The sequence below is a fragment of the Planctomycetaceae bacterium genome, from assembly GCA_039680605.1.
In the GTDB taxonomy this organism is placed as follows: domain Bacteria; phylum Planctomycetota; class Phycisphaerae; order SM23-33; family SM23-33; genus JAJFUU01.
The window spans coordinates 1-57,671 of sequence record JBDKTA010000033.1; the positions used below are offsets into that span (position 1 = coordinate 1).

At 64.2% G+C, this 57,671-nt stretch carries 45 protein-coding genes and 1 other RNA gene (1 of these 46 running past the window's edge); 22 read left to right on the forward strand and 24 right to left on the reverse strand.

The genetic code is table 11. From position 1 onward, the window contains the following. Window positions 1-142 precede the first annotated feature (142 nt). From ABFD92_09335 to ABFD92_09345, 3 genes are all read right to left on the reverse strand, one after another. The gene (locus ABFD92_09335) at window positions 143-2,155 is read right to left on the reverse strand and encodes a hypothetical protein (GenBank protein ID MEN6504729.1); all 2,013 of its coding nucleotides are present in this window, start codon (window positions 2,153-2,155) and stop codon (window positions 143-145) included. A gap of 66 nt (window positions 2,156-2,221) precedes the next feature. Continuing rightward, on the reverse strand, window positions 2,222-3,442 hold the full coding sequence (locus tag ABFD92_09340) for a hypothetical protein (protein MEN6504730.1): 1,221 nt from the start codon (window positions 3,440-3,442) through the stop codon (window positions 2,222-2,224). Window positions 3,443-3,712: 270 nt separating this feature from the next. Then, on the reverse strand, window positions 3,713-4,813 hold the full coding sequence (locus tag ABFD92_09345; GenBank protein ID MEN6504731.1) for a 3-isopropylmalate dehydrogenase: 1,101 nt from the start codon (window positions 4,811-4,813) through the stop codon (window positions 3,713-3,715). A gap of 233 nt (window positions 4,814-5,046) precedes the next feature. Here ABFD92_09345 and ABFD92_09350 point away from each other — a divergent pair, with 233 nt between their 5' ends. Both ABFD92_09350 and ABFD92_09355 read left to right on the forward strand, forming a co-directional pair. Beyond that, window positions 5,047-5,694, forward strand: a complete 648-nt coding sequence (locus ABFD92_09350) for a DUF4416 family protein (protein MEN6504732.1) — start codon at window positions 5,047-5,049, stop codon at window positions 5,692-5,694. After that, a complete protein-coding gene (locus ABFD92_09355; protein ID MEN6504733.1) occupies window positions 5,691-6,782 on the forward strand; it encodes an MraY family glycosyltransferase in 1,092 nt (363 codons plus the stop codon). Before ABFD92_09350 ends, ABFD92_09355 begins: the two co-directional genes overlap by 4 nt. Window positions 6,783-7,224: 442 nt before the next feature. Here the strand turns inward: ABFD92_09355 and ABFD92_09360 are convergent, their stop codons facing one another. From ABFD92_09360 to nusA, 8 genes are all read right to left on the reverse strand, one after another. Beyond that, complete coding sequence (locus ABFD92_09360) at window positions 7,225-7,974, reverse strand: YebC/PmpR family DNA-binding transcriptional regulator (GenBank protein MEN6504734.1); 750 nt, start codon at window positions 7,972-7,974, stop codon at window positions 7,225-7,227. A gap of 173 nt (window positions 7,975-8,147) precedes the next feature. Beyond that, complete coding sequence (locus ABFD92_09365) at window positions 8,148-12,050, reverse strand: tetratricopeptide repeat protein (protein ID MEN6504735.1); 3,903 nt, start codon at window positions 12,048-12,050, stop codon at window positions 8,148-8,150. Further along, a complete protein-coding gene (gene hisG / locus ABFD92_09370; GenBank protein ID MEN6504736.1) occupies window positions 12,050-12,937 on the reverse strand; it encodes an ATP phosphoribosyltransferase in 888 nt (295 codons plus the stop codon). Before hisG ends, ABFD92_09365 begins: the two co-directional genes overlap by 1 nt. Before the next feature lie 10 nt (window positions 12,938-12,947). Then, complete coding sequence (locus tag ABFD92_09375) at window positions 12,948-13,820, reverse strand: hypothetical protein (protein MEN6504737.1); 873 nt, start codon at window positions 13,818-13,820, stop codon at window positions 12,948-12,950. Further along, window positions 13,817-14,257, reverse strand: coding sequence for a 30S ribosome-binding factor RbfA (gene rbfA, locus ABFD92_09380; protein MEN6504738.1), 441 nt, complete (start codon window positions 14,255-14,257; stop codon window positions 13,817-13,819). Before rbfA ends, ABFD92_09375 begins: the two co-directional genes overlap by 4 nt. Window position 14,258: 1 nt before the next feature. Continuing rightward, window positions 14,259-14,546 (reverse strand): DUF503 domain-containing protein, encoded by a 288-nt coding sequence (locus ABFD92_09385; GenBank protein ID MEN6504739.1) that lies wholly within the window; start codon window positions 14,544-14,546, stop codon window positions 14,259-14,261. Between the two features lie 65 nt (window positions 14,547-14,611). Beyond that, window positions 14,612-17,302, reverse strand: a complete 2,691-nt coding sequence (infB, locus tag ABFD92_09390; GenBank protein ID MEN6504740.1) for a translation initiation factor IF-2 — start codon at window positions 17,300-17,302, stop codon at window positions 14,612-14,614. 67 nt (window positions 17,303-17,369) lie between these two features. Next, complete coding sequence (nusA, locus tag ABFD92_09395; protein ID MEN6504741.1) at window positions 17,370-18,680, reverse strand: transcription termination factor NusA; 1,311 nt, start codon at window positions 18,678-18,680, stop codon at window positions 17,370-17,372. A 543-nt stretch (window positions 18,681-19,223) separates the two neighbouring features. Here nusA and ABFD92_09400 point away from each other — a divergent pair. The 8 genes from ABFD92_09400 to ABFD92_09435 all read left to right on the forward strand — a co-directional run bounded on the left by ABFD92_09400 (window position 19,224) and on the right by ABFD92_09435 (window position 27,580). After that, a complete protein-coding gene (locus ABFD92_09400; GenBank protein ID MEN6504742.1) occupies window positions 19,224-19,982 on the forward strand; it encodes a hypothetical protein in 759 nt (252 codons plus the stop codon). Between the two features lie 108 nt (window positions 19,983-20,090). Continuing rightward, window positions 20,091-21,374 carry a serine--tRNA ligase gene (gene serS / locus ABFD92_09405; GenBank protein ID MEN6504743.1) on the forward strand — a complete coding sequence of 428 codons (1,284 nt, stop codon included), beginning with the start codon at window positions 20,091-20,093 and terminating at the stop codon, window positions 21,372-21,374. Between the two features lie 104 nt (window positions 21,375-21,478). After that, entirely contained in the window at window positions 21,479-21,874 is a 396-nt protein-coding gene (locus tag ABFD92_09410; GenBank protein MEN6504744.1) for a DUF4870 domain-containing protein, read from the forward strand. Window positions 21,875-21,937: 63 nt separating this feature from the next. Beyond that, complete coding sequence (gene aroF, locus ABFD92_09415) at window positions 21,938-22,957, forward strand: 3-deoxy-7-phosphoheptulonate synthase (protein MEN6504745.1); 1,020 nt, start codon at window positions 21,938-21,940, stop codon at window positions 22,955-22,957. A 138-nt stretch (window positions 22,958-23,095) separates the two neighbouring features. Continuing rightward, a complete protein-coding gene (locus ABFD92_09420; GenBank protein ID MEN6504746.1) occupies window positions 23,096-25,615 on the forward strand; it encodes a ComEC/Rec2 family competence protein in 2,520 nt (839 codons plus the stop codon). 50 nt (window positions 25,616-25,665) lie between these two features. Further along, window positions 25,666-26,145: a DUF2752 domain-containing protein gene (locus ABFD92_09425; GenBank protein ID MEN6504747.1), complete on the forward strand. Its 480-nt coding sequence runs from the start codon at window positions 25,666-25,668 to the stop codon at window positions 26,143-26,145. 146 nt (window positions 26,146-26,291) lie between these two features. Continuing rightward, entirely contained in the window at window positions 26,292-26,942 is a 651-nt protein-coding gene (locus ABFD92_09430; GenBank protein MEN6504748.1) for a hypothetical protein, read from the forward strand. Next, window positions 26,939-27,580 carry a hypothetical protein gene (locus ABFD92_09435; protein MEN6504749.1) on the forward strand — a complete coding sequence of 214 codons (642 nt, stop codon included), beginning with the start codon at window positions 26,939-26,941 and terminating at the stop codon, window positions 27,578-27,580. Before ABFD92_09430 ends, ABFD92_09435 begins: the two co-directional genes overlap by 4 nt. Window positions 27,581-27,653: 73 nt before the next feature. On the opposite strand, the gene ABFD92_09440 is transcribed toward ABFD92_09435, so the two are convergent. Together ABFD92_09440 and ABFD92_09445 are read right to left on the reverse strand one after the other, a co-directional pair. Further along, window positions 27,654-28,385 carry a superoxide dismutase gene (locus ABFD92_09440; GenBank protein ID MEN6504750.1) on the reverse strand — a complete coding sequence of 244 codons (732 nt, stop codon included), beginning with the start codon at window positions 28,383-28,385 and terminating at the stop codon, window positions 27,654-27,656. A 119-nt stretch (window positions 28,386-28,504) separates the two neighbouring features. Beyond that, window positions 28,505-28,990, reverse strand: a complete 486-nt coding sequence (locus tag ABFD92_09445) for a hypothetical protein (protein MEN6504751.1) — start codon at window positions 28,988-28,990, stop codon at window positions 28,505-28,507. 247 nt (window positions 28,991-29,237) lie between these two features. Here ABFD92_09445 and ABFD92_09450 point away from each other — a divergent pair, with 247 nt between their 5' ends. The 4 genes from ABFD92_09450 to ABFD92_09465 all read left to right on the forward strand — a co-directional run bounded on the left by ABFD92_09450 (window position 29,238) and on the right by ABFD92_09465 (window position 32,925). After that, the gene (locus tag ABFD92_09450; GenBank protein MEN6504752.1) at window positions 29,238-29,465 is read left to right on the forward strand and encodes a NifU family protein; all 228 of its coding nucleotides are present in this window, start codon (window positions 29,238-29,240) and stop codon (window positions 29,463-29,465) included. 505 nt (window positions 29,466-29,970) lie between these two features. Continuing rightward, window positions 29,971-30,546, forward strand: a complete 576-nt coding sequence (locus ABFD92_09455; protein MEN6504753.1) for an aminodeoxychorismate/anthranilate synthase component II — start codon at window positions 29,971-29,973, stop codon at window positions 30,544-30,546. Window positions 30,547-32,179: 1,633 nt separating this feature from the next. After that, window positions 32,180-32,797 (forward strand): DUF3800 domain-containing protein, encoded by a 618-nt coding sequence (locus tag ABFD92_09460; protein MEN6504754.1) that lies wholly within the window; start codon window positions 32,180-32,182, stop codon window positions 32,795-32,797. Beyond that, on the forward strand, window positions 32,719-32,925 hold the full coding sequence (locus ABFD92_09465; protein ID MEN6504755.1) for a DUF3800 domain-containing protein: 207 nt from the start codon (window positions 32,719-32,721) through the stop codon (window positions 32,923-32,925). The genes ABFD92_09460 and ABFD92_09465 overlap by 79 nt, the downstream gene beginning before the upstream one ends. A 244-nt stretch (window positions 32,926-33,169) precedes the next feature. Here ABFD92_09465 and ABFD92_09470 read toward each other — a convergent pair whose 3' ends face one another. The 5 genes from ABFD92_09470 to ABFD92_09490 all read right to left on the reverse strand — a co-directional run bounded on the left by ABFD92_09470 (window position 33,170) and on the right by ABFD92_09490 (window position 39,350). Then, window positions 33,170-33,763 (reverse strand): Fic family protein, encoded by a 594-nt coding sequence (locus ABFD92_09470; protein MEN6504756.1) that lies wholly within the window; start codon window positions 33,761-33,763, stop codon window positions 33,170-33,172. Between the two features lie 18 nt (window positions 33,764-33,781). Beyond that, window positions 33,782-34,192, reverse strand: coding sequence for a helix-turn-helix transcriptional regulator (locus tag ABFD92_09475; GenBank protein MEN6504757.1), 411 nt, complete (start codon window positions 34,190-34,192; stop codon window positions 33,782-33,784). A gap of 218 nt (window positions 34,193-34,410) precedes the next feature. Continuing rightward, a complete protein-coding gene (locus tag ABFD92_09480; GenBank protein ID MEN6504758.1) occupies window positions 34,411-35,397 on the reverse strand; it encodes a hypothetical protein in 987 nt (328 codons plus the stop codon). 497 nt (window positions 35,398-35,894) lie between these two features. Next, complete coding sequence (locus ABFD92_09485) at window positions 35,895-36,881, reverse strand: magnesium transporter (protein ID MEN6504759.1); 987 nt, start codon at window positions 36,879-36,881, stop codon at window positions 35,895-35,897. Window positions 36,882-36,917: 36 nt separating this feature from the next. Continuing rightward, complete coding sequence (locus ABFD92_09490) at window positions 36,918-39,350, reverse strand: GNAT family N-acetyltransferase (GenBank protein ID MEN6504760.1); 2,433 nt, start codon at window positions 39,348-39,350, stop codon at window positions 36,918-36,920. A 471-nt stretch (window positions 39,351-39,821) separates the two neighbouring features. On the opposite strand from ABFD92_09490, the gene ABFD92_09495 reads away from it, so the two are divergent. After that, window positions 39,822-41,288, forward strand: a complete 1,467-nt coding sequence (locus ABFD92_09495) for a sulfatase (GenBank protein MEN6504761.1) — start codon at window positions 39,822-39,824, stop codon at window positions 41,286-41,288. 391 nt (window positions 41,289-41,679) lie between these two features. On the opposite strand, the gene ABFD92_09500 is transcribed toward ABFD92_09495, so the two are convergent. Together ABFD92_09500 and ABFD92_09505 are read right to left on the reverse strand one after the other, a co-directional pair. Continuing rightward, complete coding sequence (locus ABFD92_09500; GenBank protein MEN6504762.1) at window positions 41,680-43,059, reverse strand: radical SAM/SPASM domain-containing protein; 1,380 nt, start codon at window positions 43,057-43,059, stop codon at window positions 41,680-41,682. A 47-nt stretch (window positions 43,060-43,106) separates the two neighbouring features. Then, window positions 43,107-44,570, reverse strand: a complete 1,464-nt coding sequence (locus tag ABFD92_09505; protein MEN6504763.1) for a radical SAM protein — start codon at window positions 44,568-44,570, stop codon at window positions 43,107-43,109. A 157-nt stretch (window positions 44,571-44,727) separates the two neighbouring features. Between ABFD92_09505 and ABFD92_09510 the strand changes: the two genes are divergently transcribed. Further along, window positions 44,728-45,624, forward strand: a complete 897-nt coding sequence (locus tag ABFD92_09510) for an alpha-L-fucosidase (GenBank protein ID MEN6504764.1) — start codon at window positions 44,728-44,730, stop codon at window positions 45,622-45,624. Between the two features lie 22 nt (window positions 45,625-45,646). On the opposite strand, the gene ABFD92_09515 is transcribed toward ABFD92_09510, so the two are convergent. The 3 genes from ABFD92_09515 to ABFD92_09525 form a co-directional block, all read right to left on the reverse strand. Beyond that, window positions 45,647-46,996, reverse strand: coding sequence for a hypothetical protein (locus tag ABFD92_09515; GenBank protein MEN6504765.1), 1,350 nt, complete (start codon window positions 46,994-46,996; stop codon window positions 45,647-45,649). Between the two features lie 16 nt (window positions 46,997-47,012). Beyond that, window positions 47,013-47,225 carry a BrnA antitoxin family protein gene (locus ABFD92_09520; protein MEN6504766.1) on the reverse strand — a complete coding sequence of 71 codons (213 nt, stop codon included), beginning with the start codon at window positions 47,223-47,225 and terminating at the stop codon, window positions 47,013-47,015. A gap of 69 nt (window positions 47,226-47,294) precedes the next feature. Beyond that, the gene (locus ABFD92_09525) at window positions 47,295-48,155 is read right to left on the reverse strand and encodes a bifunctional methionine sulfoxide reductase B/A protein (GenBank protein MEN6504767.1); all 861 of its coding nucleotides are present in this window, start codon (window positions 48,153-48,155) and stop codon (window positions 47,295-47,297) included. A 384-nt stretch (window positions 48,156-48,539) separates the two neighbouring features. Here ABFD92_09525 and ABFD92_09530 point away from each other — a divergent pair, with 384 nt between their 5' ends. Then, entirely contained in the window at window positions 48,540-49,016 is a 477-nt protein-coding gene (locus ABFD92_09530) for a hypothetical protein (GenBank protein MEN6504768.1), read from the forward strand. Between the two features lie 137 nt (window positions 49,017-49,153). Here the strand turns inward: ABFD92_09530 and ABFD92_09535 are convergent, their stop codons facing one another. Next, window positions 49,154-50,239 carry a S24 family peptidase gene (locus tag ABFD92_09535; GenBank protein MEN6504769.1) on the reverse strand — a complete coding sequence of 362 codons (1,086 nt, stop codon included), beginning with the start codon at window positions 50,237-50,239 and terminating at the stop codon, window positions 49,154-49,156. A 612-nt stretch (window positions 50,240-50,851) separates the two neighbouring features. On the opposite strand from ABFD92_09535, the gene ABFD92_09540 reads away from it, so the two are divergent. From ABFD92_09540 to ABFD92_09560, 5 genes are all read left to right on the forward strand, one after another. Then, window positions 50,852-51,868 carry a hypothetical protein gene (locus tag ABFD92_09540; GenBank protein ID MEN6504770.1) on the forward strand — a complete coding sequence of 339 codons (1,017 nt, stop codon included), beginning with the start codon at window positions 50,852-50,854 and terminating at the stop codon, window positions 51,866-51,868. 124 nt (window positions 51,869-51,992) lie between these two features. Then, the gene (gene aspS / locus ABFD92_09545; GenBank protein MEN6504771.1) at window positions 51,993-53,801 is read left to right on the forward strand and encodes an aspartate--tRNA ligase; all 1,809 of its coding nucleotides are present in this window, start codon (window positions 51,993-51,995) and stop codon (window positions 53,799-53,801) included. Between the two features lie 145 nt (window positions 53,802-53,946). Next, on the forward strand, window positions 53,947-55,947 hold the full coding sequence (gene pheT, locus ABFD92_09550; protein ID MEN6504772.1) for a phenylalanine--tRNA ligase subunit beta: 2,001 nt from the start codon (window positions 53,947-53,949) through the stop codon (window positions 55,945-55,947). A 396-nt stretch (window positions 55,948-56,343) separates the two neighbouring features. After that, window positions 56,344-56,503: non-coding RNA, 6S RNA (gene ssrS / locus ABFD92_09555), on the forward strand. Between the two features lie 77 nt (window positions 56,504-56,580). Beyond that, window positions 56,581-57,671: the 5' portion of a vWA domain-containing protein gene (locus tag ABFD92_09560; protein ID MEN6504773.1), read on the forward strand. The gene runs 37 nt beyond the window's last position; the window shows 1,091 of its 1,128 coding nt (coding positions 1-1,091); the start codon lies at window positions 56,581-56,583; its stop codon lies off the right edge, out of view.

The window sequence follows — 57,671 nt, forward strand, 5'->3', positions numbered from 1 at the left end:
GGCTGATCGGATCCAAAACAAGTGAAAAGACCCTTTGGGGTAGCAGAATGCCGCCATTGCACCGCCATTCCTGCACAAATCGACCGAAAATAATCTGCATAAATCTATAACTGCGGAAGTTGGGCTAGCCTCTGCGGCTGGCTCAGAAGCCCATCTTCGCCAGCAGGTCCTTGGCTTCTTTGGCCTGAGCGGAATCACCGTGGTTGGCGACGATTAGTTGGAGAATCTGGGCGGCACGCTGTTTCTGATCATTGGCCAGGAGCATTTTGGCCATCTTCAGTTGTGTTTCGGCGTTATCAGAGGGCGCAGGCTTGGGAGCGGGCGTTTGTGGCGCGGCGGGCTGCGGCGGATCAGCGTTTTGCACGACGGGCGCGGCGGCCTTGGGCACAGCCGGCGGTCGCCAGGGCAAGGGCGGGTCAGCCTTGGCTTGGGCGCCGCCGGGGCCGCCCTGGGATTCCTTCATCCTCCGCAGTTCGATCAAGGCCGCCTGACGCCTCAATTCGAAGGCGCGGTACTGGGCGACGCCCCTGGCGGACTTGTCTTCGCGGAAGCGATCCACTCCGTTCTGGGCTTCGGCGTACTGGGCTTCGTAATACGCCCGCTGCTGCGAGTTGACCGGTTGGGCGCTCGTCGCGACCGGCGGGGCTTTGCTGGCGGCAGCGTCGCGCTTGTCGAAAGCGGTCCTGGCGGCTGCGGCGCCGGCGATGAACTCGCTCTTGGCCCGCACGACGGCGAAGGCCTCGGTGATCTCGGCGATCATGTCGGGGGACAGGTTTCTGTCATTGGCGCGGATCTGCCAGACCGAGAGCAGCCCGAGGTCATAGTTGATCCCGGCGTTGTCGGCGTCGCCCTTGAGGGCCCGGACCAGCAGCGCAGCGGCGTCGGCGATCTTGCCCTCGGCGCCGCTGGCGTACGCCAGCACGCCGCAGGCGAGCGGGTCACGGCTATCGAGGCGCACCAGGTCCTGCGCGGGCATGATGCCCATGCGCGGCTGGTCCAGTTGCAGCAGGCGGCGCAGGTAAGCGCGGTACAGCTTGGCGTCGCGGGCGTTGACGGTGCGGGCACGGGCGTATGCCTCGGCGGCGGCAGTGAAGGTTGGGGCCGTCTCGATCGCCTGAATCAGCGGCGCCGGGACGGGCGGGGCCTCCTCCGCGCCGGGCAGAGCGATTTCGGGCACGACCATGCCCTTGACCGCCGGCGGGCGGAAGGTCAGCAGCGGCATGGCCTTGTCGCCCTGCGCGATGGTCTTCTCGGCGCGTTCGACATCCCGTTTGCACTGAAGGATCCGGGCGTTGCGCTGGGCCAGCGCCCGCTCGATGGGCCCTCGCTCCTGCTTGGCGCGCTGCGCTTCACTGACGGCATGTCGCATGCCCGCCTCACACGCGGCGGCGTTGGCCGCCGAATTGGGGCTCTTGCTGTCGGCCAGGAATCGCGCCTTGTCGATCTGCATCTGGCGATAGGACTTGTCCGCGGCCACCGCCCGGTCGTTGAGCGTTCGCAGTTGCAGCTCGAGACCGGGGTTTGCCGCCATGGCCGCGACGAGGGCGGCCTTGAGCTGCGGCAGGCGTTGACGCTGCTCGTCGGCGGCGGCGCGACACTTGGCAAAGGCGTCTTTGCAGTAGGTCTGGCCGTCATAGAACCCTCGCTTGTTCTGAACCAGCTTCAGGACCTCCATGAACTCCTGCTGATCGGCGGCGCCAACGGGGTTGTCGACGGCGTAGATCAGCCAGATCGCCAGGATGCCCATATCGTAGGCGACCCCCTCATTTTCGGGATTCGACCGGGCCGCCTTGACCAGCGCGGGCAGGGCCTTGGGAATATTGCCTTTGGAGGCCGCAAGGTACCCGATAACGCCGTGGGCGAGAGCGTCTTTGGGATCCAGCGCGACCAGGTCGTCCGCGGCCCGGGCGGCCAGTTGCGGCTGACCCATTTCCAGCAGGCGCTGCACGTAGGCGCGGGGGATGGCGGGATTGCTTCGGTCGAGAGTGCGAGCGGCCTGGTAAGCCGTTGCCGCGGCAGCGGCATTGGGCGCCTTGGCGATGGCCGAGGCCACGCCGGTTTCCTGGTCCGGGTCTGTCGAGAGCGGTTGCGCGCCGCCGTCGCCGGGCGTCGCGGCCAATATCGCCGCCATCCACAAGAGCATTCCAGAGGCCATTGCGCTGCTCCATTAGCCGGCGTGTACATGAACAGGCTGGAAAGCCTGTTCCACCAACGACCGCATCTACAGGGTGATCGTGTCGAGCAAGGCCTGGGCCTGGCGCGAAATCTCGCTGTCGGGGTATTGCTGAATGATAGCCAGCAGTTCCTGGATCGCCTTGTCGCGTTGATTGTTGCGGATGAGCATCTGCGCCAGCTTCAGGCGGCGCTGGCCCTGCGACAGCGGCGAGGCGCCCGTCGTCGCGGTCGGACCCGAAGCGGCGGGCTCTTCCGCGACCGCGTCCGATGCATCAGCCGCAATCACGCCGCCAACCGCCGGCGGCTTCCAGGGCATTGTCGGATCGCACTTCTCGAAGGCCTGCAGGGCCTTGGTTTCTCGTTCTTTTTGCTGCTGGGCTTTGATGATCGCCCGCTCGCGCAGGACCACGACCTGCCGCAGCGCATTGCCCTGGCGCACCACGCCGGCCAGTTCGTCGCGGGCCTGGCGGTAGTCGGCCTGGGCCTCGGTGACGTAGGCCGGAAGGCGCGTGTCGCTGCTGTTGCGCGCGTCGAAGTTGTAGCGGCGAACCGTTTCGTCGGCCGCTCGCATGCGGCGCTCCAACGCATCGCTGCGCCGCTTGAGGACGTTGAATTGCTCGGCCGCTTCCCGGTTCTTGCCCTGGGCGTCTTTGATGTCGGAATCCAGCTTCGTCAGTCGCTCATGCTGGGTCTTGATGTAGTCCTGCCGGAGTTTAAAAGCTGCCAGGGCGGCCTTCCCCCCTTCGGCAAAATCTTTCTTCGACTCCCACTGCGACTTGAGGGAGGCGGCGGACGATGCAGCCTCGGAAGGAATGTCCGACTTGCGCACGGTGCTTTCCTGCCAGGCGCAGATGACGCCGGCGTTGAACATGATGCCCGCGTTGTCGTCGGCATATTTCGCGGCGTTGATCAGGGCGGGCATCGCCTCGCCGACGCGGCCGGAGCGGGCCTTGGCGTATCCGATCACTCCCCACGCCAGACCGTTCTGGGCCTCTATCGCCGTCAATTCCGCCGCCGGAACCGCCGCCAGCAGCGGCTGACCCAGTTCGAGCATGCGCTGGATATAGATCTTGTAGATCTGCGGGTCGGCCTTGTCTGCCGAGCGCGCCTCGACATAGGCCTTGCTGGCGGTAGTAGCGTCCGGGGCATCGTGAATGGCCTGGATCAGCTCGATGACGGACGGCCCGCCCGCCGGCTGGGCCGATGCCATTGCGGACGTCAGAATCCAAACCACCGCCGCGACATGTACAGATGCGTGTTTCATCATGTCTTTGCCGTCCTGAAATAAGACTGCACGGCCAGTTTACCTGCGCGTGGATCGACAGACAACACCAAGGTTAACGCACGGCCGCAAGAGAACATGCACGCAGAGTTCACGGGATCAGACGGCAGGGGGGTGGCATGGCGACACGCGTTGCTCAGCGGGCCTGCCTGCCGGCAGGCAGGTCGCCATGGGTGTGCGCTGAGCATCATGGCGACCCACGAAAAACAAAAACGTGTGTCGCCATGCCACCCGTGGGTTCAATGTTCGACTGTGTTACTTGGCCACTTCAGCGGCGACGAGGTCGCCCACTTCGCGGGTGCCAAAGCCCATCTTGCCCGCGGCCTGGCTCTTCATCTTGGCCGTGGTGGCCATGACGGCGTTCTCGACGCGGTTGCCGGCGTCAACGAGCTTGGCATCGTTCTTGTGCGTTCCGGTCTCGCGCAGGAGCATGCCGACAGCCGCGATCGCGGCGATCGGGTTGATCACATTCTTGCCGGTGTACTTGGGCGCCGAGCCGCCCATGGGCTCGAACATGCTGACGCTCTTGGGGTTGATGTTGCCGCCGGCGGCCACACCCAGACCGCCCTGGATCATCGCGGCCAGGTCGGTGATGATGTCGCCGAAGATGTTGTCGGTGACGATGACGTCGTAGAACTCGGGGTTCTTGACGAACCACATGCAGCAGGCGTCGACGTGGTTGTAGTCATGCGTGATGTCGGGATATTCCTTGCCGACTTCCTGGAAGGCGCGCCACCACGTGTCGCCGGCGAAGGTCAGCACGTTGGTCTTGTGAACCAGCGTCAGGCGCTTCTTGGGCGAATTGCGGCGGCGGCAGAACTCGAAGGCGTAGCGGATCGCCCGCTCGGCGCCGAATCGCGTCGTGCAGTTGATCTGCGTCGAGACCTCGGCCGGAGTGTCCTTGTACTGCACGCCGCCCATGCCGGTGTAGAGGCCCTCGGTGTTCTCGCGCACCACGACGAAGTCGATGTCCTTGGGGCCTTTGCCCGCCAGCGGACACTCGACGTTGGGGTACAGCCGCACCGGACGCAGGTTGATGTACTGGTCCATCGCGAAGCGAAGCTTCAGCAGCAGGCCCTTTTCCATGATGCCCGGAGCGATCTTCGGGTGTCCCACGGCGCCGAGATAGATCGCGTCGTAGGTCTTGAGCTGGGCGATTTCGTCGTCGTGGATGATCGGGATCGAAGCAGCCGCCGGGTCGCCGCCGGCATCTAGATACCGGTCGCCGCTGACGTTGAAGTCGGTCAGGCTGTACTCGAAGCCGACCTTGGCCGCCACGGCCTTGAGGACCTTCAAGCCCTCGGCCACCACTTCCGGACCCGTCCCGTCGCCGCCGATCACCGCTATTTTCGTCATGTCATGTTCCTCGTTAAAGAGTTCCGGAGTGTATCGAGACGGGCTCTACAGGACAAGCAGAATTCATGTGGAGTGCGGCAGCCTTAGCTGCCGCTTTGGCAGTTGTTCGGTGCCCAGAAACTCCAAAAGCGGCAGCTAAGGCTGCCGCACTCCATAGCTCCCCGGCGGGGACCGACAGAAACGACCTCTGTGGCCACGTTGACATGCAGACGCAGGACGCGGACAATCCTCTCATGGCCCTGCCGGCACAACCTGCGCCTGTGAAACTCATCTGCGGGATGATCTCTGCGCGAGCCGAACTGTTTGACGCGGCGACGGCTGAGATGGTGAAAGATTTCGGGCCGGTGGACTTGAGCAGCGAGGTGTTTGCGTTCGATCTGACGCATTATTACGACCAGCAGATGGGCAGCCCGCTGTATCGCAAGTTCGTGGCTTTTGAGCGGCTGGTGGACCCGGTGGTGCTGGCGGGGGCGAAGCTGCGGACCAATCAGATCGAGGCACAATTTGCCACCGGTGCCACGCACAACTCCGTTGTGCGTGTCCCTGACCCTTCAGGTTCAGGGATGCATGGGCGGGACGCCCATGCCACACCGCAAGAGCATGGGCGGGACGCCCATGCCACACAGCCGGTGCGGCCGATCAATCTGGATGTGGGATATCTGGCCTTGAGCAAGCTGGTGCTGGCGAGCATGAAGAACTTCTCGCACCGGATCTACCTGCGCGACGGCGTGTACGGCGAGATCACGCTGCTGTACCGCGGCCGGCGGTGGGAAGCTTTGGAATGGACCTTTCCCGATTTCGCCTCGGGACGGTATGATGCGTTCCTTAGTGAGGCCCGCCGCCTGTTGCTGGCCGGGCCGCGCCGGGAGTGCGAGAAATGATCGTCTGGGGCGCTGCAGGACTGGTTGTGCTGGCCTTTGTGCTTTCGTCGCTGGCGGCGCCGCTGGCGCGGCAGATCGCCCTGCGCTATCGGGTGCTGGATATCCCCAGTTCGCACAAGAGCCACGCCACCCCCACCCCCCTGCTGGGCGGCAGCGCGATCTTCTTCGCCATCGCCGTGCCGGCGGTGGGCGCTTTGGCCGTGGCGAGTTTCTGGGCGGATACCGGCGTGCCGCAGTTCATGGCGCCCTGGTCCAGGCACATCGCCGGGGCGGCCCTTCGCGCGCCGCTGGCGCTGGGGCTCCTGGCCGGAGCGGCGGCGATCCATGCCCTGGGCGTGCTGGATGACCGGCGCGGGTTGGCGGCCTGGCTCAAGCTGGCAACGCAGACCCTTGTGATCATGGTGCTCGTCAGCGCGTGCGGGCTGAACTTCCCGGCGGGGCTGCACGGCACGACGGGCTTCATCGTGACGGTCATCTGGCTGGTGGTGGTGATCAACGCCTTCAACTTCCTGGACAACATGGACGGGCTCTGTGCCGGCGTGGCGTGCATCCTGGCCGCGGCGCTGCTGGGCGTGACGGCCGGGACCGGGCAGATGTTCGTTTCCGCGTGGCTGTGCCTGCTGATCGGGGCGGTAGCCGGATTTCTGCCGGCGAACTTTCCGCCGGCCAGACAGTTCATGGGCGACGGCGGAAGTCTGCTCATCGGATACATGCTGGGCGTTCTGACGTGTCTGACCGATTTCGCCGGACCGGCGGCGATGGCCGGTCCCAACGGCATCTTCGTGCCGCTGGTATTGATGGCCGTGCCGCTGTACGACTTGTTCAGCGTGATCATCCTGCGACTGGCCGAGGGGCGCAATCCGATGATCGGCGACATGCGACACTTCTCGCACCGCCTGGTGCGCCGCGGCATGAGCGTGCGCCGCTCGGTGCTGACCAATTACCTCTGCGCCGCCGCCACGGCCACCTCCGCCACGCTGCTGACCTACACCATCGGCCCGGCCGGGGTGGTGCTGGTGCTGGTGCAACTGGCGGCGCTGCTGCTGATCATGACGATGCTGGAAGCGGGCGTGAGCAAGTCACGGTAAAGAATCAGATCGCCACAGAAATCCCGGCGCTCGCTTCACTCGGCCGCAACCAAAGGGGGCTCTTCGCCGCCGAAAGTCTCGAGCAGTTTCGCCGGCCGCCGTCGCCGTAGGACCCCAGGCCCCAAGCCGGCCCCCCGGTAGCCTCCGTTTGGGGTGAAGCAATAGTGGTACAGAGGGCACAGAGAAAGAAGGACCTCTTCTTTCCAATCTCGTGTGGGTGCCGTGGCGGGAGGGCGAAGCCCGACAGCCACGATCCCCGCACGCCAGGGACGCTCTTACTGCAAGGTTCGGGGATCGTGGCTCTCCGGGCCTTCGGCCCTGCGCGCCACGGCACCGGCCGTTATCCAGCCGCCATGTTCGCTGCAGGTCGCCGGAGACATGGCGGCTGAGAAACGGCGGCTCGACTGAGCTCGCCGAAGTCCGCAATGGCACCCATCACGGATCAGGCTTTCAGTTCAGCGGCGACTTCGGCGGGGATGTCGAAATTGGCGTAGACGTTCTCGACATCGTCATGGTCTTCGAGGATCTCCATCAGGTTCAGGGCCTTGCGGGCCTTTTCGGCGTCGATGGTGACGGTGTTCTTGGGCACCATGCCCATCTCGGCCGAGACGGTCTTGATGTCGTTCTTGGCCAGGGCCTGCTTCACCTGCTCGAAGACGGAAATCTCGCACGTGACGGTGAATTCCTCGCCGTCGGAGGCGATGTCTTCGGCGCCGGCTTCGAGGGCCACTTCCATCAAGGCCTCTTCGGTGGTCGCGTCGGCGGGAATAATGAACGTGCCCTTCTTGTCGAACATCCAACTGACACAGCCGGTGCCGCCGAGCTGGCCGCCGACTCGCTCGAAGAGCTTGCGCATCTCCGGCGCGGTGCGGTTGCGGTTGTCGGTCAGGCACAGGACCATGAACGCCACGCCGCCTGGGCCGTAGCCTTCATACACCATTTCTTCGTAATTGACGGTCTCGAGCTCGCCGGTGCCCTTCTTGATCGCCCGGGCGATGGTGTCGTTGGGCATGTTGACGGCCTTGGCGTCGTCGATGGCGTAGCGGAGCTGGAGGTTTTCTTCCGGCTTTCCGCCGCCATGCTTGGCGGCGATGATGATTCGCTTGGAGAGCTTGGACCACTGCTGGCTGCGCTTGGAGTCGCTGCTGCCCTTGGCCCGCTTGATCTTCGACCAATGAGAATGTCCTGACATAGTCGCTTACCTCAGTCTTGCTTCAATCGCATTTCACCGCGGAGATCGCAGAGACCGCAGAGAGGAAGAGAGAGGAAAAGGGAAATGGATGGAATAGCTCCATCTTCCTTTTCTTCTTCTTTTCCTCAGCGTCCTCAGCGTCCTCAGCGTCCTCCGCGATCTCTGCGGTGAACCTATTTTGTTTCCGCCACGCCTTTGCCAAGCGGCGCCGGCGTGGGTTGTTTGCCGGCCTTGATCGCTTCGATCTTGGCGAGGGTCAACTTCAGGATACCGCGCATCTCGGCTGAAGGGAACTTCTCCTTCTGCGCCAGTTCGAGGGCCTTGATCCACTGGCGGTTGGCGAGGTCCATGAGGCCCAGCCGCGCACAGGCGTCGCCGAGGTGGTCGTGGATGACGGCGTGTTCTTCGCCGTCGGCAGCCATATCCTGCAGGGCCTGATCGAGGATGCGTTTGGCCTGGTCGAACATTCCCTGTTTGTAGCGCAGCCACCCCAGCGAATCGAGGCTGGCGGCGGTGCGGCGTTCGGCGAGGGACTTGCGGATCATGCGTTCGGCCTTGGCCAGTTCGACGCCTTCGTCGGCGTATTGATAGCCAAGGTTGTTGTTGAGGGCCGGGTCGTCGGGCTCGAGGGTCAGGGCCTTTTCCAGGGCGGCGCGGGCCTCGCCCGGGCGCCCCAGTTCGGCCAGGCCCAGCGAGATCACCGAGAGCATTTCAACGTCGTTGGGGTCTTTTTCCAGAAAGGCCTTGGCCCGCTCGACGCCGCGGGCATGCTGATTCTGCATCAGGATGGTCCGCACCAGCATCTGGCGATGCCAGGCGAGGATCTTGTCGGGCGTGAAGACGACCAGCAGGCGGGTTCCGCGGTTGAGCAGCACGCCGGGGGCGGGCGCGGGGGCGGGCGGTTTGGCTTTGCCCGGTTGCGTCAGGGCCGGCTGCGTGGCGACGGTGGCTTCAAGCTGCGTCAACCAGTCATCGAGCTGCTTCTCGGCCCGCTGGAATTGGTCGGCTTTGACCAACCCGCCAATGAGCATCTGTCGCGGTTCGATCTGCCAGCGATCGCCGGCGAGCAAGGCGTTGGTGTAGGCGACGGCCTGGTCGATCTTGCCGTCTTTGCAGTACCAGTCGATCTTGATCTGCCGCAGCAGCGAGGCCACGGACGGGCTGGCCAACTGGATCCACTCGTCGATCAGCGGGTGGTCGTACACCTTGCCGCTGTTGAGGGCGCCGATAACGGTGAAGATCGCCTGGTCGCCCCCGCCGCCGCTGACCCATTTGCGCCCGAACTCGACGAGCTTGTCAAACTGCTTGTTCTGGACGAGCAATTGCAGCTTGAAGCGGCGGAAGAAGTCGGCTTCCCGCAGCGAGCCGGCGGTCAGCCACTTGTCCACCAGCTCATTGGCCTTGTCGTACTCCTTGGCATTCTGGAGGGCCTGGAGCAGACTCAAGTAGACGCGGTCGGTATCGTCGGACTGTGCGGCCCAGGTTCGGGCGAAGGTCTCGGCCTTGTCGAACTGGCGGGCCTTGCAAAACAGGGCCATCTTTTCGCCGCGCAGGCGGTTGGCCAGAGGCTCTTCGGGCGAGGAGTCGAGCCATCCGTCCAGAAGTCTCTGGGCGTCGTCAAAGCGGTCGGTCTGGTTGTAGATCTTGATCAGGACCTGGCGGAGGATGTCCTTCTCGCTGTTTCCCGAGGCGCGCTTAAGATACGCCTCGCCGCGTTCGATCGCCTCATCGAGCCTGGAGAGCTGCTGAAGCACTTCGATCTGTTTGAGCTTGGCCCAGAGCAATCCACCGCTTCGGGCGAGAATGTCGTTGAGCGTCGCGGCGGCGGCCTCGAACTGCCGCGCCGCGACCATGGCCTGGACATAATGCTGGGCGATGTCGGCGCGGTCAGGGTGCTCCCTGTGGAGCTGCTGCCAGATGGCGACGGCTTCGCTCAGGCGGCCCTGGCGGGCAAAGAGCGTTGCCATCATGCGTGCGGCCTGAAGGTGGCGCGGATGATCTCGCAAGATGGCATTGAGGACGCCGACGATGCGGTCGAACTCCTTGGCCTCGATCCGCGCGGCGCCGGGGGGAATCTGCTGCGCCAGCACGAGCAGTTGCACGTCGGGAACATGGCCTTGCTCGCGGCGCAGGGACTCCAGCAGGGCCATCGCCTCGCGGTGCTTGACCGGGTTGTGCCGCCCTGTCAGCAACGCCAGCTCCACCTGCATCAACCGCACGGCCGTGTCGTCGCCATGGCGCTCCATCAGGTGCTGCAGCACGATGCCGGCAGCGTCGTGGTCGCCCTTGTCCATCAACAGGCGGATCAGGCGCGTCGAGGCCTCGATGTTGTCCGGGGCCGCCACGACGGCAGCATTGAGCAGCGAGATCGCCTCGGCTTGTTCGCCACATCGCAGTTGGGCTTCGGCCAGGAGCATCAGCACCTGCACGTCGCGGGCGTTGAGGGCGTGGGCCTCCTTGAGAAGTTCGACGGCCGCGCCCATGTCTCCGCGGGCCAGCGCGAGGCGCCCACGCAGGAGCAAGCGAAAGAAGTTGTTCCCGCCCTGTCTTGCGATGCGTTCCACGAGGCGGTCGACTTTGTCAAATTGCCTCTGATCGAGATACAGCCCCGCCAGGGCCTCGCAGGCGGGCATGTAGTCGGCCTTGACGTCCATCGCCCGCTGAAACTGATCGGCGGCCAGGAGCTTGCGTCCGGCGGCGATGGCCAATTGCCCGGCCACGTAGTGCATCGCCGGGCGTGCGGGCGATTTATCCGCCACGGCCTGGCGTGCCAGAGTGCGATCAAGTTCGCCCACGTCGGCGGCGGTCAGGGCGGCGGCGGCTTGGGCAACCGCCTCGGCGGCGCCTGGGTCAGCCCCGAGTGCCTGCACCAGGACGTCGACGGCCGCGGGGAGGCTTCCGTCCTTAGCGGCGGCCGACGCGAGCACGACGGCGGCTGCGGGGGTTCTGGGAGCCTGCTTGAGCACGGCCCGGGCGATCTGAGAGGCCCCGGACGAATCGCCGGCGGTCTGGGCGGCGCGGGCCAAGGCCATGGCGTATGGCACGCTGAGCTTTCCGCCGGCGCTATGCTCCTGCCAGAGCCTCTGGAGAAGTTGCCCGTCGGCGGCGCCGGCGAGAACTCGCCTGGCCAGGGGCTCGATCCGCGATTGCAGCGAGGGTTCGTCGGCCATCTCGGCCAAGGCCTTGGCTGCGCGGGGATAGTCGCCCGCCTTGGCCAGCGCCTCGATCATCAGTTCGCCCCACTGGCCCTGGGAGCGGTCGCGTTCGTAGGCCTTGCGGAACTCCTCGGCGGCTGCGGGATATTTGCGGAGCTTCATCATCAGCGTGCCGCGCTGAGCCTGGAGGCGTTCCGGTCGCGTGGCCAGATATTTCAGAGCGGCCCGATCGGCGTACTGCCTGGGGTGTGCGGCGAACCAATCGCCCAGCATGTCCCAGCACTGCAGTGCGGCGGCGGAATACCCCTGCTGCTCGAGCATTGCGGCCAGGTCTCGCATCGCTTCACCGGCCAAAGGATTGTCGGGCGTGGCCTGGCTGCACTTGACGGCGGTTCGCAACCGCAGCAGCGCCTCGTCGCGATTTCCCGCCAGCAGGGCCAGACGCCCCAAGGCCAACTGGACGTCAAGATCGTCGCCGTCAGCCGCGGCGGCGGCAGTCAGCGCCTTGATGGCGCTGCCGGGATTTTTCAACTGGCGGTAGATCAGGCCGGTGACGCGCAGGACGCCAGGGTGATCGGGCGCGAAGCCCTCGGCTCGCTGGGCCTTGACCAGGGCGGCGGCGGGATCGTCCCGCTCGAGAAGTTCCTGGGCTTCCTTGAGCGCCGCGGCGGCGCGGGCGGGCAGTTCGGCGACGGCGCCTTTGGCCGGACGCTGAACGGGGGGAAGAATGTCATCGAGCCCCAGCAGCGCCCGCGGAGGCAGCGGCGCCGGCTGGGTTGCGATTCGGGAAGCGGGGGCGGTGGCGGGCTGGGAGGCCGGCGCCGTGGCCGACTGGGCGGAGGCAAAGTCTGGTTGCACCATCATCGCGCCCAAAGCCAGGGCTGCTGCCGCACAGCAGGCGATGACGCGATGGATGCACACTAATGAATGACCTTATTCAACGGATACGTAATGATACCAGTCCCGCCGGCGCGAACAAGCTGGGGAACCAGATCGCGCTCGATGCGTTCCTCGATGATGACTTCGACAGCGACCCAGTTGGCGTCGGCCAAGGCGGAGACGGTGGGCGATTTTTCAGCCGGAAGGACGCCCAGGACGGCATCGAGCGAGGCGCGGGGGACGTTCATTTTGAGCCCGACGCGCTGACGGGCGGCGATGGCGCCTTGGAGCAGCAGGGCGATGTTCTCGATCTTGGAGCGTTTCCAGGGCGTGTCCATCGCTTTGTGGTTGGCGATAAACCGCGTCGTCGACTCCAGCAGCGTGTCGAGCACGCGCAGCTTGTTGGCGCGCAGGCTCGAACCGGTCTCGGTCACGTCCACGATGCCGTCGAGCAGGCGGGCCTTGATCTCGGTGGCGCCCCAACTGAACTCGACCTTCACGTCGATGCCCTTGGCGGCGAAGTACCGGCGCGTCACGTTGACCAACTCGGTGGCGACCGTTCCCCCGGCCAGACCCTCCGGCGCGGTGACGGGGCTTTCTTCCGGAACGGCCAGCACCCAGCGCACCGGGCGCAGGTTCTGCTTGGCATAAACCAGTTCGGACACCTCGGCCACGTCGGATTCGTTTTCGAGGATCCAGTCGCGTCCGGTCAGTCCGGCGTCGATGACGCCGTCGGCGACATAGCGGCTCATTTCCTGGGCGCGGAACATGAGGATCGAGATCTGGTCGTCGTCGATGCTGGGGGTGTAGCTGCGCGACGAGACCTGGATGTTGTACCCGGCGCGCTGGAAGAGGTCCAGCGTGCTGTCCTGCAGCGAGCCTTTGGGAATACCCAGCACCAGCTTGTCTTCTGCCGAACGGTGAACCATCGAGCTTCCTTTACTTCCTGGCGGCCTTGCGGGGCGCGGGGGTGGAGGGATTTTTTCCGGCCGGGGCGGGCTTGCCGGCGGTCTTGCCAGGACCTTTGCCTTTGGCCAGGGCTTTGGCTTTGGCGCGGGCGCGGGCCTGCGTCAATTCTTCCTCGCGTGCCTTGGCTTTGGCCAAGGCGTCGGCCTCGGCTTTGACCTTGGCGGCGGCGTCGGCGACGGCCTGATTGGCCGCGTCGATCTTGGCCTGGGCCTGTTCCTGGATCTTGCGATGCTTGGCCAAAGCCTTGGCGTGCTTGGCGACGTACTGGCGCAGCGCCAGGTGCGCGGTCATCATGTCGCTGCGACCGACGAGGCGCTCGAACATCTTCTGGATTTCGGCGCGGTCGAGTCCTGGCGGCAGGTGGCCGTTGAGTTCCATGGTTTCAACGAGCGTCTGGTCGACGGGCAGGGCGCGCACGTCCAGGGCGACCATGGCGGTGTACGCGGCGGCGTAGTGGTCGAGACCCAGTTCCATGAGGTATCGCCGGACGGCCTTGGCGGGCATCTTCTCCATGTGGGCGCCGCTGACGTCGTTGGTGCGGTAGAAGATGGCGTTGAGGCTGTCCTGGAGGGTGCAGGCTTTTCGTCGCGAGAAAGGCAGCTCCCTCAGGCACTCGACGATGTCCTTGACCGGGGCGACGCGCAGTTCGTTGTAGTCGACGAACTCGTCGTTGAGCAGGGCCATCGCGACGGTGGCTTCGGCCTCGGTGGCGTCGGCCTGGAGGATTCCCTCGATCATCGTGACGACCGGGTCGGCCTGGTCGCTCTTGCGCGGGCGCTTGGCGGGGCGGTTTTCGTTGATGATTTTCTTGATCTTGGTTTCGTAGGCTTTGATGCTTTTCATTCCGAATCGTCCTGGCTGTCTTTCCCGTCGCCTTCGGCGGCGTCGGGAGATTGTCCGGCCTCAGCCGCGGCGGCTTCGTCTTTATCGCGCAGCTCCTGCGCGACCTGCTGAAGAATTTCGAGGGTCTTGATGGTTTTCTTGAACTGCACGTCGAGCACAAAGTCCAGCGCGGGGGTGTGGCGCAGGGTGATCTGGCGCATGAGCAGTTCCTGGAAGTGCCCGGCGGCGTGGCGCAGGGCCTGGAGGGTCATCCGCTGCTCCTTGTCGCTGCCCATGACGGAGATATAGACCTTGGCGGTCAGGAGGTCCTCGGGCACCTCGACGCGCACGACGGACGTGCGCGCGGGGTCCACCCGCGGATCGGATAGCTTGGTCAGGATCAACTGACCCAGCACGTCGCGTATAAGGTTGCCCACTCGTTGACTTCGGCGCGTCATCTCAGACCCAATCGATCTGGCTCTCGACCAGAATCATGTCGCGGTGGGACGCCGCGGCGGTCACGATCCGCTGCAAAGCCCCTTCCACGTACCGTTTGTCGCTGCCGACCATCGCCACCGCCAGCACGCCCCGGCGAGGGTTGTCCTGGCTGGCCACCTCGGCCACCGACACATTGTGCCCCGCTGCCAGGCGGTCGCGAAACCCCTTCAGGCTGCGACGCTTGTCCTTGAGCGACGCGGCCGCGGGCAGGTGAAACTCCAGATGAAGCAACCCAACCGTCGTGGCCATGTCGTCCTCTCAGGTGGCACAGGCTTTCCAGCCTGTGCCCCACAGCCTGGAAAGGCTGTGCCACATTACAGCGACCGAGCCACCTCGGTCTGCTGGTAGAACTCGAGGGAGTCGCCTTCCTTCACATCATCGTAGCCCAGCAGCTTGATGCCGCATTCGGTTCCGGAGCGGGCCTCGCGAACGTCGTCCTTGTGGCGTTTGAGGCTTTCCACCGTCCGCTCGTCCGAGACGACGACGTTGTTGCGGATGATGCGCACCTTGGCGTTTCGCGCGACGCGCCCTTCGCTGACGATGCACCCGGCGACCGTTCCGATCCGCGAGATCTTGAAAACCTGGCGCACCTCGGCACGGCCGAGCGTCTCCTGGCGAATCTCGGGCTTGAGCCCTTCGCTCATCAGCTTGCGGATGTCGTCGACCACCTCATAGATGATGCGGTAGAGGCGGATGCCGATTTTCTTTTCTTCCGCCAGGGCGCGGGCGGCCGAGTCGGCAACGACGTTGAAGCCGACAATGATAGCCCCGCTGGCCTGGGCCAGCGTCACGTCGCCGGTGCTGATGCCGCCGACGGCGGCATGCAGGATGTTGACCCGCACCTCGCCGGTGGAGAGCTTGCCCAGCGTTCCGGTCAGGGCCTCGATAGAGCCCTGAACGTCGGCCTTGAGGATCATCGGAACCTCGGTGACGGCGCCGTCTTCGATGCGGCTGAAGAGGTTGTCCAGCGTCAGCGGCGAGGCGTTGGTCAGGGTGCGGGAGCGTGAGGCTTCCTTGTACTCGCTGGCGACGTTGCGGGCGCTTTCGATGTTCTCGACCACGTAGAAGCGGTCGCCGGCCTGGGGGATCTCGTCCAGCCCGGCCACCTCGATCGGCATGGAAGGCCCGGCCTCGCGGAGGCTGCGCCCGTGGCTGTCGATCATCGACCGCACGCGGCCAAAGCCCCTGCCGGCTACCAGCACGTCGCCGATGCGCAGCGTTCCGTTGCGGACCAGGAGGCGCGCCACGACGCCGCGCCCGGGATCCATCTGGCTTTCGATGACGAACCCTGTCGCCGGGGCGTCTTCCTCGGCCTTGAGCTCGAGGATTTCGGCCTCGAGGCTCAGCAACTCGATCAGCTCGGGCACGCCCTTGCCGGTGACGGCGCTGGTCTGGATCATTTCGACGTCGCCGCCCCACTCGCGCACGGTCACGCCGTGTTCGGCCAACTGGCCCATCAGGCGCTGCACGTTGGCGCCGGGCAGGTCGATCTTGTTGCACGCCACCACCAGCGCCACGCCGGCGGCCTTGGCGTGACTGATCGCCTCGGCGGTCTGGGGCATGACGCCGTCGTCGGCGGCGACGACCAGCACGACCACGTCGGTCATGTTGGCGCCGCGGGCTCGCATGGCGGTAAAGGCCTCGTGCCCGGGCGTATCCAGGAAGACCACGTGCAGGTTGTCCTTGTCATAGCGGTACGCGCCGATGTGCTGGGTGATTCCGCCCGCCTCGCCGTCGGCGACGGCCGTATCGCGGATGCGGTCCAGCAGCGACGTTTTGCCGTGGTCCACGTGTCCCAGGAACGCCACGACCGGCGCCCGGTTGACCAGATCGGACTTAACGCGTGCGTCCATGGCCTGGAGCAGCTTGTCCTGCGCCGTATGGGCCATCTGCACGACCAACTCGATGCCGTACTCGGCGACTATCGTCTCGGCCAGCGATGTCTGCATCACCTGGTTGATCGTGGCCATCGTGCCCAGGCCCATCAGCTTCTTGATCAGTTCGGCCGTCTTGATGCCGGTGGCTTCGGAGAGGCCTTTAATGCTGATGGGCTCGGCGATCTCGACCTTTCCGGTCTTGACGTTGGGTCCGCCGATGGTGCTGGCGCGGGTGACATTGGCGCGGTGGCGGCGAAGGCCTCCCCCTGCCGACGCCAGTCGCAGCGAGCGCTCTTCCAGGTCGACGTTGCCCCATTCCTTGATCTTGTCGCCGCCGTCGGCGGCGCCGCGCCCGCGGCGTCGGGGGCTGCGTTTCTTTCCGGTTTTGCGGGCTTCTTCTTCCTCTTCCTGGGCAGTGAGGATCTTCTTGGGGGCCGCCCCCGGGGCCGGCGAGGCGAGGGACGCTCCGGAGACTCCGGCCGGACGCGCCATTGGCGGGCGGCGCCGGCGCGGCGACTCGACCGCCTCGGGGCGCTCGACGCGCACGACCTTGGGGCCTTTCATGACGGCCGGCCGGGGCACGACCTGAGGACCGGCGGCCATCACGACAGGTTTGACCGGTTCGGCGGCCTGGGGCGGTTCGGCGGCGGGCTCGGCGGGCGGTTCCTGCGGCGCCGGGGCCGGGGCCTCGGGGACGGCGGCCTGCACCGGTTGAGGCGCGGGCGCGGGCGCCTGCTCGACGAGAGGTTCTTCCGGCGGCGCGGGGGGTTGCTCTTCGACGGGGGGTTGTTCGGGCTGCTCGGCGGGCGCCGGCTCTTCGGCGACAGCGGCGGGTTCTGCGGCGGTCTCGGCGGCGGGCTCTTCGGCGGCGGTCTTTCCGCGACCGCGGCGGCGCCGGGCCTTGGTGGCTTCAGCGTGCTCTCGCTCCAGGTCGACCGGTTCGGTGGTTTCGACGGCGGTGATCGTCTGTCCCTGGCTGAACCATTCAGTGATGGTCTCTTCCAGACCTGCCGACACGGTGGACATGTGATTGTCCAGGTCGATGCCTTCAGCCTGGCACTTATGCAAGATGGCCTTGCTGGTGACTCCCAGGTCTCGGGCTATTTCAAAAACTCTTCGCTTTGCCAAGAATGCCTCCCGGCGTTTTTAGGTACATCATTTACCGGCGGCAGACGTGCTGCCGTCGGATCGGTTTTTACGACTGCTCTGGCTCCGTGGGCGCCTGGGGCTCAGGGGTTTGGTCCTCTGCTGGTACGCCGGCGTCTGCGGCAAGTTCATCGACGCTGGCGGCGGCAGGCGTTCCACGAACGCGGGCGGATTTTCCGGCGGCCTTGGCGGCGGCATCGGCGGCGGCCTTCTCGCTGGCGACGCGCTTGGCTTCCTGCCCGCAGCGGGCGACGATGCCCTTGGCCACTTCCGGCGAGAGCTTGATCTCGCTGACCAGCGGTCCGACGCCCACTTCGTCGACATCCAGCACGTTGACCATGCCCATGGCCACGATCTGGTCGACGACCGTGGCGTCGACGCCCTCGACCCCGCGAAGGGCCTTTTCCAGAATATCCAGCGCCCCGTTGAACTCGTTGGGCGTCAGGATGTCGATGTCCCAGTTCGTCAACCTCGCCGCCAGGCGCACGTTCTGCCCGCGCTTTCCGATGGCCAGTGAAAGCTGGTCTTCGACCACCACGACCGTCGCCCGCCCCAGCTCAAAGCACAGGGCGATCTCGGCCACCTCGGCAGGCTTGAGCGAGTTGGCGATCAGCACCTTGCTGGACTCGTTCCAGCGGACGATGTCGATCTTCTCGCCGCCGAGTTCGTCGACGATGTTGCGGATGCGGCTGCCGCGAACGCCCACGCAGGCTCCGACGGCGTCGACCTTCGAGTCGGTGCTGTCGACGGCCACCTTCGTGCGGTAGCCGGCCTCTCGGGCCAGGGCCTTGATCTCGATGATGCCTTCGGCCACTTCAGGCACTTCCAGCTCGAACAGGGCGCGGATGAAGTCCGGGTGCGTTCGCGAGAGGATCACGCGCACCTGGTTGGGCTGTTCCCGCACGTCCAGGATCATGGCGCGGACGCGCTGGTCGCTCTGGTAGCTTTCGCCGGGGATCTGTTCGCTGCGGGGCATGAACGCCTCGGTGCGCCCCAGGTCGACGATCATGGAACCGCCTTCCCATCGCCCGGTGCGCCCGGTGACGATCTGCCCGCGACGCTGGCGAAACTCGTCGCTGATGCTGCCTCGTTCGGCCTCGCGAAGACGCTGGAAAATCACCTGTTTGGCGGTCTGGGCAGGGATGCGCCCCAATTCGCGGATGCTCTTGGGCTGGCCGTTGATCGTCGCGGTGATCTCGCCGCTGACGCGGTCGAACTGCACGGTCACGTCTTCGCTCTCGACACCGGCTTTGCGGATCGCTGAGCGGACGGCGGCCTCGAGGTCCTGGAAGACCAGTTCCTTGTCGATGTTCTTGTCGCGGCAGAGCGCCTCGATGATTCTCAACAGTTCCTGATTCATTCGCTAATCCTTATGTCATCCCCCGGTCCGCGCTCGCGCGGTCGATCCCGGTTCCGCCAGACAACAAAAAAAGTGGGTCGTCTGGCCCACTTCTCAAGCGCACCACCCTGCGGTCCACCGCCGCAGGCGAGTTTTGCTCAATGCATGCTCGACTCCTGCAAACGGCAGTCTACCTGCGACGGCGCTGGGGCCTTTCTCCAGCATCCGCTGGAGACCAGAACCACCTTGTGTCTGGGCTCAGACACCTGCACGGCCTCTTGTCAGGTAAACCTTCACCACAAAGCTCCCGGCCTGAGAAAGTTCGGCTGTCACTACTGAACACTATAGTTGATTATAAAATCCTAAAACTGCCGGTCAACAACAAAAATAAACGGAATCACGCCACCCCTTGCCTGCCGACCGGTCATTCATCTCCAATTCTAACACCGTACAATGTCCTGGAGGAGATAAGGAGGGGGAAAAATGCCCGCCATCGGCCGTTTCCAAAAAACGTGCATCACGATTCTTTCCGGGCTGCTCGTGGCCGACTTTGCCCAGGGGCGCGTGGTTTCTTCAAACCCGCCCAGACCCGACGCCACGCCACCGGCCCCGAGCCTGGGGACCGTGACCCAGCCTGGTATCACTTACAGACGCGGCGCGCCGCCGCGAGACACCACCTTTGTGCCCGGCGGACGCGTGCTCTCGGCGCCGCCAAGTTCGGTTACTTTGCCAAACCTGCCGGCGGTCAACCCGGTGGCGCAGCCTGGTATCACTTATAGGCGATCCGCGCCGCCAGTTTATCCCCGGGGCGTTCTGGTTGCCCCCCTGCCGCCGACGGTGACCACGCCCATTTCGCCGGGCACCGCCGCCGCCCTGCAACCGGGCGTCGCAAGCCTGGGGCCGCTGAGGGACCTGCTGGGGCAACCCTTTGCCCCCGTTGCCGGACCCGCCAGCCCTCCAGCCGGCGCCCAGATAAGCCCCGGCCAGGAAGCCACACCCCAGACGCCGACGCCGACCGAGCTCGCCCCGCGTTCGCCCTTGACCGGCACGCAGCCAGGAGTGCCCGGGCCGCCCGACACACGCTCGCCGCTGACGGGAACAGAGCCGGGCGTGCCCGTCACCGGCGGAAACGGCGCTGTGCTGACCGGAACGCTGCCGGGCGTCCCGGTGGCGGGCGACGTGTCCGGCCGGGCTACCGGCACGGCCACAACGCAACCGTCGGTTTCGCCGTCGCCTACGGAAGTGGCCCCTGAGCGTTTTGAGCGTCCGGCGGCACCTGCGCCGGAGGGCTTCGCGGATGTGCCGGCCGATTCCGACGAGTAACGTCGCGGTGTCGGGGGGCTCTGTTGTTCGCATTGACCACAATGCCATCGCCTGTGGCGGAGGCGTGATATTGCATTATCTCTTCAGCTTGGGTAGGGTTATGCCAACATGATCGATATCAAACAACTTCGCGCACAGCCCGAAAAGTTCGCACAGGCGGCGCGCGACAAGAAGTTCAACGTGGACATCCAGGCCTTGCTGGACATCGACGCCCGTCTGCTCGATGCGCGGCGAGAAGTTCAGGACATCCGCACGCGGCAGAACGCCGCCGGCAAAGACATTGCCCGCCTCAGCGGCGACCAGAAGCAAAAGGCCATCGCCGAGTTGGCGCAGCTTAAGGCCCGGGGCAAGGAACTGGCCGCACTGATCGAGCAGCTCGAACCGCAGTTCAACGAGCTGATGCTGCTGGTGCCCCAGCCGGCCGCCGCGGAGGTGCCTGTCGGCGCCGACGACACCGAGAACGTCGAGCTGCGCCGCTGCGGCCAGCCGCCGCAGTTTGACTTCGAGCCCAGGGACCATGTCGAGTTGGGCGAGTTGCTGGACATTATCGACATCCCGCGCGGCGTCAAGCTGGCCGGGACGCGAAACTACGTCCTCAAGGGCGCCGGGGCGATGCTCCACCAGGCCGTGTTGCGACTGGCCATCGACCAGATGCACGCCAAGGGCTACACGCTGATGAGCGTTCCGGTGCTGGTGGATGAAAAAGTCATGTACGGCACGGGATACTTCCCGCTGGGGCGAGAGCAGGCGTACCTCGTCGAACGCGACGGCATGAGCCTGGTCGGCACGGCCGAGGTGCCCCTGACGGCGTACCATACCGACGAGATCCTCCAGGAGTCGGACCTGCCTCGCAAGTACTTCGCCCTGAGCACGTGCTTTCGCCGCGAGGCGGGGGCGGCCGGCAAGGACACGCGCGGGATCTACCGCATTCACTCGTTCGACAAAGTCGAGCAGGTCGTGCTCTGCCGCAACGACGAGGAGGTCTCGCGCACGCTGCACCAGGAGATTTTGCAAAACGCCGAGGACGTGCTGACCGCGCTGGAACTGCCATACCGCGTCGTCAACGTCTGCACCGGCGACCTGGGGCAGGGGCAGGTGCAGAAGTTCGACATCGAGACCTGGATGCCCTCGCGCGGCGGATACGGCGAGACGCACTCGGCCAGCCGCTTTTATGAGTTCCAGGCCCGGCGGCTGAACATCCGCTATCGCGACGCCGGCGGCGAGATCAAGTTCGTACACACGCTGAACAATACCGTGATCGCCTCGCCGCGCGTGCTGATCGCGATTCTGGAGATCAACCAGAACCCCGACGGCAGCGTCAACATCCCCAAAGCCTTGAGGCCTTACATGGGCGGGATGGAGAAGATAGTAGCACGGGCATCTTGCCCGTGAGTAGCATGGGCATCTTGCCCGTGCTCCCTGAACACTTGTTGCGGCGCTACGAAATAGCGGCCTCAATTTAAGGCCCAAACACGATTCAGTGAAAGGAATCAACCATGACACAGACACCTCCCGAAACGCCGGTCACCCCGCCGCCGTCTGGCGATAAAGATGCGCGGACCTGGGCTATAGTTTCTCACCTGGCGGCCCTGATTGCCTTCCTGGGCATCCCGCTGGGCAACGTGATCGGCCCACTGGTGGTGTGGCTCATCAAGCGCGACATTCCGCTGGTGGACGAGAACGGCAAAGAAGCACTGAACTTTCAGATTACCGTGGCTATTGCCTATGTCGCAGGAGTGATCTTGACCGTCACGGGAATCGGCGCCTGTATTGGCGTTCCCATTCTCATTGCTGCGGGCCTTGTGGACTTGATCTTCATCATCATCGCCGCGGTCAAGGTCTCGGGCGGCGAGTCGTACAAGTATCCATTTTCCCTGCGCCTGGTGAAGTAAGCGGCACAGTTGCCTGCACGGGCGATACCGAGATGGTATAGTGGCGCTTCATGGAGTGAGTGAATGATCGTTGTGATGAAACCCGGCGCGACGGAAAAGCAGGTCGAGCACGTGGTGCGCCTCGTGCAGGAGTTCGGTCTGCGCGAGCACGTCATCCACGGCACCGACCGCACGGTGGTGGCCTGCCTGGGCGACAAACGCGCCGTGGACAAGACCGCCATCGAGACCGCCCCGATGGTCGAACGCATCGTGCCGATCCTGGCGCCGTACAAGATGGCCTCGACCGAGGTCAAACGCACCCGCACGCAGATCTCCGTCGGGCCAGGCAAGTTCCCCCTCGGCGGCAAGAAGGTCGGCGTCATCGCCGGACCCTGCAGCGTCGAAAACCGCGACCAGCTCCTGCGCACGGCCGACGCCGTCAAGGCCGCCGGCTGCATCGGTCTGCGCGGCGGGGCGTTCAAGCCTCGCTCCAGCCCGTACAGCTTCCAGGGTCTGCGCGGCGAGGGGCTCAAGATTCTCGCCGAGGCGCGCGAAAAGACCGGCCTGGCGATCGTGACTGAGGTCGTCAGCGTCGAAACGCTGGACGAAGTCGCCGCTTGCGCCGACGTGCTGCAGATCGGCGCCCGCAACATGCAGCACTACCCGCTGCTCGAAGCCGTCGGACGCGTCAACAAGCCCATCATGCTCAAACGAGGCATGAGCGCCACGCTCGAGGAGTTCATGCTGGCGGGAGAGTACATCCTCAACGCCGGCAATCCCAACGTGATCTTGTGCGAGCGGGGCATCCGCACGTTCGAGGACTACGTTCGCAACACGCTGCCGCTGGCGTCGGTGCCCGAACTCAACGACAAGACCCACCTGCCCGTCTGCGTGGACCCTTCGCACGGCACCGGACACGCCCACCTGGTGCCCGCAATGAGCCGCGCCGCCGTGGCCGCCGGCGCCGACTGCCTGATCATCGAAGTACACCACGACCCCGAGCACGCCCTCTCCGACGGCGCGCAGTCGCTGACCCCCGACGTGCTGCTGCAACTGATGGGCCAGCTCAAACGCATCGCCCAGGCCATCGGACGAGACGCTTAATATGGAGTGCGGCAGCCAGAGCTGCCGCTTTCGGAGTTTTTCCGCATCGAACAACTTCCAAAGCGGCACCGGCCACTTCGGAATGTTTTTCAATTGCCAATTGGAAATGGGAAATGGGAAATGGGTACAATCCCGCCCGTGAGCGAGTCTCCCCCGTCATCACTGGGCGGTCGCCCCAAGGGTCTTCTGCACCGTCTGCCGCTGGCGGGCGTGGCGGCGGCTTTCGTGATGGGCATCGTCGCCGGACGGTACGTGCCTCTGGGCGCGGGAGCTTTCGCGGCAGTTGGTATACTCGCTCTCGCCGGGGCGGCCGCCACGATCCGCCGCCGGCACCTCTGGCCGATCACGGCCGGCGGGCTGCTCCTGACTATCGCCGCCATTGGGGCGGTCTATCTGCAACTGTGCTACTTCACGGTGGATGACGATAGCATTCTTCATGCCGCCGGCGAGCAGGCCACCCTGGCGACGCTGCGCGGCGTGGCGGAAACCTCTCCGCAGATCCATGAACAGCCCGCCAACCCCAGCCGGGGCGGCTACACGCCCGGGCCTCGCACGCGGTTCCTTCTGCGAAGCACAGCCGCCAGAACCGCCGCGGGATGGCAGAGGGTTTCCGGGCTGGTCCAGGTGCGCATCGAGGCGGCCGACACGCGGATAGCGGCCGGGCAGACGCTGGAGTTGATGGGGCGCATCTCCCGCTATCGCCAAGGGGGCAACAATCCCGGCCAGTATGATCCTTCCGAGCGGGCGCGCCAGGCGGGGGCATTGGTCTGGATGAAAGTGCCCGGTCCCGACGCGGTGACCATTCTGGAGGGGCAGGAGATGAACTGGTTCGTGCGCGGCCTGTGGCGGCTGCGGGTTTTGACGCGCCAGCACCTGCTGATGTCCAGCGATGAACCCGAGGCCAACCTGCTGGTGGCCCTGGTGCAGGGTGAGCGCGACCCGGCGCTGCGCAGCCTCAACACGACAATGATGCGGGCCGGCGTGGCGCACTATCTATCGATCTCCGGTCAGCATCTGGCGATCTTCCTGGGCTTCATCTTCCTGCTCTGCCGCCTGGCGATGCTCAACCAGCGACGCTCGGGCATCGTCGTCCTGGCGGTGCTGGCGGCGTACCTGCTGGCGGCACAGCCGCAAGCGCCGCTGCTGCGCTCGGCCATCATGGCCGCGGCGTTATGCGTGACGCTTATCGGCGGACGCACCTATTCTCCGATCAACGCCCTGGCGGCGGCGGCAATCATCCTGCTGGCGGTCGAGCCGCTGCAGTTGTTCACCGCGGGCTTCCAGTTGAGCTTCGTCACGGTCTGCGGGCTGCTGCTGCTCCACCGCCCGCTGCACGAGGCGATGCTGTCTCGATGGCGCAAGCGGCGCGGGCTGATGGTCTTCCGCGACAGCCAGCGGTTCAGGCGATGGCTGCACACGGCGGCCATCGAGTGGTCTGCCGGCATCGCGGCGGTGGGCGTGGCGGCGTTTGTCGTCACCTCGCCGCTGGCGGCGTATCATTTCGGGCTCTTCAGCCCGTACGCGGCGCTGCTGACGCTGGTGCTGCTGCCGCTGATGATCGCGGTGCTGGTTCCGGGCTACCTCTCGCTGGCGACGGCGCTGCTGCTGCCCAACGTGTCGCATTCGCTGGGGCGGGCGGCGGCGTGGGCGGCGCAGGGGCTGTCCGTCGCCGTCGACGCCGCGTCGCACCTGCCGGGCCTGTGCCTGGAGCTGCGCCCCGTGCCGGTCTGGTGGGTGCTGCTGTGCTACGCGACGATCGCCCTGTTCGCCACGCGCCGCCGGCTCAAACGCGGCTGGACCTGGTGCGCCGCGGCAATTATCGCGCTGGCCGGCGCCACGCTCTGGACGCAGCGACCGGCCCCGCCGCCCGAACGGGCTCAGTTGCACATGCTGGCCGTCGGCAACGGGCAGTGCTGCATCCTGCGCACGCCCAGCGGCCGCACCGCCGTCATCGACGCCGGCACCGGCGCCTCCTTCGACGCCTGGGAAGAAGTGCTCAAGCCCTTCCTGCGACAGCAGCGTCTGGAAGACCCCGTCGCGGTCTTCATCTCGCATGGAAACACCGACCACTTCAACGCCCTGCCGGGCCTGCTCGAGCGGTGCCGGCCGACCGTCTACGTTAATGAGTTCTTCGGACGCCCCGGCGCAGACAAGCCTGAGCTGGACCTGATGGCCCAGATCGCCCGCCGCGGGCTGACCGTCGTGCGCCTTGCCGCCGGCGATGAGGCGGCGATCGACGGGCGAACCCGCGTGCGGGTGTTGTGGCCGCCGGCTGGGGCGACGGGGCTGTCCGAGAATGACGCCTCGCTGGTGCTGCAGGTCGCCTGCGACGGCGCTTCGGTGGTGTTGGCGGGCGATGTCGGCAAGGCGCCTCAGGCGGCACTGAGCCATCCGCCCACCCGAACCGAGGCGCTGGTGCTGCCCCATCACGGAGCGTTCACGCCCGCGCTGGGCAAGTACATTGAAGCAGCCGATCCGAAGATCGTGCTCGTCAGCGGCGCCGGGCTCTTGGGCGGAGCGTCCAGTTCGGCCGCCAGCGTCAAAGAGTTCTTCGGTCAACTCCAGCGGACCCGCTCGTGCTACGACACCCCCAGCAGGGGCTACGTAAAACTGGAACTCGGCGGCGACGCTCCGGCCTCGGTGCAGACGCAGCGATGAGGCGGAATGTCTTGTAGAATGACGGTGCGGTTGCTGTTATCCTTGATCGCATGGGCGCAAACGAAATGACCTTTACTGCCGGCGACAATCCGGCTGATCCCCCGCCGCTGCCTGCGGCGCCATCGCGGTGGATGCTCCGCGTGCGCGGCGTGTCGCTGCTGCTGCCGTGCCTGGCGGTGCTGGCGGCGGCGTTCTTCGAGCTGCCCAAACGCGTCGACCTGCCACCCTGCTCGTTCTGGGTCAACACCCACCTGCCCTGCCCCGGTTGCGGCATGACGCGATCGATGATGGAAATGGGACACGGTCATATCGTCGCGGCCTTCAACTTTCATCCCTTCGGCGTGGTGTTGTTCAGCGGCCTGGTGGCCGTATCGCTCATCGCGGGGGCGGAGCTTGTCACCGCCCGTGACCTGTGGGGGCGGATCAATCCCTCGCCGTGGTGGCTGGCGGCGGCCGTGGGGCTGCTGACGCTGAGCTGGCTGTGGATGCTGATCAGCGGATGGCTGGGCTTCAAGGTCTGGTGGCGATGAGATAGTTGTTAGTGGATTGCTTTCGGCGGCGCTACCGGTAGAATAGCAGTCAAACGGCGGGGCTACGGTGGCACGGGCTTTCGGGCCTGTGGCGGTCACAGCCTGGAAAGGCTGTGCCACCCGAGCCAGCCATGGAAGGTGACGCCATGAACAGACACGTCTGTAAGACCGTTTCAGCCTGGGCAGCCCTGGCGATGCTCATTGCCTGCGGCGGATGCACCAACTTTCGCGACATGATGCTGTACTCGTTCGCCAAGGCGCCGATCAAGACGGTACCCGCGGAGTTCGACAAATTCAGCGGCAAGCGCGTGGCGGTGGTGATCTTCGCCGACCAGGCGGTGCAGTACGAGTACCCGATGGCGCGGCTGGAACTGGCGACGGTGGTCGCCCAGGAGATTCGCGCCAAGCTGACCAAGGCCAACGTCGTCGATCCGCGGATCATCCTGGAGCAGCAGGACAGCGACATTCACTGGGACTCGATGGAGAAAACCCGGTTCGGAAAGCTCTTCGGCGCCGACTACGTCCTCTATGTGGCGCTGGTGGACTTCTCGACCCGCGAGGTGGGCTCGCTTGAACTGGTGCGCGGCCGGATCGTGGCCGACGTGGCCCTGTACAGCACCGAGCAGGAAGAGAGCAAGTCCTGCCAGTGGCGCAACCCCAACCTGCGCATCGAGTTCCCCGGCGGCAACGACGCCAAAGTCCGCCTGAGCGAAAACGACATCCGCTACCAGACTGAAAAGGTATTCGCCGACACCCTGGTCAAGAAGTTCTACACGCACAAGGTGGAAATGGAATGAAGCCTATTCGATCCGTCATGGTCGCATGGTTTGGGGCGATGTTGATCTGCACGGGCGGCTGTGCCGACGCCATGGGATGGATGGCGGAGCTGTTCTCGCCCGACTCCACCGACCCGCCGCTGTACGCCGTCGACAAGCACAAGACCATCCTGGTCATGCCCGATGACTACTACTCGCGCCTCCCCAACGACACCACGCGATCCATGCTCGCCAACGATCTTAACAAGCTGCTGCTGGAACAGAGCGTGGCCGCCTCGACCATCCCGTTCAGCAAGCTCCAGGAAGCCGAAAACGCCAAGGACTTCGACAAACTCAGCGTCGACCAGGTCGGGCGGCAGGTCGGGGCGGATATCGTCCTGTACGTGATCTTCGACAACATGTCGCTCAAGGACGATCAGCAAAACGACCTCTGGCACGGACGCCTGGCGCTGCGAGTCAAACTCGTCGACGCCAAGACCGGCGTGCGGCTCTGGCCGACCGACCGCGAAGCCTGGCCGATCGAGACAGTCGATATCGCCCCGAGCAGCACCGCCGCCGATTACGCCCCCGTGCTGACGCAGGAGCTTGTCACCGAGGCGGCAAAGCGCATCACCTACCTGTTCTGCGAACACCCCAGCGCCGATCGGCTGATGAAGTAAAAATTGCGGATTGCGGATCAGCGCCCAGTGCTAATCCGCAATCCGAAATCCACAATCCGCAATTCGCGAAGCCTCACATGGAGCACAGCGCCAACCGCGCGGCGGCGTACTCCCAGTTGGCCAGCTTTTCGACGAATGCGTCCACCCAGTCCGCTCGCTTGTTCTGGTACTGCAGGTAGTAGGCATGCTCCCACACGTCGCAGACCAGCAGCGGCGCCACGCCCCAGATCGTCAGGTCCTGGTGGCGCTCGGCCTGAAGGATCACCAGCTTGCGGGCGATCGGTTCGTACGCCAGAACGCCCCATCCGCTGGCCTCGACGGTCTTGGTGGCGGCGGCGAACTGCTTTTGGCAGGCCTCAACGCTGCCAAAGCTGTCGTTCATCGCCTTGGCCAGCGAATCGGTCGGCTTGGCGCCGCCGGGCGTCATCGAATGCCAGAACAGCGTGTGCAGCACGTGCCCGCTGCCGTTGAACGCCAGGTCGCGAGACAACGCCTTGACCTGAGCCATGTCGCCCTTGCTGCGGGCGGCCGCCAGATCCGCCATCGCGGCGTTGAGCCCCTTGACGTATCCGGCGTGATGTTTCTCGTAGTGGATCTTGAGCGCTTCGCCGTTGTACGCCGGTTCGAGAGCTTTGAAGTCGTACGGCAAGGGCGGAAGGACGTACTCGTTGCCCTTGTAACCCTGCTGAAGCGTGACCGCCGGGTCGGTCCGCACGTCGGCCCCCTCAGCCAGCGCCCCGCCGGCAGCGAGCACCGTCCCCGCCGCGCCAAGGGCAGTCACCACATCGCGTCTGGAAATGTCCATCGCAAATCTCCTTGTTTGAGAGAGACTCTTGAGCTTTCGGCTCAAACCAAACAATCAGCTATCAGCAAGAGTATCCGCTCTTGCTGATAGCTGAAAGCCGATAGCTTACCGTGCTTTGGCTATTTTGCCGCATCCAGTTTGGTCTGTTTGTCGGCGTCGCTGAGCTTGTCCCAAGCCGCCGGGCACCCGCCACAGCAGAAAGCGACCTTCTGGCCTTTGAACTCGCGCGTCAAGGCCGCTGTAACCTTTGCCGGGTTAATCTTAGACCCCATCATCGGACATTTGGTGTTGGCGAAGTCGGATTTTGTCTCGACGGCCGCGGCGCCGGCTTTGTCCTTGTGGCCATCGACTGGGCAGCAGGCTTTCAGTTCCTTGGTGCAGGCCTTGGCGGCTTTGTCTTTGCAGCAGGCGGCGCAATTGTCTCCGCAACAGGCTTTGCAGTCGCCCTTGCAGCAGGTTTTACAGGCGTCTGTGTCTTTGCAGGGCTGCGTACAGGGCGTCTTTTCGTCGCCGGCGGCCGTCACGCTCGATTGCGTAACCCCAAGGACGCCCGAAAGCAGTACCGCAAGGCCCGCCACCAGCAGCAGGGTACGTGAGTTCTTCATAACCATATTCCTTTGTCAGGGGCGCTCGAATGATTGTTGACCCGGGCGGGCGCCGTCGCCTCGGGCACCCTTATAACGGGGTCAAGGCATAGTAGGTTCCCTGAAACGCCTTTAAGCATAAAAAGGAGGATGAAATCTTTCGCCTCTTGCCCGCCAGACATGGGAGCCTATAATGGTTCAACTTTGTGGAACAAACACGACCGGAAAGGTTTTACTCATGGCAGATGAAACAGTTGGCAATGAGACGATGGACGCCCAGGTTGGCGCGGTGATCGACAAGATCAGACCGATGCTCCAGGCCGACGGCGGCGATATCGAATTGGTTGGCATCGACTCCGAAGGCGTGGTGTCGGTCAAGTTGCAGGGCGCCTGCAAGGGCTGCCCCGGCGCCAAGATGACCCTCAAGATGGGCGTCGAGCGCCACCTCAAGCAGCAAGTGCCCGGCGTGACGAAAGTCGTCGCGGTCGAAGACTAAACGAATGAGGAGCAGTGGGCCACAGACCTTCCTGCCGGCAGGCAGGGACACAGAGGTCTTGGCGCGCCCTCGCTTCGTTCGGCCGCAACCAAAGGGGGCTCTTCGCCGCCCAAGCCTCGATCAGTTTCGCCGGCCGCCGTCGCCGTAGGACCCCAGGCCCCAAGCCGGCCCCCCGGTAGCCTCCGTTTGGCCCCTGCCCACGACGCCGGCGGCCTCATCCCGCTGCGATTGAAGCTATCTTGTTACTCTTCCTCACCGGGGGGGACCTTCGACGGAGTCGGCTCGGGATGGCGTTGTGTTTCATGCCATCCCGTGTTGTGGCTCACCGCTGACGGTTAGTATTACAGAGAAACAATCTCGCTCTGTGTTCTCCCGCCTTCGCCAAGGCTACGGAGGGCAGGCTGTGTCCCTGCCTGCCGGCAGGCAGGTCTGTGGCCCACCAACGTCCCTGCAGGGCGCAGAGACAACACTTGAACATCTTCGGCGAGGGGGCTACCATCCTGCCATGATCGTCGTCCTCGACAACTACGACAGCTTTACGTACAACCTCGTTCAGCGCATCGGCGAGCTGGGCACCGGGCACGAGATCCACGTTTTCCGCAACGACGTGATCACGGCCGAGCAGGTCGAGCAGGAATACAAGCCCACGCACCTGATCATATCGCCGGGCCCGTGTACGCCCAACGAGGCGGGGTATAGCTGCGATTTCGTCAGGCACTTCCATGGCAAGATTCCGATCCTGGGCGTGTGCCTGGGCCACCAGTGCATGGGACAGGTCTTCGGCGGCAAGGTAGTCCGCGCCGGCCGCTTGATGCACGGCAAAACCAGCGAGATCCGCCACGACGGCCGCGGCGTGCTGGCGGGACTGCCCAACCCCTTCACCGCGACGCGCTACCACAGCCTGGTAGTAGACCCCGACGGCCTCGACACCGACTTCGAGCAGACCGCCTGGACCACCGACCAGAACGAGCTGATGGGCATCCGCAGCAAATCCGCCCCCACCGAAGGCGTGCAATACCATCCCGAGAGCTTTTTAACCGAAGTCGGCCACGACCTGCTGCGGAATTTCTTGAAGCTGTAAACTACTCCGCAACTGGGAACCGGGAACCGGGGCCGGGGAGATTCACCGCAGAGGTCGCGAAGAACGCAGAGGTTGTTGGTTACTCATCCACAATTCCGCATTCCATTCTTCCGTTCCCCGCGGCCTTGGGCTATCATCATTTCAACTGACCAAGCGGCTCTGTTCATGTGAGAAGTAGGATCATATGAAAAAGACGATGATTTTCCTGCTGTTGACTGCCGCTTCAGGATGCCGGGAAGAACTTTCTGTCACCGAGGCGGCCAGTCCCCCAAGTGAAAAAGAACTGAGACTACCGATGGGACATCCTCCCTCTTTGAGGTCGTAGGTTCTTATTCTACTGATGAGTCGCCAGCTTGTGAGTATTAGAGGGTGCCAGGATGAAACTCCTTTTGCCGACAGAGGCAGCCGAGCAGTACAGAAGCAACTCGCAAAAAGCTCGTATCATTACGGAAACTTGGGCAGCCAATAACGTCTACTGCGCCGAGTGTTCCTCAGTTTCTTTGTCACCAGCACAAGCGAATACACCAGCAATTGATTTCATCTGCCCCGTTTGCAGAGCACAGTATCAGCTAAAATCCACAGCCCGCCCAATCGGATCGAGAGTAATGGACGCTGGATATGACGCCATGCTCAGAGCTATACGAACGGACGGCTTGCCTAATTTTCTGATCCTCAGCTACAGCGGAAATCTTGTTCAGGAGTTGCTGCTTATCCCCCGTTTTAGCTTGTCGCCTACGGCAATACAGCCGCGCCCTCCACTTTCATCCGGCGCTCGGCGCGCCGGGTGGGTCGGATGTAACATCCTCTTGGAACAAGTTCCATCGCTTGCGAGGATTCTGATCGTTGAATCCGGACATTGCATCCTCCCAGAAAGAGTGCGGGCAAAATTCAAATCTGTCGCCGGGTTGGCACAGCTTAGACCTACGTGCCGGGGGTGGACATTGGATGTCCTTGCCGCACTCCGAAGTCTGAATCGAAGGGTCTTTCGCCTGGAAGACGTATACGGGCTTGAACCACAATTGGCTACACTTCATCCAAATAACAATCACATACGCCCCAAAATCAGACAGCAACTTCAAATTTTGCGAGACTTGAATCTTCTGCGCTTCATGGGAGGTGGACACTATGAACTATTCGAAGACCAAGGCACAACCTATATTGCATGATGTAGATGGGGCACCTTTCCGCATTGGGGAGACAGTTGTTGTTGTGCAAGTCACGGACGACACTGTATCAAGCAGTTTCATTGGCTCCGTTGGAAAAGTAGTCTCTCTGGAGTATTCATGTGGTTGTGGGCAGTCATTCCCCTTTGACCCTATGATAATGGTCCATTTTCCCAATGGAAGAAAAGAGGAGTTTTGGCGGGAGGAGATCCGCAGGTGCTCTCCCACGGTTTGCGAATAGAACAGCCGCACCGGATGGGCATACTTCCACATCGGATTATTTGGCGAGTATGAGACCAGCGGCGACCATCCTGGCGGCAGGAGTGCTGACCGGCATGGCCGGTGGGCAGTCGTGCCAGCAGTGGCGCGGGCCCGACCGCAGCAGTAAATCTGCTCTGTCGCGGCGACAATTTGGTCTTTCTGGCGTAAGGGCAACAGAGAAAAGATGATTTCAGCAGAGAGGGCAGGTAATGAAGGTTCTGTTCCTGGACGAATCCGGTGACCACAGCCTGGAAAAGATCGACCCGCAGTACCCGCTCTTCGTGCTGGCCGGCATAATCGTGGATCAAGGCTACGCTGAGGGCGAATTGACTGCCCGCCTCGATAAGTTCAAGCGTGCCCTGTTCGGCCGCACCGATCTGATTCTCCACACCTCTGATATCACCCGGAACCGCAACGGTTTTGAACGCCTGATCGAGCCGGGTTTTAGAGAGCGTTGCTACAGCGAATTGAACGCTCTGATCGCTTCGCTCACCTTCAAGGTGGTTGCGGCCGTTATCCGGAAGGACATGCATCTTGATCGCTATGGGATGGCAGCTCTGGACCCGTACATGTTGAGCCTACATATTCTTGTGGAGCGATTCTGCTTCGAAATAGGCAATGTCGAAGGCGGCGGGCTTGTTGTGGCCGAGCGCCGAGCGCCAACCCTTGATCATGAGCTTGAACTGGCGTACATGAGCCTCAAGATTCAAGGCACCAGATTCATTCGGGCAAGCGATATAGAAAGACTATTACCAGTCTCAACCTTCGGCGAAAGTCGGACAATCTGGCGGGATTGCAGTTGGCTGATCTCGTGGCTTCTCCGATAGGCCGACATGTTCTCGGAAAGCCGGACAAGGAGGATTACAGAATCATCGCGAGCAAGTACCGCACAAGCTGGAAGGGCGATGTAGCGGGGTTTGGATTGGTGGTGCTGCCCAAGGGAGCAAAAGAATAAGGCCAGGACCCGCTACGCAGTTCCCAGCCTCTGTAAGTATTATCGGAGGCCTCGTCCGAGAAATCAAGCGTCCCCGACAAAAACTTTCTCCTCCTCCCGCGTCCGCGCGTCACGAAGTCGTTCTTCTTCCGATCCAGGGCGGGGCTCCGTGCTGGCGGGGGTGTTGGGGCGTCCACCGCTTTCGCTGCGGTCGGGAGTCGTCTTCATCGTCGCGCAATCCCATGGCGCGAGCCAGGGCAGGGTTCTAGCTCTTGCACTGGCAAGCGCGATGGAACGCAATCAGCGGATCAAGATCCCCCTTTTCAGCGGCCTTGACGGCGCGGATGTACTCATCCCTTACGTTGTTCGCCAGGGGTCCGTCCGCGTGTATATCTCTGCTGGGCCAGATAAGGACTTGCCCCTTCTGTTGTCTTATCCAGATGTTCGTAAGCGTCCGCGCCCAGCGCCCATTGCCATCGCGAAAAGGATGTATTTCAACTGATCCGCTATGCAGTCTGGCAGCCTGTTCTTCCAGGGGCACATTCTCTGACTTCATGTAGTGCAGGTTGTCCAGAAGTTCTTGCAGTCGCGCTTCTATCGTCCACCACTGCTTTATCCCGATGGTCAGTTCGCAGTTTCGGAATTGCCCCCCATCCGTCCGCGTAGCGCCAAACATTTCACTATGGACTCGCTGACACCACGTTACCGTAAAGGGCGCCATTCGCTTTGTCGGCGGCCTGGCAAGATACTTAGCTTCCACGGCGGCAATAGCGGTTAGCTCCATATCAAACAGGGCGTCGGGCGATAGCGTCCGATCGCGCTGATAGGAGATATCCGCCGGTCCAATTGCTTCTGTCAACTGCCTACCCCTCCACCGCTACTTGGACCACAGCCGCAAACGTGAACCCGCAAGAAGATCATGTTCGATGCTTTTGGTGGCTTGATCCAGTGCTTTCTTCCGCGCGGGTTGGGCTTCAAGGGCAGACGACCCTTGTGCTATCGAAACGATTTCTCTCGCTTTGCGCTTAGCTTGTCGGCGTTTCACTCCGTCCGCTTTGTTCTTGCGGACAATGCCAAGATCAACCTCCAACGCATTAGCTATGGCGGCCAGGTTATCTAGCCTTGCGGAGGTTTCGCCCATCAGAATCCGCCGCACAGTGCGCAGGGGAAGTCTTGCTCTGTCTGCAACGACGGCGCTTGACATGCCAAGTTGCCTACGGCGCTCTTCCAGATCGTTCAGAATGTTCTCTACATAGGTCATGTTGTTTCTCTCCACCAGCAAGAGCATTATACGCTCTGTCCACCATATCGGCAAGCTAAAAATAGGACATAAATGTCCGCATAACAGAATCTCCAATATATACAATATTCTATTAACTAAATACTTCGGTCAGATACCGTCCAGAATACGAACATCATATAGAAGGCCTGGGGCGTGAAAGCGGTGGGCGTCGCCTTTTCGAGGATCGAGGATCCAGGAACGAGGATCTCGCTTCTGGATCACCCTCACCATCTTCGGGCGAATCTGTGGCGCGGGGGCGGGTCGCCGGGCTTGGGTTTGTTCTCCTCGATCCAGGGCTCGAGTTCTTCGAGGCTTCCCGGCCGCGGGGCGTTGGCGGGCTTGGGCTTGGGCTTGGGCTTGGGCGGGAGCAGCCCGAGCCTCTTGAGCCGCATGCGCTCCTGGTTGGCCCGCTGAGCGTCGGCCAGCGTGTAGGGCTTGGCGAGGGTTGGGGACGGTGCGGCCGCAGGCTTCCTGGCGAGTCTTGCCGGCCGGGCGGCAGCGGGTTTGGGGGCGGTCGGCTGGGCCGGGGTCCGGGCGGGATCGGCGGCGGGCGGAGCGCCTGTCTGAATATCCGGTGGCACAGGCTTTCCAGCCTGTGATTCACGGCCTGGAAAAGCCGTGCCACCTTCACGGTCTGGAAAGGCCGTGCCACCTGGTGATTCGGCGGCGGGCGGGCGGTCGGGCTTTTCGGCCGAGGGGCCTTGGGCCTGTTCGGCTGTTTGGTCCTTTGCCCCTGTTTGGGCGTCCTTGATGTCCTTGGTGTCCTTTAGGTCCTTGGGTTCTTGTGTCCGCTGGGCGTGCGCGGCCACGCCCGCGACTGGTTGGGGCGTCATCGCGCCCGCCGGCCGGGGCGGTTTGGCCGAATCGGCCAGGAGGGTCGTGAGGACGTCGGCAGCGTCTTGGCCTGCGAGCAGGTGGTTGAGGATGAACTCGCGGCATTTGCGGGCGGTTTCGCCGCCGGCGGTGAGTCCTTCGGCCACGTGGGCGCGCATCAGGTCGGCGGCGCGTTGGGCGGCGGCGTCGCGGACGGCCTTGCGGCGGTCCTGGAGGATCTCGCGCACGCGCTGGGCGATATGCCCGCGGTAGTCGCCGCGGGCGATCTTGCCGACCATCGAGACGGTCAGGCCGACGGCCTGGGCGATCTTGTCGTAATGCGCTCCCTCGGAGAGCAGTTCCACCAGCAGATCTTCGTTGTAATTGGCGACGGACATTGACGGCTCCTTGAACACGGACAAAGACTTACCACAGAAACTCAGAGGTCACGCAGGTAAGAGACGGAACTTCAGAACGATTCTGGAAGCAGGCTCAGGCGATAGAGCCCCTGCAAAAGCGCAACAAAAAAGGCACCTGACCGGTGCCTCATTCTCTGCCCCTATTTTAATTATAGCGCTTGGGCAGTTTCGTCAAGTCGCGTTTCTTTCGCGGCAGATTTTTTCGCTCTGGCGCAGCAGGAAAATGCAGATTTCTGCCGGGGAAAAAAGAATATTTCCCGCGCGGGACACCTGGGTTTTGGGACAAACGCGTGTCGCTGTAAGTGACTGCAAATACAGTATTTATAAATAGAGCCGGCGTCTTTCCAACTCGTTCCAAACACTGAACTTATGAGCGATGGGATACCCGCGGCAACAGCACGGGCCAGACTCCCGTGCCACAACCGCTGTGAAAAGTACAACAAAGTGCAAGGAAGTGCAGCGAGAGCGTTTTCGGACTAGGCGAGGATCAGCCCGGCCAGGCTGAAATAGAACAACAGCGTGAGGATGTCCGCCAGCGCCAAAACGACCGGGCCGGCGGCGATGCGGGGATTTCCCTTGAGGGCGCGGATGATCGTCGGCAGCGCCACGCCCAGCACGCACGCGGTGACGATCGACAGGCAGATGCTGGCGGCGATGGCCGCGGCGACGCCGAAGCTGCCCCTCCATGCCCAACCCACCGATCCCACCAGGATTCCGCAGGCCCCGCCCAGCAGCAGCGCCGTCAGCACTTCGGCCTGCAGCGCCCGGGCGAGACTGCGCCAGTCGATGCTCGCTGCGTAAAGGCTCTGCAGCGTCAGGCTCATCGACTGGATGCTGACGCTCTCGCCCAGCGCCAGCACCACCGGAATGAACAACGCCAGCACGATCACCGAATCGAGGAACGCCTCGTATTGCCCCACCAGCAGCGCGCAGCCGATGCCGCCGGCAATATTGCACAGCAACCACGGAAACCGCGACCGGAAGCCCGACCACGCCGTGCGCTTGCGGCCGCGCGCGACATGCACGCCGATGAGCTGGAAGACGTTCTGGTCGGCGCGGCTCTTGGCCAGACTGAAGACCTCGTCGGTGAAGAGGCTCACGTCGATGACGCCGACGATTCTGCCCTGGTCGTCGACGACCGGAAACGCCAGCAGGCGGTACATGATGAAGAAATCGCAGGCTTCCAGAACGGTCATGCTCTGGGCGACGCTGACGACATGGCCGATCATGATCTCGGCGAGGCGCTCGGTCGGCTGGGCCATCAGCAGTCGCCGCGTGGGCACGACGCCGACGAGCTTGCCCTGGGCGTCGACGACGTAGAAGTAGATGATCGCTTCGCCCAGGTCGGCGCGGCGGAGCGACTCGAGGGCCTGCCCGACGGTCCAGGAATCGCTCAGGGCGGTGTAGTCTTTCTTGGCCAGCGTCCCTACGGGGGCGTTCATGTCTGAGGCATTGATGGTCATGGCAACTTTCCCCGGCGAAACTACAGCATAGCGCGGTCACGCGGTTCGGTGAGGCCGCTCGAGGTTCGGGTGCGTCAGGTTCCGGCGCACGGCGTCCCAGGCCCGCTCGTCGTCGGCGGACTGGATCAGGGGCACGAACCCGTAGTCGAGGTACAACCGGATGGCGCCGGTCCGCTTGGTCTGCGTGCCCAGGAAGGCCTTGGCGTGCCATTTCGCCAGACGGTTGCAGGCCTCGGTCATCATGGCCTTGGCCAGCCCTTTGCCCTGGTACGCCCGGCGCGTGGCGACCCAGTGGATCTGCCCGTAATCCTCGCCCAGGAAGTTGCGGTTGAACCAGGCGCTGGTGGTGGCCGCCGCCAAACCGCGCGAGTCGAAAACCAGCAGACAGCGGCGGGCCCAGAGGGCGGCGTCGAGCCCGAACTGCGCCTCGAAGAGATCCTCGCCGATGGGAAAGAACGGCTCGGCGTCGCGCCAGATGTCGACCCAGAGCGCCTGGTCGCCGTTGCGCATCCCGCGCAGCGTGTATCCCTCGGGCAGCGCGTTCTGCGGGATATCGTTCATGTGCAGGCGCACCATCATCACGCCCCAGCCCGCCACCGGTTCCTCCGGCGCCGTCTGCGCCGGTCGTGTGGCATGGGCGTCTCGCCCATGCTCTTGCGTGGCATGGGCGTCTCGCCCATGCTCTTCGTTTTGCACGCAGCGCTGTATCTCCACAAACGCCTTCTGCGCCGCGCAGAACGCCGCCTTCACACGGCGGCTGCGGGTGACGGCGCCAAAGGGGCTGATGTGCATGTTGGCCATCCAGGTATTGCCCGGCCAGGTGTGGTCGGCCCAGCACCAGATCGTGGCCCCGCAGGCGTGGGGGCACTGGCGAATGCCCTCCAGTTCGGAGGCGATAATAGCCGCATGGACGTCCTCGCCCAGGAACCCGCCGGTCACGCCGCCCAGCGACGTGCCGCCGAACTCCGTGACGAGAATCGGCTTGTCGGGATACCGTTGGTGCAGGCCCTCCAGGTCGCGGGCGAACGTGCGCGTCGCCTCGGCGTGGTCCGGTTGGCTGGCCCCGCACCAGCCCACCTGCCCCCACGTCGGATATCCGTTGACGCAGCAGACGTCGTCACGGCTGAAATCGCCCCCGCCGATCCAGCAGTTCGACACGTGTACCGCCAGGCGCGTCGGGTCCAGGGCCTTAGCCTGGGCGATCAACTTAGCGTTAAGCTCGACGACAGCGGGTTTGCCCTCGATCGTCTCGTTGCTGACCGACCAGAAGATGACCGACGCATGGTTGCAGTCGCGGCGGATCATGTTGGTGAGTTGCCGCTGCGCGGCGGCCTCGATGCTCGCCGCCGTCTCGGGCTTGTCCATTCCCGCGCCGCACCAATACAGCGGGATCTCGTCCATCGCCAGCAGGCCCATCTCGTCGCAGAGGTCCAACTCGAAGGGGTGGTGCGGGTAGTGGCACAGTCGCACGTAGTTGCAGCCGGAGGACTTCATCATCTCCAGGTCCCGCCGCGTCACGTCGCGGTCCGGGCACATGTCGGTGTTGGGCGAGTCCTCATGGCGGTTGTAGCCCGTCAGGAAGATATCCTTGCCGTTCAGCGTCAGTTTCGTCCCCCGCGTTTCGATCGTGCGGAACCCGACGCGCAGCGAACGCTCATCGCGTGGCACAGGCTTTCCAGCCTGTGCTGCACAGCCTGGAAAGGCTGTGCCACCGTCAAGCAATCGCACCTCAACGTTGTACAGTCGCGGCGTCTGCGGCGACCAGAGTTCCACTGATGGAACCTCACCATGCACTTCCAGCGTGGCGCCGGCCCCGCCGTCGACTACCACCGGCGCCGAAACAAACCGCCCCGCTTCCCGCCCGTCACTGCCGGCGAGAACCACCTCGATTGAAACGCTCTGTTTATCGCGGCGGCCGTTAGCGACCTCCACCGTCGCGCTGAACTTCTTATCCGCGCCCGCGACCGTCGCCACGTGCTCAATGTGCAGCGGATCCGTCGCCACCAGCGCCACCTCGCGCAGGATGCCCCCCACCGGCCGCCAACCGTAATGCTCGCCGGGCACGTCCTCGCTGCGGCGGCGGTTGTCGACCTCGACCACGAGCAGATTGTCCTGCCCGCACCTGACGAAGTCGGTTGCGGGCAGGTCGAACGGCAGGTAGCTGTCGGGGATGTCGCCGCAATGTCGGCCGTTGAGCCAGACGCTCGCTCGGGCGCAGACGCCCTCGAACCGCAGCGCGAGTCGGCGCCCGAGGAAATCGGCGGGGACGTCAAAATGAGTCGCGAACCACCCTCGCCCCTCGTAGTTGGGCAGGTCGACGTGGCAGCGGTCGAAGGTGATGGGCACCTGCGCCTCGGTCCAGAACCGCCGGTCGTGCAGTTCGGCGAACCAGTTGCCCGCCCGCCCCTGGCCATACACGTCCGGCTGGAATCGCCACACGCCGCAAAGATCCATGCTGTGCCTGGTCATCGGGGGCTCCTATTGAGGTGCTGGCGTTATACAACGCTCGCCTCCGGGCGGCAAGGAACTGCTGGTATGGCTCCCAGTAATGGACGGGTGGCATGGCGACACGCGAAGCGGGCCTGCCTGCCGGCAGGCAGGTCGCCATGTAGGCATACGCACACGCACATGGCGACCCCGCAAAAGACGCGGTGTCGCCATGCCACCCGCCGCAAATAAAAAGGCCGCCGGTCATCGTCCTTGGAGAACGACCGGCGGCCAACTCGTTCCCTCCGACGGCGCACGAGACGCGCCGGAGGGGCAGTGGCTGCAATCCTGAAGCTGCGCGAGCGTTCGAGCTCAAACGTGTCACAATAACTACCGCTTAGCGAACTGCTGCAACGCCCGGCATCCTACCGCGCCTCTGGAATTTTTCAACCTTCTTCCCAGGGCGATGCAAAATTACTGGCGTCATTTCCCACGCATGAGTACAACGACAGCATGCCCCAGCAACCCAACATCCTGTTCGTGCTGGCCGACCAACTCCGTGCGGCCTCGCTTCCGTTGTACGGTCAGCCGCAGATCCGCACGCCGCACCTGGACCGCCTGGCCGGCCAGGGCGCGACCTTCACCGGGGCGATCTCGACGTACCCAGTCTGCACGCCGTATCGCTCGATGCTCGTGACCGGCCGCCATCCGCAGACGACCGGGCACCTGCTCAACCACGTGCGCACGCGGCACGACGAGATCAGCATCGCCGACGCCTTCGCCCGGGCGGGCTACCGCACCGGGTGGGTGGGCAAGTGGCACCTGCACAACGACGGGTTCTTCAGCGGCCACGGGCCCGACTACGTGCCCGAAGGACGCGACCGCCTGGGCTTCGACTACTGGCGGGCGTACAACTGCCACATGGAATATTTCGACGGCTTCGTACACCTCAAAGACTGGCACGTCGAACCGTGGAAGGGGTACGAGACCGACGGGCTGGCCGGATACGCCGAGGTCTTCTTCGATGAAGAAAGACCACAGGCTGGAAAGCCTGTGCCACCGTTCTGCCTGTTCGTCTCGCCGCACCAGCCGCACTGGACGTATGGCAAGTTCGCCCCCGACGAGTACTACGCCCGCCTGCCGCAGACGCTGGAACTGCCGCCCAACGTCCCGCCGGCGGCGCACGAGGCGCTCATCCCCCAGTACCGCCACTACCTGGCGATGACCCTGGCGCTCGATGACATGATGGGCCGCCTGATGGACGATCTCGATCGGAGCGGGCTGGCCGACAACACCATCGTCGTCTTCACCAGCGACCACGGAACGATGATGGGCGCCCACGCCGACGAACCGTGGTTCAACAAACTCCCGCCGCCCGAACGCAACCCCGCCCAGGCCGCCTGGGAAAAGATGCTCCCGTGGGAAGAAAGCATCCACGTGCCGCTGATCGCCCGCTGGCCGGGGCACATCGCCCCGGGCTCGCGATGCGACGCGCTGATGGCGCCGGTGGATTTCTTCCCCACCCTCTGCGGCCTCTGCGGGGTACACGTGCCACGCACGGTCGAAGGCATTGATCTTTCGCAGGCGTGGCTGGGGCAAATCGGCGCGCCGCAACAAGAGGCGCTGCTGACGATGAACTACATCGCCGGTTGGCCGGGCTACCTCACCACCGGCAACGAGTGGCGCGGCGTTCGGACGCAGCGACACTCTTACGCCCGCTGGCTCGACGGCCGGGCCGTCCTCTATGACCTGCAGGCCGACCCGCTGCAGGTCCATAACCTCGCGGACGATCCTGCGGCCGCAGGTTTGCGGAGCAACCTCGAATCGCAGCTTCAGCGCCTGCTCGCGCAGCGCCACGATACCTTCGCCCCCTGCACCGACTACGCCAACTGGTTCGACGCCCAGCGCCGCATCGTGCGAAACGCCTTTGGCCCGCTGGGCAACCCGGACAACGAGCCAAACCTGACGCTGCTGGATTAGTGCAGGTCCCGGTGCCGTGGCGGGAGTCCGAAGGACGACAGCCACGACGGACTGAAATGTGCGCGTTCAGGGATCGTGGCTGTCCGCTCCTTCGGAGTTACCCGCCACGGCACCCTCAGGCGCTTGTTTTCCTTTTTTCTTCCCCAATCCTCTTAATCTTTTCCCAATCCCGAAATCCCGCACTCCCCGTCCCCGTCCCCATGGCGACCTGCCTGCCGGCAGGCAGGCCCGCTGGCGTGTCGCCATGCCACCCGTCCTGGTTTCTTCCTCTTCCCCAATCCTCTTAATCTTTTCCCAATCCCGTAATCCCGCACTCCCCGTCCCGTCCCCGTCTCCGTCTCCGTCCCTGTCCCCATGGCGACCCGCTGCGCGTGTCGCCATGCCACCCGATCTACTTCTTTATCACGGGTGGCAGTTGAGTACACTTCTCCTGCCACTCCTGAGCCACCTGGGTGATCACCTCGGCGATTTCGCCGTCGGCGTATCCGGGCGGGAAGTTCTTGGCGGGGCGGCAGTTTTCGCTGCAGCGGATCCGCTGGAACGCCTGGGGATTGTCGATCAGCATGCACGGGCGATTGCGGTCAGTCACGCCTTCCTGCTCGCGGCGGTACGCCTTGAACAGGTCGCTGCGCTGGACGTAATCGTCGAGGTTCCTGTATTCACTGCGCCCGGCGATGATCTCGAGAATGTTCTCGCCGGCGACGGGGGCAAACACGCAGGGGCTGATATCGCCGTTGGCGTAGATGTGGAAGTAGTACCGCCCGCCGATGCATCCGCCGCTGAGGTGGCCGTCGTTCCAGAAGTCGCCCATGAAGATCGGGCGATCTTCCGCCCGCCAGCGATAAATCGTCTCTCGCATCAACGCCCGCTGATCGGCGGTGACCATCAGGTCCGGCCGCGGCGAGCGACCGATGGGCTGGAGCAGGAAGAACCACCCGAACAGGTCCCCCTCGGCGATGCGCATCTCGATGAACTCGTCGGAGCAGATCGACTCGGCGTTCTCGCGCGTCATGGTGGCCGAGAACCCGCACATGACCCCGCGGTCGGCGAGCATCCGGCGCACGCGGCGGTTCTGCTCGTATACGCCGCTGCCGCGGCGGCGGTTGGTCTGGTGCTCGAAGCCCTCGACGCTGATGGCGGGAAATATGTTGCCCACGGCCGCCAGGCGGTCAGCGATGTCCTCGTCGATCATCGTGCCGTTGGTGTAGACCAGGAACCCGCGGTCCTGGTGGCGCATAGCCAGGCGCGTGAGCATCTGCTCGCTCTTTTCGCGCAGAAAGGGCTCGCCGCCGGAGATGGTCAACAGCGTCACGCCCATGTCGATGACCTGGTCGGCGATCCCGCAAAACTGCTCATAGCTCAGGTCGGACCCGTCATTGGTGCTCTTGGCGTAACAGCCCGGGCAGGCGAGGTTGCAGCGGTCGGTCGGCTCGATGACGACAGTGCAGGGCCCCACGCGCCCGGCTTGCTGGCGGTCCGTGCGGCGGCGCAGATCCGACGCCCACGTCGCCAGGAACCGCAGGATCGCCCGCGCCGCCGCGGGACGCTCCTTCAGCAACCGCTGCAGGAACGGTTGAAGGTGGCGGCCGAACCACTTGACGTGCTCGAGCACGTACGTGTCGCTTTCGCACTGGTCGTACGTCGACTGCACGCGTTCCATCAACCGCTCCAGGAGGTAGCCCCGCAGCATGGGCACCTGGATAGCCAGGTCGGCCGCCTTGACCCCGGCGCGGAACGCCAGCGCAGAAAGACCCTCGCGACACGCGCTCATTACCGAATCCGACATTGCGTGTTCCTTTCCCCTGGCCCCTCGAAGTGTTACGAGTTGGCCAGATTCACGTTGGCTCTGACATAATCGATATAAGCCGCGATCTCCGCCTTCCAGTTGGCCAGCGTCGGGCGGGCGATCTTGGCGTTGTCCCAGAGGCGCGCCACCTTGTCGCGCACGCTCAACGGTTCTTCCAGCAGCGCCCGCACGCGACGGACGCTCCAGCCGCCCAGGCGGTAGAACCGCCGATGGGCGTCGAACACCGTCTGCTGCATCCGCTCGAAGCCCATGCGGCTGTTGCCGAAGACGCAGTGCGTACCGTCGAAATAGTCCCAGTCGCGCGGAAAGTCCTGCACGATCAGGTTGGGCGCCATTTGCCCCAGCAGCGGCGTGCCCGGAAACGGCGTCAGGATCGTGATCTGCAGGCTCTCGATCTGCTCGCGGCGGGCGAACTGCACGATCCCGTCTGCCGTCTGCTGCGTGTGCTGGGGACCCAGCACAAACATGCCATGGATCCACAAGCCGGTCTCGTGAAGGATGCGCGTGTCTTCGGCCAGGCGCCGCGACAGCGAGCGGGTGCCGCGGTAGCCCTTGTTCCAGGCACGGGCGGTGGCTTCGTCGATAGTCTCGTAGCCGACGTAGATGACGTTGGGCCCGGCGCGGCGGATCGCCCGCAGCAGCGGCCCGTCGTGCTGCGTGCGCGCGGCGCTGGTCCAGTGGAAGTCCGCGCGGCCCTGGAGGTTGAAGCGCATCTTCAGCGGTCGCATGCGCTCGAGCACCTCGCGGGCCCAGTCGCGGTCGGCCAGGAAGTTGTCGTCATAGAAGAACACGCGTTCAAAGCCCTGGGCGATGTGGTGGCGCAGGTCCGAGATCACCTTCTTGACGCTCTGGCGGCGGACCTTGCGGCCGAACATCCGCGTCACGCTGCAGTACGTGCATCCGTAGGGGCAGCCTCGCGAGGTGGCCATCGGCAACTCGTACAGTTCTCGGCGGCGCTGCGTGGCGATGAGCTTTTCGAAATCGTGCATCAGGAAGTAGTTCAGCGGCGGAATGACGTCCAGATCGGCTACCGGCGTTGACGGAACGATGCCATGGGCGATGTCGCCGCGGGCGATGGCCTCGATGGCGTTTTCGCCCTCGCCCTGGACGATTACGTCGCCGTGGGCGGCGGCCTCGGCCGACATGAACGTCGCATGCACGCCGCCCAGGACGATGGTGGCGCGGCAGCCTTCGGCCCGCAGGCGGTCGGCGATGGCGTACCCGCGGCTGGCGGTGGGCGTCATGATGCTGATGCCCACGACGTCGGCCTTGCGCAGGTCGTCCCAGGCGGAAGCATTCTGCTCGACCGCGCCGGAGATGTTCTCGTTGAAGATCCCCACGTCGAAGCCCTTGGCGTGCAGTACCGTCGCCAGCGTCACCGGGCCCAGCAGCGGCCAGCGCCGGATCCAGGCGTTGTACGGGCGACCCGGCCGCGTCATGGGCTCGACAAAACGAATCGTGCGTGCTTTGATCATGTCTTTGCTGTAGTCCCCGCTTTGAGTCGTTTCTCAGGCCTCGCCCGGAGTCAGAAGATCGTGGCTCCGGAATAACCGTGGTATTATATGCATCGCGGAAAATCCCAAGTGGCCGACGGGTTTTTTTGTACGACCCGGACCGGCCGGAGCCTGCGCCATGGACGACACCGCCTCGCATCTGACAGACTGGCTCTTCAAGAGCGCCTGGGGCGTGATGTTCCACTACGTCTCAGGCAGCCGGTACTTGAACGTCGCTTCGCCGCGGGCCTGGGACCGGATCGTCGAAACGTTCGACGCCGACGCCCTGGCGGGACAGCTCGCCGACGTTGGGGCGGGATACCTGCTGCTGACCGTCGCCCAGTGGCCGCCCCTGAACGCTCCCAGCAGCGCGTTCGAGCGATTCGCCCGCGCAGAACCCCCCGCCTGCACGCGCCGAGATCTCCTGGCCGACGTGGCCGAAGCGCTGGATAAAAAGGCCCTGGCCCTGATGGCGTACGTGACGTACGGCACGCCCGCGGCCGTCAAGGAACCCCGCCCGGACGAGCCTCGCGTGCCGGCGTGGTGGACCGACACGATGGAAGAGTTGTCGCTACGCTGGGGCCGGGCCGTACGCGGATGGTGGATCGACGGAAACGAGGGCGACGAGGCGATCAACGGCCGCATCGCCCGCGCCTGCCGGGCCGGAAACGCCGACGCGCTGCTGGCGTTCAACAAGCCCCACGGGTTCCAGCGAAACTCGATCTACGAGAACTACACCGCCGGCGACACGCCGCACCCGCCCGACGCCCGCTGCCAGGGCCGCTGGGCCGACGACCAAAAAGATCTGCAATGGCACATGCTCTCGTTCCTGGGCTTCAACTGGGGACCGTCGCTGGCACGGCCGGACAACCCCCGCTACGACACCGCCGCCGTCGTCGATCTGACCGCCAATCTCCTCCGCAGCGGCGGCGTGGTCACATGGGACGTGCCCCCGCTGAGCAACGGACTGATCGACCCGGTTTATCTTGAGCAGCTTTCCTCGATCGGGGAGTCCGTGAGGGGACTGAGGCGGTAATGAGATTCGCCGCTTGCGTAGTTTACGGTCCTTCAACCGCTTGCGTCTGCCCCTGGTCCCAGGCTTCATCGAATCGCGTGAGCATGAGGGGGATGTCGGTCACTCGTCTGGCTAAGGCGTCTTCGAGCATGCCGCGGCAGGCGCGCTCGAGCGCGCCTTCGAACCCCGGCGGCGTCTGCCCGCGCGCGTGCAACCCGCCCACGGCGCCGCAGGCGTCATAGCGGCGGCGGACGTTTTCATAGAACGTCCCGGTGCGCCCGGCCGCCCCGGCAACGCGCGCCGACACGTTGGACGGCTGGGCCAGGCACCCTTCGGCGTCGAGATATGCCTGGTACACCTCCGTCGCCAGCAGCGCCTCGAGCGCCTTGACAGCCGCCTGCCGGCGCGGCTCTTCGAGCCCGCGTGCCAGTCCCCAGCCGCCCTCGGCCGCGGCGGCGATGAACGTGCTGCTCCGCCCGACCATCGAAGGCATCGGCCAGAAGTCCACCTCGACGCTGCCGGGAAAAGCCGCGATGTCCGAGCCGATCCACGTGCCGGTGAACCAGAAGGCGGCCTTGCCTTGAAAGAACGTCTCGCGCTGCTTTTCGTATGTCAGGGCCGCGGGTCTCTGCTCGGCCACGAACTCGCGGACCAACTCGACCAGGTTTCCGACGATGGTCTCGGCAGGCTTTGCGGAGGCGAAGGAGGTTTTATCGTCGCCGCGGACAGCGGCCCAGTCGGCCGTGGCGGCGCCGCGTGCATACAGGTCGGCGCAGATGGCCATCTCCAGCGGCAGGCGGGCCGACCAGTCCGACCCCCAGATCAGCGCCCGGCAGCCCTGGGCGCCGCGGCCGCTCTCGGCCAGGTGCTGCTGCATCTTCCGCAGGCAGCCCAGAAACTGGACCCAGTTCTCCGGCGGTTCCTTGATCCCTGCCGCCGACGCCAGCGAGGCGTTGACGGCGATCCCGCAGAGCCGCACTCCCCCGCCAGCGCCGTAGACCTGCCCCCCTGCCGGGGCTTTGAGGGCGAACTGCTGAATGAAACCAGCGGGAAGAGAGTCCACATAGCCCTCTTGCGCCAACCAGTCTGTCAGGTCGAACAATTGCAGCAAGTCGGGCAAGGCGTCCGCGTTGCCCGCGGCGATATACGACCCCCGCGCCGTGGCTGGAGCCACGTGGGCCATCTGCAATTCCCACAGCGGATTGTCCTGCTCAAACCGCGCCTTCCACGCCTCCCAGTGCTTCTGCCGCCCATCGCTGCCGCCGAGGTGATACGCCACCGTCAACGCCTGCCGCGGGTTCTCAGGCTTGGCGTCCCTGCATCCCCCCGCCGTCAGGGCGAAGGCGAACACGCCCGCCGCCACTGCCGTGCCAATTGTCCTCGAAATAGTCATCTGGCGCATTGGCGGTTCACGAAGCCATCTTCACGGAAAGCTTCTTACCCGAGTGCGCGCACTGGCTCAGATAAAGATTGATCAGCGTCTGGTAGGGTACGCCAGTCTCGTCGGCCATGGCTTTGAAATAGGTGATCACGTCAATGCCGAGCCTCAAGGTCACTTGTTTCTTGAGACGCTTGGCATAAGGGTTGGGGACCGAGTTGCGGAAGTCGTAGCTCTTCTTCATAGGAATGCGTCCATAATTATATTGTAATTATAGTTCGATCCCCAAGCCATGTGGTACTGCTATTTTCTCCTACCTCGCCGGCTGCGTGGCCGGACCGAATCGCTCTACGGGGATATGGCAGCTTGGCCGCTCGGGATGCTTGGCCAGGTAGTCCTGGTGGTAGTCCTCGGCCGGCCAGAACGTCGTTGCCGGCTCGACCTGCGTCACGACGTTGTATCCGCGTTCCTTGAGCAGGGCGATCAGGCGCTGGGCGGTCTCCTTCTGGGCGGGCGTGGTGTAGAAGACGGCCGATCGGTATTGCGTGCCGGCGTCGGGACCCTGGCGGTTGAGCGTGGTCGGGTCGTGGATCTCGAAGAACTGGCGGGCGAGCTGCTCGTACGTCACCTTGGCCGGGTCGAAGAGGACCTCGACAGCCTCGGCGTGACCGGTGCGGCCGGAGCAGACCTGCTGGTAGGTCGGCCTTTCGGTCTTGCCGCCGGTGTAGCCCGATCGCGCGGCGATGACGCCGGGCGTTTGCCGCAGCAGGTGCTCGACGCCCCAGAAGCATCCGCCGGCGAAGATGGCCCGCTCGAGCGGCCATTCCTCGCGCGGCACGAACTTCAGCGACAGCGAGTTGACGCAGTGCCGCGTGTCGCGCGGGGTCAACCCCTCGCCCTCGAACACGTGCCCCAGGTGCCCGCCGCAGTTGGCGCAGATGATCTCCGTCCGCAAGCCGTCACCCTGGCGCTTGACCGCGCCGGCGATCTCGTCGTCAAAGCTCGGCCAACCGCAGTCCGAGGCGAACTTGCTGTCCGACAGGTACAGCGGCGAACCGCACTGGCGGCAGAGGTAAACGCCCTCAGCCGTGGTCGAGAGGTACTTGCCGCTGAAGCGGGGTTCGGTGCCCTTGTTCAGGATGACCTCCTTCTCCTGGGCAGTCAGGGGCGGCATGGCTCCCAGAGGCGGCTGCTGGTCGCTGCGCCGTCGCGACGGCGGGTCGCCCGAGCTTCGCGAGCACGCCGCCACCAGCGTCGCCACGGCCACCAGCATAATGATGACAAACCAGTCACTCATGTTCCTTCTCCCAACTCTCGCTTCTCATTTTAAGGCGGCGCGGAGAAAAGTCGCGGCGGAGGCACCAAGTATTTATCAAAGCCGTTGTGTGGCTTTGAAGAAGTAATTCACACAACGAATTACTTCTTCATTTAGTGCCTCCGCCGCGACCTTTAACCGGGTGCCAGGCCAACGAGGAAATTTCCCAGATACTGTGTAACCCGCCGGCGGCGTCGAGGGACATACCTGGTGAACCGTGGCAACCAATGAAAGGAACCGGCCATGACAACCAACCGCAAAATGATGATCACAGCGAGCGTCGCAATCGCAACAATGCTGTTCCCGGCTTTTGCCATGGCCGATCGCCGTCCGGCCCCGCGGCATGCCCCGCCCAGAGTCGAGCGTCACGACAGCGACCGCCACTTCTGGCCGCGGTTCGGACTGGCCGTGGCGGCGACGATCCTTCAGCCGCGCCCGGCAGGGCATTACGTGACGGTTTATGAGCAGGTGCTCGTCGCCCCCGCCCACTACGAGACGCAATACCAGCAGGTGCTGGTTGCCGCGGCGCGGTATGAGACACGCTACACACCGGCCACTTACGAGACGGTTTACGATTCGATGGGCAATCGCCACACGGTGACGGTGCCGGCCCGCAGCGAGCAGGTGCTGGTGCCCGCCCAGTACGAGACCCGCGCGGTGCAGGTGTACGTTCCCGCCGTCTACGAGACCCGCCCCGTGACCCAATGGGTGGGCTACTAAGCGGCTATGATAACTGGTGGCACAGCCTTTCCAGGCTGTGCGCCCGAAACAGGCGGCTGTCCACGCGGACAGCCGCCTCTTTTTTTAAGCCTTCGTCCTTGCGGTCCCTGCAGTCCTTGTGGTCCCTTTCCCAGCCCCTATGCCCGCACCAGCGCCAGCACCCGCAGGGCCCACTGAACCGCCTCGGCCGCCACGACCGTATGGGGCACGCGCTCGTTGATGGGGATCAGATGCACGCTGGGGCCGCTGCGGCGGTAGAGTTTGCACGTCACGCCGATCTGGCCGTCGAGTTGCACCACGGCCGCCTTGCCGTCGGCCGCCGGCTGAGAGGGGCTCAGCACCACCAGGTCGCCGTGACGGATGTCGGGCGACATCGAGTCGCCGTCGATTCGCACGGCGAAAGCGTCGCCGTAGCGGGCCTTGATGTCCGCCGCGGCTACGAATTGCGAGACGTCACCAGCGGGGGCAGTGAGCGTGACGATCTGCACCGCCTGCGGCGCCGCCGGCGGGTCGGCCCAACTCCGCTGCCCGTGCTGCACCGTTGCCGCCTGACCGGCGTGACGCCCGATCAAGTCGCTCAGCGTGGTGACGCCGGCGTCGCGGGAGTCGCGGTCCCAGAACTGCGGAACGCCCGCGGCGCTGCGACCAAGGATAGGGACCCATGATCGCCCGGGAGCGTCATTCAACGTTGAACTATCCCAGGACGCAGAAGACGCATCCGCCGCTTGCGGCGCAACATCTGCCTGTACTCGCTCGAGTCCCCGCTGCGTCCCCTGCGCCGCAGCAAGTTCTTGCACCCGCTCGAATCCTCCCTGCGCCGCTTGCGGTGCAGCGTCCGTCCCCGCGCGATTGAATCCCCGCTGCGCCGCGGAGCGCTGCTGGGCGGAAAATGAACTCGACAGCGTCGCCGCGGCGCCGTCTTTCTTCGGGAACTCCATCGCCGCCGTCAGCAGATCCAGAAACGCCGCCAGCGGTCCCGCCGCCCGGGGGTGATCCCCTATCAAAGCGGCGGCGCGCTGCAGAGCGGGGTGGTTTGTCGTGGCACCCGCCGCCGCGGCGGCGGACCCCTCCCCCGTCAGCAGCCAGCGAAGGTCCACCCCCGCCACCTGTGCGATCTTCACCAGCACAGCCGCCGGCGGAACGCGCGACTGCTCGTAATACTCGTACGTGCTCGGCGAGAGGCCCAAGGCCTTGGCGAATCGCGCTTTGCCGCGCGGACCCATGGATTCAACGCGAACCTGGGCGATTCTCTGGCAAATTGGATCGCAAGTTAGACCGGATTCTGTCATATGTGAATAATTTTCGTAAAGGCGTAGCTTTTTGTTTGACGATATACGCAAAGGCGAATATATTAGCCGCCAACTTCGTGCAACGCCGACGATACTGGGGAGTATATCGTCCGATGGGCGGGAAACAAACGAAAAAGCGAATAACTCGCCGGCCGCCGGCGATTCGGCCCGTGGGCCTTCCGCCATCTGCCGGTACTGCCGAAGTGCTCAACGATTTGCTCGCGACGTTGCACTGGCAGGAGCAACTGGTCCTGTACCTGCTGTCGCGAACTCGCAAGAAGAACGGCGCCAAGCCGAACTCGCCGCGGACCGAGAACCGACATTCGCGCCCCGCAGCAGTTCGACAGAGCTAGAATGACGCGACATGTTTTGAAGCTACGATAACGTCCCGGCGGCATGCGGTCGGGGGTGCCGCCGGGACAATTTCTTCCACGACGACCTGCTCAATGAAGCTCCGAGGCGTGGGCATTCCCTTTGCGCCTGTATCAGGCTCTCCTTGAGGAATGTTCTGCGCTGCTATCATTGAACTTCGATATAATCCATCGCGTGGAAGCCCTGATGAATCATTTCTGGATCGTCCTGATCGGTGTCACCACCGTCAATGCTCTGATCTGGTGGCACCGGGCGCAGGAGCACATATCGCGCAAACCCGAGGCACTGCGGAGCTACAAGAGGCTTATCCGTGGATTGCTGATCTGGGGCAACATCCCGTGGGTGGTGATGGGGCTTGGATCGGTGCTGGGGGGAACAACCATGCAGGATTATCTCGAACCACGCGGGGCAAAGCTTTGGGTGCTCGCATGGTATGCGGAAGTCATCCTTTCCTGGGTGCTTTTGCTATGGTGGGTCTTTACTCGTGGCGGCGCCAGAGTACTTGTGGATCATCCGGGGCTGCTCAACATACCGCTGTCGAGGCCCTGGCATGCAAAAGCGCTGGCCAGTGGCAGCGTGCTCGTCGGAATAGCAGCGGTCATTACCATCTTCAGCCAAGGTACGGCAGTACCTTTCTGGACAAGCTATGCAAGCCAGGGCGATGGGTACACCACAGTCTTCGTCATTGACGAGGGCTTCTGGCGAGTTGTGGCTCTGGCCGCAGGGTATGTTGCCATCGGGGTGATCGGTTTCTGCGTGGCAATCGTATGGATCCCGCGAGCAAAGGACAAAGCCGGCCAGATCAAGCCGGTGTTTATTCTGGTGTGGAGCATCCTTTGGCTGTCGTTGGCCGGCCTGGGTTTTTCGGCTAATCTGTGGCAATCCTATAAACTGCTTAGCGCATACCGTGACGGTAGAGCCCACGTCACCGAGGGGATAGTCCAGGTCTTGCGCGAGCAGCCGTTCGACGGCCATGCCAAGGGCGATCTCGTCCAAATCAACACCGTCCAACTCGAAGTCGACTACTTTACCGTTTCCCCCGCCTATAAGCAGACCATCGCCCGCGGAGGCGAGTTGCGGCAAGGCAGGCAAGTGCGCGTTTGGCACTGTAACGGGAAGGTTCTACGATTGGATTTGCAGCGGGAGAATCCTGCACCTCCAAAGCCTTCCGCCGCTTCACAGCCGCACTAATCTTCTGTCGGTGGAGAAGCAACACTCTTTATGTGGGGCAATTCAGAGCCCCCCGGCCGGTTCCCTGTTTCCAATTGCGGGCTCAGGTGTTAGAATCTTGCCCTTATCCTCAGGTGAGATTTCTATGACACAGTATGACGAAAAGATGCTTCAGCGCACGCACAACTGCGGGCAGCTTCGCGGTAGCGACATCGGCCAGCGGGTGCGGCTCTGCGGATGGGTGCGAAGTTATCGCGACCACGGCGGCGTGCTCTTTGTCGATCTGCGCGATCGCGAAGGCGTCACGCAGGTCGTCTTCGACCTGCCTGCCGCCGGCGACGACGCCGGGCGCAAACGCTACGATGTGGCCAACTCGCTGCGCAGCGAATGGGTGATCGCCATCGGCGGGGCGGTGCGACACCGCGGGGCCGAACGCGTCAACCCCAAGCTCGCCACCGGCGAGATCGAGATCGTTGTCGACGAACTGGCCGTGCTCAATAAGTCCGACACCCCGCCCTTCTCGCCCGACGAGTACAGCAAGGTGTCCGAGGACACGCGCCTGCGCTATCGCTACATCGACATCCGCCGCCCCGAGCTCATGCGGGCCCTGCGCCTGAGGGCAAAGATCGCCGCCACGATGCGCGCCACGCTCGACGAGCAGGGATTCGTCGAAGTCGAGACGCCCTTCCTCACCAAGAGCACCCCCGAGGGCGCCCGAGACTTCCTGGTCCCCAGCCGCATGCAGCAGGCCAGCTTCTTCGCCCTGCCCCAGAGCCCCCAGCTTTTCAAGCAGATCCTCATGGTCGGCGGCCTCGACCGCTACTACCAGATCGTGCGCTGCTTCCGCGACGAGGACCTGCGGGCCGACCGCCAGCCCGAGTTCACCCAGCTCGACATGGAAATGTCGTTCGTGACCGAGCAGGACGTGATGGACGTGACCAACCGCGTCATGCGGGCCGTCTGCAAGGTCGCGGGCAAGCCCTTCCCCGACGTCGTGCCCGTCATGCCCTACAGCGAGGCCGTCAACCGCTACGGCACCGACCGGCCCGACCTGCGCTTCGAGCTGCTGCTGAACGACGTGACGGAGATCGTCGCCGGAGCGGACTTCAAGGTCTTCTCCTCGGCCGTCGAGGCCGGCGGCGTCGTCAAGTGCCTCGCCGCCCCGGGCGGGGCGAAGTTCACGCGCAAGGAGATCGACGACTACACGCAGTACCTCGCCGACTTCGGCGCCAAGGGCCTGGCCTGGTGCAAGATCGAAAACGGCGCCGCGGCCGGCGGCGTGGCCAAGTTCCTCACGCCCGACGTGTTCGCCAAGCTCTGCGCCGCCACCGGCGCCAAGACCGGCGACATCTTCTTCTTCGCCGCCGCCCCGCTGGCGGTGGCCAACAAGATCCTCGGCGCCCTGCGCTGCAAGCTGGGCGAAGACCTCAAGCTGTACGACCCGGCGTCGTTCCGATGGTGCTGGGTGAGCGATTTTCCGCTGGTGGAATGGAACGAGCAGGAGAATCGCTGGGACAGCCTGCACCACCCCTTCACGGCCCCGGCGCCTGAGGATCTGGCAAAGATCCACTCCGACCCCGGCGCCGTGCGCAGCCGCGCGTACGACATCGTCTGCAACGGCATCGAGATGGGCGGCGGGTCGATCCGTATCCACAGCCCCGAGATGCAGAAGGCGGTCTTCACGCTGCTGGGGATCAGCGAGGCCGACGCGCAGGCGAAGTTCGGATTCCTGCTCGACGCCCTGCGCCTGGGCGCTCCGCCCCACGGCGGGCTGGCCCTGGGCCTGGACCGCATCGTGATGGAGCTGACCGGCGCGCAGTCGCTTCGCGACGTGATCGCCTTCCCCAAGACGCAGCGCGGCACCTGCCCGCTGACCAATGCCCCGTCGGAAGTGACCGACAAGCAGTTGGCCGAGCTGGACCTGAAGGTGATCGCTCCGCCGGCAAAAGAATGAGGTGGCACAGGCTTTCCAGCCTGTGACCAGCTTGTGAAACCGACACAGCCAGGTGCCGGGTGCCACGCACAACTCCGTTGTGCGTGTCCCTGACCGTGCCAAGAGAAGACACAGCCTGGAAAGGCTGTGCCACCGGGATAATGACATGCTCGTATCTTTGAACTGGTTGACTGACTACGTCGACATCCGCCTTTCGACGGCTGAGCTTTGCTCGGCGCTGATGGGCGCGGGGTTCAACATCGAGTCGGTGCAGGAGAATGACGCCGACGTGGTGATCGATCTGGAGGTTACCTCCAACCGCCCCGACTGCCTGGGGCACCTGGGCGTGGCGCGCGAGATCGCGGCCATCACCGGCGTTCCCTTCAATCCGCCAATAACGGCGCTGCCGCCGGCTTCGGGCAAGGCATCGGACCTGACTCGCGTGGACGTACACGACAGCGGCCTGTGTCCGCGCTACACGGCGCGGGTCATCCGCGGCGTTCACGTCGGGGCCAGCCCCTCGTGGCTGGTCGAGCGACTCGAGGCCGTGGGCCTGCGCAGCATCAACAACATCGTCGACGTGACGAACTTCGTGCTGATGGAATACTCCCAGCCGCTGCACGCCTTCGACCTGGACAAGCTGATCGAGCAGCGCATCGTCGTGCGGCGAGCCCGCGACGGCGAGACGATCGTCAGCATCGACGGCACCACCTGCCGCCTCGACGAGCAGATGCTCGTGATCGCCGACGCGAAGCACCCCGTCGCCGTGGCGGGCATCATGGGCGGCCTGGCCAGCGAAGTGAGCAACAAGACCGTCAACGTCCTGATCGAGTCGGCGCAGTTCGACCCGCTGTGCATCCGCCGCACCAGCCGGCGCCTCCAACTGGCCAGCCCGAGCAACTACCGCTTCGAGCGCGGGGTGGACCCCGTCGCCCTCGACGCCGCCTCGCAGCGCGCGTGCAAGCTGATCGTCGACGTGGCGGGCGGGCAATTGGCCGCCGGAGCGGTGGACGTCTGGGCCAAACCCTGGCAGGCGCCGGTGGTGACGCTGCGACCGCATCGCACCACCGCCGTGCTGGGCGTCGAGATCGCCCGCCTGCAGCAGCGCGAAATCCTCGACCGCCTCGGCCTTGGGCCTCGCGCCGAAGGCGACGGATTCCTCTGCACCATCCCCTCCCATCGCGCCGACCTGACGCGCGAGATCGACCTGATCGAAGAAATCATCCGCCTGGCCGGGTACGATCGCATTCCCGTCGACGCGGCCGTCTCGCATCCGGTTCAGCCCCGCTCGCACGTGCAGCGCATGCGGTCGGCCGTCTCGGCCGTCATGTCGGCCGCGGGATTCGACGAGGCGGTGACGTTTGCTTTCGTGGACGCGGCCCGGGGGGCGCTGTTCGGCGTGGACAAGCCCGTCTGCGTCGACCCTCTGACGCGCAAGACCCACAACGCCCTGCGCCCGACGCTGCTGATCAGCCTGCTCGAGGCCTGCAAGAACAACCAGGACCAGGGCACCGTCGATCTGAGCCTGTACGAACTGGCAGCGGTCTTTCCGCCCTCGGGCGGGGCCCTTCCGGCAGAGCACCTGGAGCTGGCGATGGTCACCCGCGCGCCGCTGCGCGACCTGCGCGGCGCCGTCGAGGCGCTGGCGGCGAGGCTGGCGCCGGCGGCAGAGGTTCTCATCACGCCCGCCGACGCGGCGGGGATGGAGAAGGGGCAATCGGCGGCCGTCGCCCTGGACGGCAAGACGATCGGACACGTCGGTCTCGTCGCCGCCGACGTGCTCAAGGCGTTCGATCTCGAGCATGCGTTCTCCGCGGCGGCGCTGGATTTCGAGGCGCTGGTGGCGGCGTCGCACAAGGCGAGGCCGTATCGGCCGGTGCCTCATTTCCCGGCGGTGCGGCGCGACCTGTCGGTGGTGGTGGACGAACCGGTGACGTGGGCGCAGATCGCCGCGGCCATCGGGTCGATCGATCAGCCGCTGCGGGTCGGGCTTGATTACGTGACGACCTATCGAGGCAAACCCATCGAGCCGGGCAAGAAGAGCCTGACGCTGACGCTGACCTATCGCAGCGACGCCGAGACGCTCCGCAGCGAGCAGGTGGACGCGCAGGTCGCGCAGATCGTGTCGCAACTGAACGAACGATTCGCCGCACAACTGCGGTCGTGAAAGTTCCGGGTGGCATGGCGACACGCGCAGCGGGTCGCCATGAGCGCGAGACATCATGGCGACCCACGAGAAACAGAAACGTGTGTCGCCATGCCACCCCGGTTATTTCAGAGCAGAGGTCGCAGAGACCGCAGAGAAGATAGAACTTGGATTTTTTTCGGCGGCCGAATCTCTTCCACCTCCGGCTGCAACATCCAATGCTCAGTTGATCGCCCCCTTCAATTCTCTCTAACCTCTGCGTTCTCCGCGATCTCCGCGGTGAAAAGTTCTGCGGCAAGCCGCGCGCCGGAGAGAAACGTTTTCAGCGGAAACATTCTTGCGCAATTCTTCAAGAGGACCGCGCGCTTTTCCGATGAACTTGGGTAGAATAGTAGTTGTCAGTGGAAGAAACAAAAATAGTCTCTGCGGTGCTCGATAGGTTGCACGCGTGGAAAAGAACCGATAAGACTCATCAAGGGAAGCCTACGTCCTTGGCCCTTCGGGGTCAGGCAGCTGCCCACCTTATTTGATGGGTTCTCTTTCCTGAAGCGACCGCCGGCACATTTGTGGAGACTATTTTTTTGCGCCCCTTTGGGAACCCCCCGCCATCTCGTGCGTCTGACGCAGTGTCATCTAACCCAAAGGATCAACGCCATGAAAACGCTGACAAGTCTGATCGCGATGTTTGCCTGTGCCTCGGTGCTGACGGCCGCGGATGCGAAGAAGATCATCCCGCCCGATCAGGCCCAACCGCGCGTGGAGGTGGTGTTCGTCGTCGACACGACCGGCTCGATGGGCGGACTCATCGCCGGGGCCAAGGCCAAGATCTGGTCTATCGCCAACCAGATCGTGCTGGGCAAGCCCAAGCCCGTCGTCAAGATGGGCCTGGTGCCCTACCGCGATAAGGGCGACCAGTACGTCACCAAGGTCTTTGACCTGACCGACAACATCGACCAGGTCTACACCGACCTGATGGGCTTCAAGGCCGACGGCGGCGGCGACGGACCGGAGAACGTCAACCAGGCGCTGCACGACGCCGTCAACAAGATCTCCTGGAGCGCCGACTCCAAGACGCTCAAGATCATCTACCTGGTCGGCGATTTCCCGCCCCACAACGAATACACCGACGTGCCCACCTACGACAAGACCGCCAAGGCCGCCATCGAAAAGGGCATCTACATCAACACCGTTCTCTGCGGCAACAACAGCGAGGCCTCCACCGTCTGGAAGGAAATCGCCAAGAAAGCCGAGGGCACGTTTATCGCCCTGGAACAAGGCGGCGGCGTGCAGGTGGTGGCCACGCCCCACGACGGCGAACTGGCCGAACTGAACAAGAAGCTCGTCTCGACGGCCGTCCCGTACGGCGACACCAAGACCCGCGAGAAACAGGTGCATCTCAATGAAGCCGCCAAGGCCATGCCCGTGACTTCGGCGGCAGACCGCGCGTCGTTCTCGCTGGGCTCGGGCAAGGCCGCCAGCAACGACCTGGTCGACGAGGTCGTCAAGAACAAGGCCGACCTGTCCAAGCTCGACAAGGCCCAACTGCCCGAGGCCATGCAGAAGATGACGCCTGGGCAGCAGAAGGAGTACATCGACCAGCAGAATGCCAAGCGACAGGAGATCCTCAAGCAGATCTCCGAGGTTTCGGCTCGGCGCGACGCGCATATCAAAACCGAGGCGGCCAAGACGGCCGCGTCGGCGGCAGCCAAACCGGCGTCGTTTGACGCCAAGGTGGTCGAGACCCT

Excerpts from the sequence above, each read along its gene's own strand:
- ABFD92_09335 (MEN6504729.1), bottom strand. The coding sequence starts at position 2,155 with ATGGCCTCTGGAATGCTCTTGTGGATGGCGGCGATATTGGCCGCGACG.
- ABFD92_09340 (MEN6504730.1), bottom strand. The coding sequence starts at position 3,442 with ATGATGAAACACGCATCTGTACATGTCGCGGCGGTGGTTTGGATTCTG.
- ABFD92_09345 (MEN6504731.1), bottom strand. The coding sequence starts at position 4,813 with ATGACGAAAATAGCGGTGATCGGCGGCGACGGGACGGGTCCGGAAGTG.
- ABFD92_09350 (MEN6504732.1), top strand. The coding sequence starts at position 5,047 with ATGGCCCTGCCGGCACAACCTGCGCCTGTGAAACTCATCTGCGGGATG.
- ABFD92_09355 (MEN6504733.1), top strand. The coding sequence starts at position 5,691 with ATGATCGTCTGGGGCGCTGCAGGACTGGTTGTGCTGGCCTTTGTGCTT.
- ABFD92_09360 (MEN6504734.1), bottom strand. The coding sequence starts at position 7,974 with ATGTCAGGACATTCTCATTGGTCGAAGATCAAGCGGGCCAAGGGCAGC.
- hisG (MEN6504736.1), bottom strand. The coding sequence starts at position 12,937 with ATGGTTCACCGTTCGGCAGAAGACAAGCTGGTGCTGGGTATTCCCAAA.
- ABFD92_09375 (MEN6504737.1), bottom strand. The coding sequence starts at position 13,820 with ATGAAAAGCATCAAAGCCTACGAAACCAAGATCAAGAAAATCATCAAC.
- rbfA (MEN6504738.1), bottom strand. The coding sequence starts at position 14,257 with ATGACGCGCCGAAGTCAACGAGTGGGCAACCTTATACGCGACGTGCTG.
- ABFD92_09385 (MEN6504739.1), bottom strand. The coding sequence starts at position 14,546 with ATGGCCACGACGGTTGGGTTGCTTCATCTGGAGTTTCACCTGCCCGCG.
- nusA (MEN6504741.1), bottom strand. The coding sequence starts at position 18,680 with ATGAATCAGGAACTGTTGAGAATCATCGAGGCGCTCTGCCGCGACAAG.
- serS (MEN6504743.1), top strand. The coding sequence starts at position 20,091 with ATGATCGATATCAAACAACTTCGCGCACAGCCCGAAAAGTTCGCACAG.
- ABFD92_09410 (MEN6504744.1), top strand. The coding sequence starts at position 21,479 with ATGACACAGACACCTCCCGAAACGCCGGTCACCCCGCCGCCGTCTGGC.
- aroF (MEN6504745.1), top strand. The coding sequence starts at position 21,938 with ATGATCGTTGTGATGAAACCCGGCGCGACGGAAAAGCAGGTCGAGCAC.
- ABFD92_09425 (MEN6504747.1), top strand. The coding sequence starts at position 25,666 with ATGGGCGCAAACGAAATGACCTTTACTGCCGGCGACAATCCGGCTGAT.
- ABFD92_09430 (MEN6504748.1), top strand. The coding sequence starts at position 26,292 with ATGAACAGACACGTCTGTAAGACCGTTTCAGCCTGGGCAGCCCTGGCG.
- ABFD92_09435 (MEN6504749.1), top strand. The coding sequence starts at position 26,939 with ATGAAGCCTATTCGATCCGTCATGGTCGCATGGTTTGGGGCGATGTTG.
- ABFD92_09440 (MEN6504750.1), bottom strand. The coding sequence starts at position 28,385 with ATGGACATTTCCAGACGCGATGTGGTGACTGCCCTTGGCGCGGCGGGG.
- ABFD92_09445 (MEN6504751.1), bottom strand. The coding sequence starts at position 28,990 with ATGAAGAACTCACGTACCCTGCTGCTGGTGGCGGGCCTTGCGGTACTG.
- ABFD92_09450 (MEN6504752.1), top strand. The coding sequence starts at position 29,238 with ATGGACGCCCAGGTTGGCGCGGTGATCGACAAGATCAGACCGATGCTC.
- ABFD92_09455 (MEN6504753.1), top strand. The coding sequence starts at position 29,971 with ATGATCGTCGTCCTCGACAACTACGACAGCTTTACGTACAACCTCGTT.
- ABFD92_09460 (MEN6504754.1), top strand. The coding sequence starts at position 32,180 with ATGAAGGTTCTGTTCCTGGACGAATCCGGTGACCACAGCCTGGAAAAG.
- ABFD92_09475 (MEN6504757.1), bottom strand. The coding sequence starts at position 34,192 with ATGCTCTTGCTGGTGGAGAGAAACAACATGACCTATGTAGAGAACATT.
- ABFD92_09480 (MEN6504758.1), bottom strand. The coding sequence starts at position 35,397 with ATGTCCGTCGCCAATTACAACGAAGATCTGCTGGTGGAACTGCTCTCC.
- ABFD92_09485 (MEN6504759.1), bottom strand. The coding sequence starts at position 36,881 with ATGACCATCAATGCCTCAGACATGAACGCCCCCGTAGGGACGCTGGCC.
- ABFD92_09490 (MEN6504760.1), bottom strand. The coding sequence starts at position 39,350 with ATGACCAGGCACAGCATGGATCTTTGCGGCGTGTGGCGATTCCAGCCG.
- ABFD92_09495 (MEN6504761.1), top strand. The coding sequence starts at position 39,822 with ATGCCCCAGCAACCCAACATCCTGTTCGTGCTGGCCGACCAACTCCGT.
- ABFD92_09500 (MEN6504762.1), bottom strand. The coding sequence starts at position 43,059 with ATGAGCGCGTGTCGCGAGGGTCTTTCTGCGCTGGCGTTCCGCGCCGGG.
- ABFD92_09505 (MEN6504763.1), bottom strand. The coding sequence starts at position 44,570 with ATGATCAAAGCACGCACGATTCGTTTTGTCGAGCCCATGACGCGGCCG.
- ABFD92_09510 (MEN6504764.1), top strand. The coding sequence starts at position 44,728 with ATGGACGACACCGCCTCGCATCTGACAGACTGGCTCTTCAAGAGCGCC.
- ABFD92_09515 (MEN6504765.1), bottom strand. The coding sequence starts at position 46,996 with ATGACTATTTCGAGGACAATTGGCACGGCAGTGGCGGCGGGCGTGTTC.
- ABFD92_09520 (MEN6504766.1), bottom strand. The coding sequence starts at position 47,225 with ATGAAGAAGAGCTACGACTTCCGCAACTCGGTCCCCAACCCTTATGCC.
- ABFD92_09525 (MEN6504767.1), bottom strand. The coding sequence starts at position 48,155 with ATGCCGCCCCTGACTGCCCAGGAGAAGGAGGTCATCCTGAACAAGGGC.
- ABFD92_09530 (MEN6504768.1), top strand. The coding sequence starts at position 48,540 with ATGACAACCAACCGCAAAATGATGATCACAGCGAGCGTCGCAATCGCA.
- ABFD92_09535 (MEN6504769.1), bottom strand. The coding sequence starts at position 50,239 with ATGGGTCCGCGCGGCAAAGCGCGATTCGCCAAGGCCTTGGGCCTCTCG.
- aspS (MEN6504771.1), top strand. The coding sequence starts at position 51,993 with ATGACACAGTATGACGAAAAGATGCTTCAGCGCACGCACAACTGCGGG.
- pheT (MEN6504772.1), top strand. The coding sequence starts at position 53,947 with ATGCTCGTATCTTTGAACTGGTTGACTGACTACGTCGACATCCGCCTT.